The sequence below is a fragment of the Pseudoalteromonas luteoviolacea NCIMB 1944 genome (assembly GCF_001625565.1).
Taxonomy (GTDB): domain Bacteria; phylum Pseudomonadota; class Gammaproteobacteria; order Enterobacterales; family Alteromonadaceae; genus Pseudoalteromonas; species Pseudoalteromonas luteoviolacea_F.
In genome coordinates, this window is the sequence record NZ_AUXS01000015.1 from 1 (window position 1) to 57671 (window position 57671).

Sequence of the window (57671 nt, forward strand, 5' to 3'; positions counted from 1 at the left end):
AGGTCAGGATCTTTACGGTGAGGCGGTGAATCTGCGTACCTCTACTGATGCAAATGGTACGTTTAACTTTACCGGCCTTCGCGCTTCTAACTCAGCAGGCTACACCATCACGCAAGGCGCTACAGATTATGTTGAAGGCCAAGATTATCTTGGTTCATCGGCTGATCAATTTGGATCACAAAGTGAAGTATCGGTAACTCTAGGCCAAGAAGAGCAAACAGCCAAAGAAGTTGTTTTTACTGAACAGCTTCATAACGATGCTCAAGTTTCCGGTAAAGTTTTTATTGATGCAAATAGCAATGGATTAATGGATGTTGATGAATTTGGATTAGCAGATGTGACGATCACGCTCGGTGGTGTTTCCGCATATGGTGAAGTGGTTGAGATTGAAACTAAAACCAGTAGCAATGGAGCATTTGTATTTGCCAACTTGGTAGCAAGTAATGAAGAAGGCTACACCGTAACACAAATACAACCAGAACTATTTAATGACGGCCATGAGTCACGTGATGGAGAGATCGTTTCAATAAATACCAACGACGTTTTCTCGGTATCATTATCTGCGAACCAAGAAGTCACTAATTTACACTTTGCAGAGTTGTACAAAGGTCGAATTGGGGGGGCAGTATTTGTCGATCGTAATATTGATGGGCAACTAGATAGTGGTGATGATGCTATCTCAAGTGTGGAAATTCAGCTCTCAGGTAAAAGTCATGCAGGTATTGATGTTAACTTCAAAACTGTAACTGATTCCGAGGGTCGTTTTGAATTTACCCAATTGCCGCAAAGCGATGCACAAGGTTATCAACTAGTCCAAATTCAACCAGCTAATTATGTCGATGATATCGATTATAAAAATGGTATTCAGATTGCGGATTCGGATCGCACAGATGTGATCAGTGGACTTGTATTAGAGCAAGGTGCAGGGCTAACGCTACAGAATTTCACAGAAGGCTTTGGTATTGCCATTAGTGGCCGCGTTTTTATTGATAGGACTGACTCGGGCCTATTCCCGAATAGTACGGAATTCGATGCAACAGACATTGCTATTGTTGGCTCTGAAATACGCTTAACTGGTGTTGATTATCAAGGCCACAGCATAGATCTTAGCGCGCCAACCAATGAACAGGGAGTGTATAGCTTTACTGATCTGCCGCCGAGCAATGAACTTGGCTATGTTGTAACTCAAACTCAGCAACCGCAATCATACCTAGATGGTCAAGAGTCTGCGCAGGGTATCGTCGTTACCAATTCAAAAGGAACAGACAGTATTTCAATCGGTCAGGTGCTTGAAGTTAAGCAATATGCAAACTTCGATTTTGCGGAGCTACCAAGGGCATCTATTGCAGGTGAAGTATGGGTGGATGCAGATGAAAATGGCTTACTTGAAGATGGGGAAACTCTGCGTATTGGTGGCGTGGAAGTTAGTTTAACCGGGACAACTTTAGACGGTGTCGCAGTCGAACGAAGTGTTTCCTCGAATGAGCAGGGCGTATACACCTTTGATTACTTATACCCAGGTACTTATCAAATTACCCAAAAACAGCCGAGTGCTTGGCTTGATGGTAAAGAGCAATTAGGCAATGCAGGTGGCGAGATCGGTGAGGATCAATTCACAGGTATATTGATTGCACTTGATCAGCATGCTACGGGGTACAACTTTGCTGAACGTGGCAGTGATTTAGCTGGTCGTGTATATGTAGATCTCAATGATGATGGTGTTCAAGACACATATGAGATGGGTCTACGCGATGTAAAGCTTACTATTTCAGGAGCTGATCTTGATGGCCAGCCTGTGAGTCGTGATATTTTCACAGATGCCTATGGACGTTATGAGTTTGAAGATCTGCCGCTAAGTGGTGTTGATGGATTCACTGTTACAGAATACCAGCCTGAAAATACACAAGATGGTCTAGATAGTGTTGGTAACATTGGCGGAGTATTGGGTGATGATCAGATATCTGCTATCCATATTGAGCGGCATGTAACCAAAGCACACTCATACAATTTTGGTGAGCAATTGATGGATCCTGCCAGTATCTCAGGCATGGTTTGGTTGGATAAAAACCATAACCGAGAGGAAGATGATAGCAACGGGCAAGGTGGTTGGATCGTAGAGCTATTACCAGATCCAATGACTGGTGAAGGAAATCCTTTAGATGCTGAACCTCTGGCGATTGTGGAATCCGATGGTAACGGTAAGTACACCTTTAATGGCTTACCAGTAGGTACTTATGAAGTACGTTTTAGGCATCCACAAGGTGGCGTAATTTACGGCCTTCCTGTTTCTGATGATCCAGATGCCAGCACTGAAAAAGGAACTATTTTAAATCTGCGTGTTAGCGCTGGTGAGCAAGTTGAAAATCAATCATTGCCAGTGGATCCATCAGGCGTGATTTACGATTCAGAGCTGAGAAAACCAATCAAGGGTGCGAAAATTAAGATCACTGGCCCGAGTGGTTTTGAGCCTGATCTGCATTTAGTTGGTGGCTCAGCCAATGTAGAGCAAACTACCAGCGATGATGGGTACTATCAATTCTTACTCTTTGCACAAGCCCCTGCTGGCGTGTATGAGCTCCATGTAACTGAGCCAAATGGTTATCAAAGTGGCGGATCGAAGCGTCTACCTGTGTGTACGAACACACTCAGAGTTGGTGCTCGAGAGTTACCAATTACGATTTTTGTTGAAGAAACTGTACCAACTTTGGATGCGCCCGAGCATATTGCCACTCAGTGTGCGAATCATTCAGATCAAGCGCTGCAAGATATGCATACTACTCAGTACTATCAGAGCTTCTACATTGAGCCTAAGTTACCGTCGGGCAATGTGGTAAACAACCATATTCCACTCGATGCATTTGGCGAAGATCTGGTGCATGTCAGTAAACAGGCGCTCAAGCAAGATGTTGTGATTGGCGAACTGGTGCCATATCGCATTAAAGTGACCAACCAATCAGATATGGAGCTGTCACCACTGGCATTTATTGATCAGCTTCCTGCCGGCCTTAAATATGTTGCGGGCAGTGCTAAAGTGGATGGCCTAGCTATAGAGCCTGAACAGCGCGGCAGGCAATTGCGCTGGGCTGGTAAATCTCTACAACCAGAACAGTCAGTGATGATCGAACTGATCGTTGTGGTGGGTACTGGTGTCAGCGAAGGTAAATATATCAATCAGGCTTGGGTCGAGTTTATAGGCGGTCTGTACCAAACGGGTACTGGCAACCGAATTTCAAATATTGGTGAAGCGACCGTTAGAGTTGTTCCAGATCCCATTTTCGATTGTAGCGATCTGATGGGTAAAGTATTTGATGATCATAATCGAAATGGAATTCAAGAAGCCGGAGAGTCTGGATTACCAGCAATTCGTTTAGCAACGGCGCAAGGTCTTTGGATCACGACGGATCAACATGGTCGCTATCATTTAGCGTGTGCGGATATTCCACATGCTGTTCGAGGTGGCAACTTTATTGTGAAACTGGATGAGCGTAGCTTACCTTCGGGATATCGTGTCATCAGTGAAAACCCACGAGTGGTGCGCTTAACACGCGGTAAATCACACCAACTTGACTTTGCCGCGAGTATCCATAAAGTAGCGCGCATCGAAATCACAGCTGAGTTATTTGACGGTGAGGCAATCATGCCTGAGTATCTGTCTCGTCTAACGCAGCTACTGAATGCACTAGATAAAACACCGACAGTTATTCGTATTGCATATCAACAATCTGAATTAGAGCAAACCACAGAAGCACAGCGTAAATCTCAATTGCTACTTGAATGGATCGAAACACAAGTGGCAGAGCGTGAGCTTCCAATCACTATTGAAACGGAAATGATCCCATTTTTTATTCCTGCTTTACCAGCCCACCAACAGCTAGGAGGAAGCGATGACTAATCGATTCTTACTGAGCAAAATATCGCTATTGTGTGCAGCGGCTTATACCTCTGTACCATCAATGAGCTATGCCTTTATCGACGCTGTTAATGACAGCAAAGTGACGTCTGCGGCAGGTAATACTGAACGGGTGATAGTGCAAAAGCACTTTGTGTTTAGCGGATTGGATGAACCCAAAGCCAAAACAGTCGAAATAGAGCGAACGGTTAAAGATGACAAGTCAGCTCAATTCGTAAAAGACTCTGCAATTCGCTTTGTTTCTGGTAAGCACTATTTAACGGGTACTACCAAGCTTGAAATGGATCGCATCATTGGCTTTTTGCAAGGCAAGCAAGATATTAAATTGCACTTTATAGGCCATGCTGACTCGCAAGGTCTCAGTGCCAATGCGCGTAAGATTTATAAAACTAACCAGGGTTTATCTGAGCACAGAGCTAATATTGTGGCGGATTATTTCCGTCAGCAGCTCAATCTTGAGCCTTCTTCAACAACAACGGAAGGTCGTTCCAATCGCGAGCCGGTAGCAAGCAATGCGACGTTAGCTGGTATGGCGAGAAACCGCCGAGTTGAAGTGATTGCTGTTTACACTGAAACACGCACGGTAAAAGATACACAAGTGATAGCACCGCCGCAGCGTCAAAAATTATGTGGTGATGTTACGGCAAACAAAGGGCCATTAAGTATCACGTTAGATGGCCAAGCTTTTATGGATGAAGATGTTGCCAACAATGCAGACGCTCAGCGTTGTGCGGATATCAATTTAGAGCGTTTCGAGCTACAGCTTAAATACGATCCGCTCAATATATTACCCAAATTGAATATACAACATGCACTGACAAAATCTGGTAATACCTTGATGCTACACCTAAAAGGCTACAGTAATTATCAGAGCTTTTTTGACTACGCAGAAGTGCAGATCCTTGCACCACACAGTGATAAAGTGCTGGCAAAAGTAGCACTTGATGACGCTTTGGAAGGTCGCTGGCGGCTACCTAGCAATATGCTGGGTATGAGTCTTAATTACCGCTTAAAAGTGTACAATAAGCAAGGTCGCTTTGATGAAACCAGTCTTGCGCAAGCTGACTTTAAACCACGCTATGCTGTCGATGACGACAAGCTCGAAGGGTATTTAATGGCTGGCTATGGCAAGTCAATGCTTGCCAAACAAAATATCAAAATTGCAGGTGGCGCATTGACCTTATATGGTGAGCAGGTCCCTGACCATCACCGCGTTTACTTTCTTGGAAGGGTGGTTGCGGTCAACCGTGAGCGCAAATTTGTTCACCAAGAAATCGTGCGCAGCGGTATTCACCGAGCAGAAGTTGCGGTATTAAATGCCGAAGGAGAAGGGCGATTAATTCATCGTGATCTCGAGTTGCCAAAAAGCGACTGGTTTTATGTGGCATTGGCCGATCTGACGATTGGGCAAAACAGCCATAATGGGCCAGTTGAGTTACTTAGTGCTGATCACAACCAAGATGGAAATGTTTTTGCTGAAGGACGTTTAAGTGGCTATATCACAGGTAAATGGCGTGATGAGTACAAGGTGACTGCGCGGATAGACACGCAAGAGCAGGGGCTGAACAAATTATTGTCTGGACTCCATGAAAAAGACCCAAAAAGTTTATTCCGTCGTCTTGAAGAAGAGCAACACCCCACAGAGTATGGCGATGACTCGACTGTAATTGATGATGCACCAAGCAATGGCAAAGTGTATTTAAAAGTCGAGAAATCTCAGTCTCATGTGTTATGGGGGAATTTTAATACCTCGTTCAATGATACCGAGCTGGCGCGTGTTGAACGTGGCTTGTATGGTTTACAGTTGCAATATATAACGGATGATCTTACCACAGCGGGCGATAACCAATCCCAGGTTCATGTATATGGTGCTGAGGCTGAAACGCTAGGTGCTTATGAGTCTCATCGTTCAACAGGTGGCTCTCTTTACTACCTGCAGAATCAAGATATTGTTCAAGGCTCTGAGCAAATCGCGGTTGAGGTCCGTGATAAAATTACCGGTTTAGTGTTAGTTAGGCGAGGGCTTATTGCAGGCCAAGATTACGATATTGATGCATTACAAGGTCGTGTGTTATTGAATCGACCCCTGTCTTCGTTCCAGCAGGATGATTTACTCGTGCGCACCGCAAGCTTGGACAGCAACCCTGTCTATTTGGTAGCGCAATATGAGTACACGCCGGGGCTCAATGGCTTAGATAACTTGACCTATGGTGCTCGTTTGAGCCATTGGCTAACTGATACAATACAAGTTGGTACTACGCTCAACCATCAAGAACAAGATTTGTTTGATGATCAACTCATTGCTGTGGATGCTACTTACCGGCCTAGTGATACGGCTTATATCAAAATTGAAGCTGCGCAAACGGAGGGTATTGGCAATACACTTAATTCGTTTACCGGTGGTATTGATTTTGAGCAGCAACAATCGAGTGAAATGGGCCAATCAGCAACGGGAAAAAGAATTGAAGCAGCATTTGAATTTTCTGATATTGGGTTGGATGAGCAAGGGCATGGCCAATTTTATTGGCAACAACTTGAGGCTGGGTTTAGCTCTACGGGCCAAATAAGCCAAGTCGATAGCCATTCAATTGGCACATTTTGGCAATGGCAAATCGAAGACGATCATGCCATTCAGCTCAAAGTGGATGAACAAAAAGCAGATAGTCAACAGCGGAGGCAGGCTGCTGAATTAGGGTATGTTTATCAATTGAACGACGATTGGCAAATTAGTAGCGCTGTACGTCAAGACAATAAAGAAAGCCTTGCAGAGCAAAATGAGGAGCTTCAAACGCCCCAACTTGATGATGGCGAGCGCATTGATGCAATCGTGCAGCTCAATTACGACGGCAGTGAAATGTGGCAGCCTTATGTTTATCTTCAAGGTACACTCGTAAGAGAGCAAAGTCGACTAGCAAACAACCGAGTTGGTATCGGCACAGAGGTGCTGTTGACAGACACGCTGGCTGTCAATTCAGAGCTATCGCATGGCAATCTCGGTGAAGCGGGCAAACTCGGGGTTGATTGGCAATACCAAGCGGGCAGCAATGCGTATGTTGAATACCGCGTAGACCCTGATGGCGGGGATTTATTCTCAACTGGAAGGCAAAAGAACTGGGTAACTGGCTCCAGACATAGATTTAATACTTCAACCAGTGTATATGCTGAGCAGATCTGGCAACAAGATAGTCGGCAAACTGGATTAACTCATGCGTATGGCATCGAACACGACTTTTTAGTTGGCTGGCAAGTTGGGCTTGGCTTTGAGCAAGGCGAACTTGAGAGCAGTAATGATATGATCGATCGGGATGTCACCACGTTTTCCTTGGGCTACCAAACAAATTCTTGGCAGTGGCGTAGTGCGCTAGAGTATCGTGAAGACAGTAACAGCACAGAAACCAGAACATCTTGGCTAGCTAGGCAGAACATCCATGCCAAACTCAGCGATGATTGGCGAGCGCAATTTCGAGTCGATTGGGCACAAAGTGATAGCTCTCGTGCTGAGAGTGAACCAGCTGGTGCACTCAACAGTGATTTTACTGAAGCACAGTTTGGCGTCGCTTATCGCCCAATATCTGCGAGCCCTTGGTCTGGAGTGGCCAGCTTTACTTATTTAGAAGACTTGGCTCCGGCATCACAGTTAAGCGGTATAGGTCTTGATAATACACCTCAACAGCGCAGTCGAGTTTGGGCGCTGGATGTGAATTACCAGCTGACACCGCGCTGGCGCATTGGTACTAAATTGGCGCAGCGGCAAGGTGAGCTGAGAATGGGCCGTGACACCGGGCAGTGGTTTGATTCAGCGGCGACACTTGGCGTATTGCGTGCTGACTATCATTTGATGCATCAATGGGATGCAACGCTTGAGTGGCGCTCATTGAGCGTTGATCTGGCTGAAGATAGCCGCTCAGGAGCCTTATTTGCGCTGCACCGGCATGTCGGAGAGCACATGAAAATCGGTGTTGGTTATAATTTTACTGACTTTTCTGATGATTTAACGGACTTAGACTACGACTCAAAAGGATGGTTTATCAACCTAGTTGGTAAGTTTTAAGTATTTACATTTTCTCCCAGAGCCCCAATAAGCTTAAAGTTAAATTATTGGGGCTCACCTCTTACTATTAAATTATGATGAGTCGGTGCTCTTTGGTTAGGCCATTAGTGTGTTTTGCGTTAGAATATAGCTATAACTCCTTTACACAGTGTTTGCATGCCAAAGCAGGATCCCTATCTCTCTCGAGAACAAGAAAAATACGATAATCCAGTTCCAAGTCGTGAGTTTATACTGGAAAAAATTAAAGCCAGTAGCAAAAAAACCAGCTTCAGTCAGCTCTGCCAAGCACTCAATGTGTTTGAAGAAGAGCGTCAGATTGCGTTTAAAAGGCGACTTCGGGCGATGGAGCGTGATGGTCAACTCCACTTCAATAAATTCAAATGCTACGTGATCCCTTGCGATGACGGTTTAGTCAAAGGCAAGGTAATTGGTCACCGTGATGGATTTGGTTTTTTGGAAGTTGAGGGAGAGAAAAAAGACTGGTTTATCACCAAACACCAGATGGATCGTGTGTTGCATGGAGACTGGGTGTTAGCTAAGGCTGCAAGCCGTGGCTCGGGCGGTAAAGTCGAAGCACGTATTGTACGAGTTTTAGAATCTGAACGTGCACCCATTATAGGTCGATATTTTGTTGAGCACGGCATGGCGGTAGTTGTACCGGAAGATCCACGTCTTACTCAAGATATTATTATTTTGCCCGGCAGTGAAAAAGGTGCGCGACACAATCAAATGGTGCAGGTTGAAATAACCCAGCGGCCAACGAAGCAAATGAATGCGGTTGGCAAGATCACTGATGTGATTGGCGACCATATGGCACCGGGTATGGAAATTGAAGTTGCGCTGCGCAATCACGATATACCGCATATTTGGCCGCAAGCGGTTGAGGATCAAGTGAGCAAACACGGCGAACACGTTGCAGAAAAAGACAAACAAGGCCGTATTGACCTTCGCAATTTACCGCTATTAACCATTGATGGTGAAGATGCGCGAGATTTTGACGATGCGGTTCACTGTGAACGTAAACGTTCGGGTGGTTGGCGACTTTGGGTTGCCATTGCTGATGTATCCCATTATGTAGAAAAAAATAGTCCGCTAGATAAAGAAGCTATTGAGCGTGGTAACTCGGTGTACTTCCCCGAGCAAGTTGTACCTATGTTACCCAAAGTGCTATCCAACGGGTTGTGTTCATTGAACCCAAAAGTCGATAGACTTTGCATGGTCGCGGAGATGACGGTTTCAGAAGCAGGACGACTGTCAGGCTATCGTTTTTACGAAGCTGTGATGAACTCCCATGCACGACTGACATATACAAAAGTACATGCAATTTTACAAGGTGATGAAAAGCTACGAGCAGAATATGCTGATGTAACGCCTCACCTGACAGAGCTTCACAACATGTATATGGCGCTTAAATCGGCGCGTCAAACACGTGGTGCCATTGAATTTGAGACACTGGAAACTCGTTTTGTATTCAATGCTTATCGTAAAATTGAATCAATAGTACCTGTTGTACGTAACGATGCGCATAAACTCATCGAAGAGTGTATGATTTTGGCAAATGTGTCGGCGGCAAGGTTACTTGAAAAACACGAAGCAAGTAGCTTATACCGTGTCCATGATGAGCCAGATCCTGAAAAGCTTAGCCACTTTAGGCAGTTCTTAAATGATCTGGGGATAGAGAGTCCAATTGGCCATGAGCCTACACCGCTTGAACTGACTGAGGCGCTAGCATCGCTAGGTCAACGTCCAGAGACTGAGCTTATCCAAACCATGTTACTGCGCTCTATGAAGCAAGCGGTATATCAACCAGATAATATTGGTCATTATGGCCTGGCGCTTAAAGCGTATGCTCACTTTACTTCACCTATCAGGCGTTATCCTGATCTGGTTGTGCATAGAGCAATCAAAGGGATCTTAGCTGAACAAGGGCAAAAAGTGTCTGGCGCGTATGTGTACGATGCGGATGAAGCCGATCAACTTGGTGAGCAGTGTTCGATGACCGAGCGCCGTGCTGATGACGCAACGCGAGAAGTGGCTGACTGGCTGAAGTGCGAATTTATGCAAGACCATGTCGGCAGTGAGTTCTCAGGTGTGATTTCATCAGTAACCAATTTTGGCTTGTTTGTTCGCCTTGATGAGTTGCAAATTGATGGCATGATCCACGTTAGCAATTTGGGTCACGAGTATTTCCATTTTGATGGTGCAAAGCACTGCTTAGTCGGAGAGCATAGTAAAACGGTATACCGTTTAGGCGACAAATTGAGTGTCGTCGTAGCATCAGTGAGCCTAGATGAGCGACGCATTAATTTGGTATTGGCGGATGAAGCCGAGCCTGATCGTTATGCAAGGCGTCGCAAAAAATCCAGCTCTGATGCAGAACCAGCTGCAAAAAGTAGTGTTCGCGCTCAGTTGAAAGCGGGTAAAATTCCAAAAGGAAAATCGGATAAACAAGACGACTCGCCAGATAAAGGCAGCAAACAGGCTAAAAAACGTAAAAAAACCACGCCGAAAGGGGTGTTGAAGAAGAGCAAAAAAGCGGGCGCATCAGGAAGTAAAAAAGCCGCTAAAAAAAGTACAGGAAAAAAAGCCACTAAGGCGAAAAGACCGGGTAAAAATGCCCGCAAGAGACAAAAAAATAGTGCCGGAGCATAGTTTTGAGTAATGAATTAATTTTTGGCTTTCACTCCATTGAAGCCATTTTAGCCAAAGAACCTGAACGCTTTTTAGAAATTTACGCATTGAAAGGTCGTGATGATAAGCGCTTGAGTGCGGTGGTCAATGAAGCGCGTAAGTATGGTATTTCAGTGCAGTTTATGCAGCGTAAAGCCCTAGATAACAAAGCAAAAGGCGAACAGCATCAAGGCATTATTGCCAACGTCAAAGCCCCGCGCACATTGAATGAAAACGATTTACAAGGGATCATTGATGCGAATGCAGCACCCTTTTTCTTGGTGCTAGATGGTGTCACAGATCCTCATAACTTAGGAGCATGCTTGCGTAGTGCTGATGCGGCAGGCGTGCACGCGGTTATCGTGCCAAAAGATAAGTCTGCCAAGCTGAATGGCACAGCACGCAAAGTGGCGTGTGGTGCAGCGGAAACGGTGCCACTTATTCAAGTAACAAACCTAGCGCGTACATTACGTGATATTAAAGACGCAGGTGTTTGGGTTGTTGGTACAGCAGGAGAGACAGACAATGAGATTTTCACATCTGATCTAAAGGGCCCTGTTGCGATAGTTATGGGAGCAGAGGGCGATGGTATGCGTCGCTTAACAAGAGAGCACTGCGACTTATTGGTGAAAATCCCAATGGTCGGCACTGTATCTAGCTTGAACGTGTCGGTTGCTACAGGCGTTTGCTTGTTTGAAGTGCTGCGTCAGCGCAATTTATAAGTTACTGTTAGAGACTTTACTTAACTAGTAAAGTCTCTAACTCTGCCAAATCGCCCACTCGATAAGTTGGTTGAATATCATCGGGACAAGTTTGACCATCATGTTGTAACCAGCAGCTGTCTATGCCAAATCTATTGGCACCCAATATGTCACTTTTTGGCGTATCTCCTACCATCAAAACATTTGCCTTATTAGGGTTACCTAACAGCTCTAAGGTGTGTTCAAATACTTGCGGATCGGGTTTAGCTACGCCAACTTGCTCAGAAATAACGACATGATCAAAAAAATGCTTAAATCCGGTATTGTTTAAACGCTTTTCTTGCAGCGCGCTAAATCCATTGGTGATGATGTTCAAAGAAGTTGTTGGATTGAGTGCCGATAATAAAGAGTGCGCGCCAGGTAAGGGCTTACATATGTCTGCCATGGCATTTAAAAAGCCAAGATTTAACAGCTCAGGTGAGACAGCCAGCTTTGTAGCCCAGGTATTAAAGCGAGTAATTTGAAGCGTTTGCGCATCAATTTTCCCTTCCTGATACTGAATCCACAAGGGCGCATTGAGTGTCTGATATTCATTGTAGTCTTGCTGACTAAATACCACATTATGTTGTTTGAACATGGTTTGTAAGCCGAGAAAAGCGTCAAAATGAAACAGGGTTTCATCGGCGTCAAAGATGATATGAGAATACTTCATCAATTATATAACTCTGAGTGAATAAAAGGAGCCATTGCCAAGGTGAGTGCCTGTGTGTATGAACTCTCTCTGGTGGCTAGATTATTTGTTAGTAAGCCAATCGCCCCGCCTTTTTGTTTGATATTGGTCGTGTTAAAAACTCGGTCCATGACATGGCCAAGCTCTTCACCTTGCTCAAGCGCATTATATATTTTCTCTGGCAGTGGGAGATTACAGCTTCTACTAACACTGGAGTGCTGATCATTGGCGATCACCACAAAGGCAAATGTCGCCGCACCGTAGTCAAACTTGGCGGCACCGCCTTCCATCGCGCAGTAAAAGTCCGCATCAAAATGTGCTTTGAGGTATTCGACTCTATTTTGAGCACCAAGACGTGTATCTAATTCACCCAGAGGTTGATCGGGCACGCCACTTGGTGCATGGCAGCCCTCACAGTGGATTTCCAGCTCCGGAAAGTACTGCTGAAAAATTGTTTTTGCGGCGTTAATTTTTACAGGGTTTTTTGAACCTACAAGTATTTTGAGCATAATAAATTTCACATCCCTCAAATTTGAGTCGTTAGTTTACTGAGGGAAAGTGAAATAAGGCAAATTTAAATATTTAGCTCCGTGGGCGCTAAGTTTTCATAGGCACGTTTTTTAATGAGAAGATCTTTTATGAGCGGGGTTAAGACCAGCTCCATTGCCAAGCCCATTTTACCGCCAGGCACAACCAATGTATTGACGCGAGACATAAAGCTGCCTTCTATCATTTGTAAATAATAGGGGAAGTTGACATCGTCAATGCCACGAAAACGGATCACTACAAAGCTTTCATCCAAAGACGGAATGTCTTTTGCGCTGAAAGGGTTCGACGTATCGACAGTTGGAACGCGCTGAAAATTAATATGTGTACGTGAAAACTGCGGTGTTATATGGTTTATATAATCATCCATACTGCGCACGATGGAGGTCATAACGGCTTCTCGTGAATGACCTCGTTCGTGGGTGTCGCGGATGAGTTTTTGGATCCATTCAAGGTTGATTATAGGCACCATGCCAATCAACAGGTCTACATGTTTGGCAACATTGTGTTCTTCAGTGACCACGCCGCCATGTAGGCCTTCATAAAACAGCACATCGGTGTTTTTTTCTAAATCTTGATACGGCGTAAATGTACCTGGAAGTTGGTTATAGGGGACGGCATCGTCGAATGTGTGTAAATACTTACGTATTCTACCATTACCTGTCTTTCCGTAACTTGCAAATAGCTCCTCCAATGCCTCGAAATCATTTGCCTGTTGCCCGAAGTAGCTCAAATGCTTACCTTCTTGTAAGGCCTCTCGTTTAAGTTTGTCCATTTCTGGACGAGTGTAGCGGTGGAAGCTATCTCCTTCAACAAGCGTGGCTTTGGCATCAAGACTACGAAATATATGTTTTATGGCGTTGGTAGTCGTAGTCGTCCCGGCGCCTGAACTTCCTGTAATGGCGATAATTGGGTGTTGTTGTGACATGGTAACCTCAATAAAAACGGAGTCTAATAGCGGCGGTTGGTTGAGCTGTTCACCTGTTTAGCCGCTCGCTGTTGCGCTGATATTGCGCTTGATTAAAGCTATGTGAAGCACAACTGCATTGTAGCCATCACCGCTGGAACATCTGAATTGATGTTACTGAAAGACGAGAATTTCGCAAGCGCTTTGCGAGTATACGATGTTGAGTGTGTGTAAAAAATTGAGGAGAACGTGATAAATTATTGGTTTTTGATTGGCTACTCGGTAAGATCAAAAATAAAAAAGGACGCATAATGTTTAAAGTCATGCTTGGCGCACTCTTTGCGTGCAGCCTAATGTCACAAGCTCATGCAGCTATGCCGAAGAGCCAAATTTGGTTAGCAAAAAGCCACGACAATGGAATTACCGTTAAACCACTGACAAGCGATGATGCCTATCATAACCAGCCATTGGTAAGTGCAGAGGGTGTCTATTATACAAAAGAGATCACCAGCGCAGAGCGCTCTCAGACTGATCTATTTTTGTATCGGTTTGCTGATAACTCTCATACCAATTTAACTAATACGCCTGAATCGGAATACTCACCAACCATTTATCCGCATAAAGATGGCGTGTCTGCGATTGTGGTTGAGCCGACTGGTAAGCAAAGATTGTGGTTTTACCCTGAAGAAGCGTCACAAAAACCCCAGCGTATTTTTGAGCACATTGAGCCTGTAGGCTACCATGCATGGGGCAATGATGATGATTTAATTATGTTTATTTTGGGAGAGCCTCACACATTACAATTCACTGATTTGTCTGGGCACCTACCTAAAGTTATTGCAAAAAACATTGGCCGTAGCCTTGCTTTTAATGCAAAAAGAGATGTGTATAGCTTTACATTTGTAGAACACGGTGAGCAGTGGTTCGCTACATATTCAAACCAGTTAGGTTCGGTAAAGAAACATTTTCAACTACCAAGTAGCGTAAAAGACTATACTTGGCTCGATAGCGATACACTTGCATATGCTATTGATAATAAAGTATTTACAAGGAACATAGATGCGCCAAAATCGGTAAAGTTATGGCGCAATTTTGAAGGTTATTGCAAAGCAAATATTACCCGACTAAGCTTCCATGAAGAAACTTTGGCTTTTGTCTGCGATCGATAATCTTGATATTTAGTCGTTTACAGTAGAGCTGTGGCGCATATTATTTTTTATTATTTTATAGGGTCAACATGATAGTTTTAGTAACAGGTGGTGCGGGGTATATTGGTTCGCATACGGTAGTTGAGTTACTCAATAAAGGTGATGAAGTGGTTGTGGTTGATAACCTAGCTAATTCTTCTGCCCTTGCATTGGATAGAGTTAAAAGGATTACAGGCAAAGATGTTACTTTCTACAAAGGAAGTATTTTAGATCGTGTTTTTTTAGACTCCGTATTTGCAAAACATACTATTGATCAAGTAATTCATTTTGCCGGTCTAAAGGCTGTTGGTGAGTCTGTTCAACAACCTATTGAGTATTACCAAACGAATGTACAAGGCACCTTGACGCTGCTGGATGCCATGCGTGATGCGAATGTATTTAAATTGGTATTTAGCTCGTCTGCCACTGTTTATGGTGATCCGCATAGTTTACCGATCCGTGAAGACTTTCCTGTTGGCGGCACGACAAATCCATATGGTAGCTCTAAGCTAATGGTTGAAATGATGTTACAGGATCTTGCAAAATCTGATGAACGTTGGGCTTTCGCGATATTGCGCTATTTTAATCCAGTTGGTGCCCATGAGTCTGGTTTGATTGGCGAAGATCCCAATGGTATTCCAAATAACTTGTTGCCGTATATCACACAGGTTGCGGTAGGGAAGTTGGAGCGCTTAGGGGTGTTTGGTGATGATTATGACACCCATGATGGCACAGGCGTACGTGATTATATTCATGTAGTTGATCTGGCTTTGGGTCACTTAAAATCCCTAGATCGACTCGCACAATTTAATGGTGTGCATATATACAATTTAGGCACAGGCAATGGATACTCTGTATTGGATATGGTAAAAGCGTTTGAGTCAGCATCAAACAGAGCCATTCCCTTTGACATAAAACCACGTCGTTCTGGGGATATATCTGCTTGTTATGCCGCACCAGAAAAAGCCTTGCAAGAACTTAACTGGAAGGCTGAAAGGGGCATCGACAGTATGATGAAAGATTCGTGGCATTGGCAAAATAATAACCCAGAAGGATACCAAGCGTAGTTGAGTGCATTGGTGTTTAAAGATTAACAATCCTGATGATGAATGATACTTCTTAATTGATTAGTGAAGTGCGCAGGTAATATGAATTTCAAAGGCTTCTGATGAAAAAACAAGCAGAAGCCTTTTGTTTGACTTAAAAAAATAGGGTTGTTACATTCCTTTAAATGAAAATATTCATTAAAGGAAATCAGCAAATGAAACTTCAAAAGAAAGAATTGAAGCAGCTATCGTCAAAAGACGTTAAAGTAATTGCTGGTGGAACTTCAGTTAGTAAGGCGCCGCCTCAGCAAATGGCGAGGATGATGCATTTACAGCAAGGATGATGCTTTTACAGCAAGGATGATAACACTTTAAAGAAGGGTACAGGCTAATATGAATGAAATTCTTGCCTATGTTGATTGGGTATTTAGAGCATTGTTTTTATTGGTTGTTCTCTTTTTAATGGTCATTTTCTGGGAGAGAAAGTTCAGCCTTTTTTTTGGTGGTAAAAGTAGTTTAAGAACTAAAGCCGATCATACACTCCACTCTTGTTTCCTTACCGCACTTTGCACTGTGGTGTTTTTTATCATCGGCAATATACTTTCCGACCACATAATAACTTTACCTATGGAAAAGATTGCACTGCGTCGATTATTTTACTTTTTAGGTATGGTTAATTTAACCTTTTTCTTTGTTTCTTTATTTTTACTTCATGCTATCAGGCAATGTGGGTTTTCGAATATTGCAAGGACAGTATCCTATCTAATGTTTATTGAACTGTCCTTGTATTTTATTCAGCTGGTAGTACGTGGGTACTTAGATATTAGTTACAGTTTATTGAATTCATTCGTTGCTGCATCTTTTTTCATATGTAATATCAGTGCGTTTATTATATTAATAAGCTATCCAACTAAATTATTCCTAGATAAAAAGCATTTTGATTTAGGTAATAGATGACCTCTCAGTGCATTGGTATACATGTTTTTTTATATTTATCTATTCTCTGATTTAGTCACCCCCTTACAAAAGCTGCTGCAATCTATTACTCCTTTTTCAAACTCATTAAATTAAAGGGGTGTAGGTTTTTTTACTTAAATTCAAGGTGTTTTATGTGGCCTGATACGTTGGCTTTTTATTATGGGTTGTTTAGCTGGGAAGGTGACTTTGTATTTTAAATGATGGGGTTTTTATTTTATTTTTCTTTTTATGTTGGTTTTAATAAGGGCTTTTACTTATTTGGAGATTAAAACTTAAGGGCCCATGTTTTAACTGCTAAGCGAAGTCAGCATGGAGAAAGGTGGTACTGACTTTGGTGGTGAACTTCCAAGACCTGTACGTTGATTTTTATTTCGAAATCGAAAATTAGCACTATCTCTGTTTTGCTTGTGCACACCCTACAAATATACAGTGTGTCAGGGACTTATGCTGCCGCTACAGATCCTATACTTTCCTTTTTTCTGATTGATGGCTTTTTACTGAATGTTTTACTTTCATTGTGTATAATCTTGCCATTAAACTTTACTCTAACTCGACATTTGTATCGAGTTTCACCGCTTGTAGTCTTGCGTTTTTCTATTGCGTTAAATGCCATTCGAAGCTCTCCTTAAAGGGTTCCCGTCCGACTATTTGGGGGAACCGGTGGGGGCACTCTATGTCGAAAAATAGGCTCAAACAAGCGTAAATCAGGTAAAATTGTCATTATGAAAAGTACTGATAAATCAGGCGTTAGCCCAGTCAATACCAGTGATTCAGCGTTTAGACGCTTCTCCGTTGCACCTATGCTAGATTGGACAGATAGGCATTGTCGCACTTTTCACCGTAAGCTAAGTAAGCATGCGGTGTTATATACAGAAATGATCACAACGGGTGCAATTATTTTTGGTAAAGGTGATTATCTGGCATTTGGTGATCATGAAATGCCAGTAGCGTTGCAACTTGGCGGATCCGATCCAAAAGCTTTGGCTGAGTGTGCTAGGCGTGCTCAAGAGTATGGATATAACGAAGTGAATCTGAATGTTGGTTGCCCATCTGATAGAGTGCAAAATGGACGTTTTGGTGCATGTTTGATGGCTGAGCCAAATTTGGTTGCTGAATGTGTTGCAGCGATGAAGGCGGAAGTGTCGATACCCGTGACAGTTAAAACTCGTATCGGAATTGATGAGCATGACTCTTATGAGTTTTTAACCAATTTGATTGAGGCATCTCATCAGGTTGGGTGTGACGATTTTATTATCCATGCGCGAAAAGCGTGGCTTCAAGGCTTGAGTCCAAAAGAAAACAGGGAGATCCCACCACTGGATTATCCGCGTGTCTATCAACTCAAGCAAGACTATCCACATCTACATGTGAGTATCAACGGAGGTGTAAAAACACTGGATGAGTGTTTGCATCACTTAGATCATATAGATGGAGTGATGATAGGAAGAGAGGCCTATAGCAACCCATTTTTGCTATCTCAAATAGATGAAAAGCTCTATGGGGATGCACCATTTACTCAAACAAGACATGAAGTTGTCCGCAGCATGTATGACTATTTCGAGCAGGAAATGACTCGTGGTGCAAATTTCTGGCATATCGCAAGGCATATGCTAGGTATTTTCCAGAATCAGCCTGGTGCACGCGGCTTTAGACGTCACCTATCTGAAAATGGACATAAAAAAGAAGCGGATATCAGAGTTATGGAAAAAGCGCTGACGTTCGTTCCTGAACACAAATAAATGGCTGTGGCCAAAAAGACTATTTTTTGGCCTTTTCAACTACAATTTAATAATCCACATTTTTTCTCCCTTCTGCTTTTTATACTAATCATCTGATAATTAAACGATTTTATCATTGGCATAAAGATTGGAATGTTAAAGTCACTATATGTTACTAAGGAACATGTTATGGCTTTAATCGACCGCATAGAAGATTTAATCAAAACAGAAATAAACACTTTATTGGGGAAATCAGCGCTCTGTGCTAGTTCGGGATCACACGTGAAGACGAACGTGTCGAGAATTCAATCCCTTATTGCACAGTTAAAAGTCGAAGAATCGGTTGTTCGCCGGCAAATCGCAAGTTATGAAAAAGCAATAAATGACTGGTATGAAAAAGCGCAATTTGCGTTAGAGAAGGGGCGGGAAGATCTAGCTAAAGCGGCTTTGCGTGAAAAGCTAGCATGCGAAAATAAAGTACAGCAAGTGCAGCAGTATGCACAGCAGCTATCAAATTCCCTCAGCGAGCTTGAAAATGAATACGCTGTATTGCATTCACGCACTGAGTCTTCTCAAGTAAAAATGAATCGATCAATTCGAGAAGAGTGTCTGTCAGCAAGACTGAAGTTAAAGCAGGCTTTGCACAGCCCCGTGGTACGAGACTTGGCGTCTCACATAACGAATTGGGAAAACAGATTACTAAAAACAGAGGACAATGTGTCAAAAGGAGTGCAATTCGAAGATGGGCAGACAAAGAAAGTAAAATTTGAGTTCAACAACCTGCTGAAACAAGAGCAAGTTTCTTCTATGTTGCAGGCGCTGAAAAATAAGGCTGCCTCTACATCGACAAATAAAACTTTGTCAAATTAAGGAGCCAATATTATGTATTCAGACAGAGTTAGAGATTTAAAGCATCAAGCTGCACAAAAGAAAATCGCTGGTGTTTGTGTTCAGTTAGGAAAGCACTTCGATTTACCTGTATGGCTGGTCAGGTTACTGGTTGTACTACTGGCACTCAAATTTACTTGGCCATGCATCATAGGATATGGCATTGGGTGGTTATGTATGTCAAACAAGAAGTAGGGGGTGTGATGAAGTTTATGGCAATTGTTATAAGTTCCTTGCTGATTTTACTGCTATTTTCATGGCTATCCATTCCTTTGACAACTCTAGGGTTATCAGAGCTATTTCAAGGGCTTGGGTGGGTTGGAATTGAGCTATTTGGCTTTTTGCTGTTAATGATAGTGGGATTTGCGATTGTGGCGTTACTCAGTGTAGGAATACTGGGTGTTGGGTTAGTTGTGCTCATTGGGCTAGTATTGGCGTTTTTATTTAACTCCGCCATGATTGCAATTCCACTTTTCTTATTGGTTACATTAGCTTGGCTAGTGTTTGAAAAAAGTGCTGAACACTGATTGATTAAGGGGAATACGAATATAATTTACTGTGAATTCAGTATTCAAGCGCTGTATAATCAAGGCGTCTAATACTGTTTTAATCAGAATTAAGGAATCCAGCTATGCGCAAAGCTTTTGCATTTGTATCACTTTTGTCGTTTTCTTGCTTAGGGGTCGCTCACAATCATCAACATGATGGGCATGAACACCACCATCATGCAACACAAGATTCAGCAAACCTTCAGGTATCACAAGCAAAAATTCGAGCTTTTCTACCGGCTGCAAAGTCAACTGCGGGTTACATGACGGTATTCAATAACTCAGACAAGCCGATCACGATTGTCAGTGCAAAAATAGAAGGCCTGGGGCGCGTCGAAATTCACGAGCATATTCACAGTAATGGAATGATGAAAATGCAGCCTGTTAAAGCACTTTTAGTACCAGCGAAGCAGCGCATTGAGTTTAAGCCAGGAGGGCATCATTTAATGGGGTTTGATCCAAAAGTTAAGTTAAAAGTAGGCGAAACCCGCAAACTCACACTATATTTTTCTGATGGTGAGAAAGTTGAAAATGAAATTAAAGTTGTTTCGTTAAAGGATGCATTTTCAAGTGAGTCACACCATCATCATCATTAGGAGTTAGGATGAAAGAATACAAGGGCAAGGTATTTGCCGCGTTGTCAGGTGTGCTGATTTTAGGTTATGTGTTGGCAGTATATTGGAGCTTTGAACCTGATCAATTTGATGTTGTAGAGCGCGCCAAGCTACGTGCTGATGCTCAAGGGGCAACCTTAGTGACGGGATATGTTACTAGTAATACATTGGTTGAAGTGATGCAGACACTGTTAGACAAACCGGGTGGGTACCTATCTAATGATGTACTACCTCCAAGCGTATTAATGGATAATATGCCCGCTTGGGAGTTTGGTGTTTTAGAGATGTCTAGAGATTTGGCGCTGTCAATGCGAAAAGATTTCAGTCGCTCGCAATCACAATCGACGGAACACCCGAGTTTAAAAAAAGCGCAACCGAAATTTAATATTAGTTCTACGGCCTGGATATTGCCCAGTGCGGAGAGTGAGTATCAAGCTGGTATTAATTATTTACATGAATACCAAACGCAAATTTCAAATCAAGCGCAGGTAGATAGCCAGTTTTATGCCCGGGCTGACAATTTAAGAGGGTGGCTCAAAGAAGCCGAAAAACGTCTAGGTAGTTTAAGTCAACGACTTAGTGCGAGTGTCGGACAAGAAAGAATCAATACCGATTTGGCTGGTGAGTCAACGGCTGTGCAAGCGACAGCAGGTGCCCAACAGTCTATGGTAAAAACGTCATGGTGGAAAATAGACGATGTTTTCTACGAGTCACGCGGTGCGACCTGGGCATTAATACACTTTTTAAAAGCAGTAGAGCATGACTTTTCTGATGTGTTAGAAAAGAAAAATGCCAAAGTGAGCTTGCAACAGATTATCAGGGAGCTTGAAGCCACACAGGAAACTGTTTGGAGCCCGGTAATTTTAAATGGCAGCGGTTTTGGATTTGTGGCCAATCACTCTTTGGTGATGGCAAATTATATTTCTAGAGCAAATGCAGCTCTTATAGAACTCAGTGAACTTTTAGCGCAAGGATAAAAAAATGAAAAAGTATTGTTTAGCGGCAGCGTTGTCTTTGGCTTGCCTTACACCTGCAGCACATGCTGATACTTTATTAGGTTTATATTTAGGAGCAGAAGGGTGGCAAAATGACCCCGAAGGTAGCTTTGCTGAAAAAGGCAATCTTCAGTCATTCGATTTTGAAGATGAGACGTTTTCGAGCTTTTATGCTGCTTTAGAGCACCCTGTACCATTGGTGCCTAATGTTAAGTTGAAATACACTGAGCTTGAGCTGGTGGGTAGTACAACGTTGACAGATACGTTTGAATTTGGCGACAGCAACTTCACAGTCGGCACAAAGGCAAACACAGTCGCAGATTTAAATCACATCGATTACATTTTTTACTATGAGTTGTTTGACAATGACTTAGTTTCTTTTGATTTTGGTATTAATGCCAAACAGTTCGATGCTGATGTTACTGTAACGGGTGATGTGAACGGTACGACTGTGACTGAAACAGTCGACTTTTCAGGCTTTGTTCCTCTTGGTTATTTGAGAGCTGAGGTTGGCTTACCATTAACTGGTCTGAGTGTTTTTGCAGAGGGTAGCTTATTAGCGATAGACGACAGTAAAATCCAGGACTATCAAATTGGCGTCGCTTGGGAGTTTATTGATAACCTAGCTGTTGATGTTGCTGTAAGAGCTGGATATCGTTCACTTGTTTTAGAGTTAGATGACATCGACGACTTTGATTCTGACATTGATGCGTCAGGTCCATTTGCTGGTTTACAGGTTCACTTCTAAAAGCCGAGCAAAGTAGCATGATTAAGCCCTGTGATAGCCAAACGTTGTCACAGGGCTTTTTATTTTCAAAATTATTCGAAGGTGAGCGTGAACTCTTCTTCCAGTGTTTTACTAAGTAACTGTCGATACGTTTTGTTGACCGGTGTATTGATGAGTTTTTTCAACTCATCTCCTGTTTGTGTCAATTTATAGTAGCTGAGTACGAGATCGTTGCTTTTGGCCTCAAAGTTTATTTTTTTGTTTTGATAGATGAGCGTGAGGGATTGGCCTTTTTGAAGGCTCGTGGATTCAATTTCCTGTCGATACATCAAATTAATATCCATCAGAGTAAGGATATGTGGGAAGCTTAATCCCGCTTGCGCTAGATTGATTGTTTCTGTGCTTCCTTTTCTCAATAAGTCTAAAATTGAAGGCTTTTTGTAGTATCCGAGGATAATCAGGTAACTGTCTTCTTTTTCTAAATAACCACAGAGAGATGCGCATTTTTGCAATGCTTCAGCTTCTCGTTGAGTCATCAATTTAAGTGTTTGTAAGCTCTTTATTGAAAAAGTGCCAGGGGCTATGGACTCACCAACTAAAATCTTGGCCCATAATTTTTGCATTGTATGATTAGCAATGTCTTCGGCAAGAGAAATAAAGTGCTCTAACCAATCGGGGTCGGGTCGTCCGCGACTGGTGACATCGGGACACAGAGAGAGCGACATGCCCATTACCGCCTCAATATTTTGTTGACGCTGAATTTTTTGCAGTTGCTGTCTTTTTAAAGCGCGTTTTAGGGGGCTATGCTGGCTTTGTACAAAAAAGCTAGTTTGCTGAGCCGTATTTGGCGTCGAATAGCGTCCACTAGATTGCATGGGCTTAGCTTGTTTAATCATTGCATAGCCGAGCTTCTCTTCTATCAGCAAAGCTAAGCTAGAACGTGCTTGGGCGCTTTTAATTGTCATTCTTCATGCCCCACTTGTTGTAATTTAAGCTGTGAATTCATTTCATTGACTGCCGTTTGTACTATTTTTTCTAAATAATGCTTAGTGAGTAAAGCATTTAAGCCACCAATGACAGGAGAAAGTACTTCGCCTTGAATAGTGATTGTGATGTCTTTAGTTTCTTGTTGTAGGAGGATGCGCATTTTGGCTTGGTGTTCTTCATGAAAACGTAGGTGATATTGAAGTTCGTTGTTTTGTCTTTCAACCAATGTTGCATCAACTCGGCCTCCTGAGTGATTGAATGCGACAAACCCGCCTACTTTTTCTGCATTTTGTGTCGATAGCAGGTGAATTTTACTAGACTGTAAAACACTGAAAGCTTGCACCCAATTTTTTGTCGAGAGCATAAACGGCGCTGCGTTCGCGTGCTCACTAGGCAAGGGAGCAGAGACAGTAACTCGGTAGGTAGTAGGCAGCATATTTACAACGATTAAGCTTATAAGTAAGCTAAATATAATCACTTTTAAAGCTGTTTGAATTAATTGCACCATGCCTCCCTCTGCGTTTTATTTGCACCTCAACAAAGCGCAAGTATTTGAACATCGTCTATAATATTACTTAGGTGTTAACGAATGTAGATCACGATAGTAAAAACCTATCATATTTTATAAGATGAACCATAGAGAAAGCTGCTCTTGCAGAATTGATGTGATTAAGCATAAGGTGGATGATGGCGTCTGAGCAAGAAGATTTTTTGTTTGCAGATCAAGAGGTTTCCCATGATACTCAAGAGAATGTAACGGGGTACTGGGATGTATTGGTTGTTGATGACGACCCAGAAATACACTCTGTGACTAAGCTTGCCTTATCTGGTGTCGAGTTTTGGGGGAGAACTTTACGGTTCCATCACGCATACTCAGGTAAAGAAGCCGTGGAATCACTACGGCGCAGGTCAGAGGTGTGCGTCCTTTTACTCGATGTGGTCATGGAAAGTGATGATGCTGGGTTAAACGTTGTAAAGCAAGTTCGCGAAGAAATTGGCAACCATGCTGTGCGCATTATTTTGCGTACAGGGCAACCGGGGTATGCACCTGAAGAAAAAGTTATCCGTGAGTACGACATCAATGATTACAAAATGAAAACCGAACTTACACGTGGTAAGTTGGTGACTTCGTTGATGACCGCAATCAGATCCTATCAGCAAATTTGTGAGTTAGAGCAGCAAAGTGTTGCACTGACTAATATCCTTGACGCATCTCAAGCCATTTTAGGGCACACCGATATGGTGTCTTTTGGTAAGGCTGTGGTGTTGCAGTTGGCCAAAATAATTGGCGCTCAAGAAAGTGGCTTGGTTGCGGGTATCAGCAGTGGATCTCGCGTGATTATTTTTGGTGGTACAGAGCAATACGACGAATTCATTGGAGAGGGCCTAGAGCAACTCGACAATGGACGAGTAATTATGCAGGTTCAAAATTGCTTCGATAGAGAAGTCCATCAACACACTGGGCATGACATTACTTTTTTACTCAAAGGTAAGAGTCGCAAAGCAGCCATATTTTTAGAGGTTGACCATGCACCGAGTGCCTCGCAGCTTCAATTTGCCGAAATTTTCTTAACTAATGTGGGCGTGGGCGTTGATAATATCAAACTCATTAATGAATTACGCGATGTTGCCTACAAAGACACTCTGACTCGTTTGCCAAATCGCGCCAATTTTGTGGACTTAATTGCTCAGCACTACAGGCCTAACGGCAGCGATGAGCTAGTTTTCGTACTATTAGATATTGCTCAGTTTTCCGATATTAACAATGGGCTTGGTCAAGAAGTTGGCAATTTACTGCTGTTGGCGGTTAAAGAGCGACTGTGCATTGAATTTCCTCAAAGTAAATTACTCTCAAGAATTGGTGCTGATGTCTTTGGCTTGTTGTTGCCGGCACAAACGTTTGATGAACAAAGTTTCATCGATATATTAACAGTGCCCTATCAGGTAGGTGAGCACGTTTTAACGATGCATTTTCATGTTGGTGTATGTCGACAGGCCGATTTTCACCACTTAGGTCTTGAGACACTCAAATTGGCTTATATTGCATTGAATCAGGCTAAACAAGCGAACAAAATCTTAGATTGGTATACCCCAGACTTAGAAGAAAAAATGGCTTGGCGTTTGGGTTTAATTCGCCAATTGAGACAAGATTTTGAGTTGCATAAATTAGAAGTTTGGTACCAGCCACAATTTAGTTTAGAAACCAATAAAGTCATTGGCTGCGAAGCGCTTTTACGTTGGCCTTCGGGCAATGGCGACTATATCTCTCCGGGAATTTTTGTACCACTAGCTGAAGACTCGGGTCTAATCGTTGAAATTGGCCAGTGGGTGTTAGAGCAAGCTTGTAAATTACAGCAGCAATTAAGTGCTCAAAATATAGATATCAGTGTCGCGGTGAATGTGTCTGTGCCCCAGTTCAAAGTCAATAATTATGCTGAACAAGTTAAAAATACCATTCTCAGCCATCAGGTAGCGCCGGAGAAAATCGAGCTTGAAGTAACTGAAAGTGTGGTAATGGATGAAATCAAGACAGTGATAGAAACGCTGGGCGAATTGAAGTCATTTGGTGTCGAAGTGGCAATTGATGACTTCGGTACAGGCTTTTCTTCTTTGAGTTATTTACAGCAGTTGCCGTTAGCGAGATTAAAAATCGACCGAGCTTTTGTAAAAGACATCCCTGATTCTGATAGTGGTGCAATTGCTGAGTTGGTGATTTCATTGGGGCGTCATTTAGGCTTAAAAACAATTGCAGAAGGTGTGGAAACACAAGAGCAGGCGCAGGTGCTTAAAAAGCTTGGCTGTGATGAGGTTCAAGGATTTTTATTAGCAAAACCGATGCCTAAAAATGAACTGTTAGAGTTTTTGGGTGCTGCTAACAACACTGAGCGTGGATGAGTGCTATTTAGTGTTGTATAGCTAGAAATGGCAAATAAGCCTCTTTTCGTTATTCTATTCTCATTTATGGCTAAATTTTAGATTAATAATTACAAAGGTTTAGTGTTCTTAGCTTATATTCACGTCAGATATAGTGCGGTATGGAGTGTCGCTGAGGTATAATAGATGCCTTGCAAATTTTATGAGCCGTCACTCTATGAATACATCAAAGCCCTCAGGGCTTCAAGCTGAGCGTTCGCTTTTTTCATATCCCAAATACTGGGCAGAATGTTTTGGTCCTGCGCCATTCTTACCTACGTGCCGTGCTGAAATGGATGCATTAGGATGGGATAGCTGTGACATTATTATTGTTACAGGCGATGCCTATGTTGACCATCCTAGTTTTGGCATGGCTGTGATTGGCCGGGTGTTGGAAGCACAGGGGTTTCGTGTTGGAATTATTGCACAACCTGACTGGTCAGATAAAACTGCGTTTGAGTCATTGGGTAAACCAAATTTATTTTTTGGTGTGACGGCTGGCAATATGGATTCAATGATCAATCGTTATACTGCGGAAAAGCGTATTCGTCACGATGATGCATACACGCCGGGTAATATCGGTGGCAAACGGCCAGACCGCGCTGTTGTAGTATATAGCCAGCGCTGTCGAGAAGCGTATAAAGATGTGCCAGTTGTGATCGGAGGTATTGAAGCGAGTTTACGTCGTATTGCACATTATGATTACTGGCAGGAAAAGGTACGCCGTAGTGTTATTTTCGACGCCAAAGCGGATATTCTAATCTATGGAAATGCAGAGCGCCCGCTGGTCGAAGTAGCGCATCGCATAGCCAATGGCGAGTCAATGGACACGATTCAGGATGTGCGCGGCACAGCGGTTATTCGTAAGACGCCGATAGCAGGCTGGCGTGGTAGTGATTCAACTGCAATTGATAAAGTTGGCAAAATTGATCCTATTCCGAATCCCTATGGTGCGGATGATATGGGCTGTAGTAAATCTGAATTTGCCAAAGCTGGTGTTGACCTTCAGAGTGATATGGCCAAGCCCATTACAGTGCAGCCGCCAAGGCTTAAACCTTGGGAAAAAGTGTACGTAAAATTGCCTGCTTTTGAACAGGTGAGTGTCAATAAACCTCTCTATGCTCATGCATCTAGGATCTTGCACCAAGAAACGAACCCGGGATGCGCAAGGGCCTTGTTCCAACGTCACGGAGATCGCTCTGTGTGGGTTAATCCGCCCGCTTTTCCGCTAGAAACGGAAGAGATGGATCATGTCTTTGGTTTGCCATATCAGCGTATTCCTCATCCGGCATATGGAGATGACAAGATCCCTGCATACGATATGATCAAGACATCGGTTAACATTATGCGTGGTTGTTTTGGTGGGTGTAGTTTTTGCTCAATCACAGAGCATGAAGGGCGCATCATTCAAAGTCGTTCAGAAGAGTCAATTATCGAAGAAATTGAGCAAATACGCGACAAGGTTCCTGGCTTTACAGGTGTGATTTCAGATCTCGGCGGGCCAACGGCAAATATGTATAAATTACGCTGTAAAAGTAAAAAAGCCGAGAGTACATGCCGTCGTTTATCTTGTGTGTACCCTGATATTTGCAAGCATATGGATACTGACCATACGCCAACAATAGAGCTTTATCGCAAAGCCCGTGATGTCGAAGGAGTCAAAAAGATTCTCATCGCGTCAGGTGTTCGTTACGATCTGGCTATTGAAGATCCTCGTTATGTAAAGGAGCTGGTGTCTCACCATGTGGGTGGATACTTAAAAATTGCCCCTGAGCATACTGAGAGTGGCCCGCTTTCTAAAATGATGAAGCCGGGTATGGGCACTTACGACAAGTTCAAAGAGCTGTTTGATAAGTATTCTAAAGAAGCCGGTAAAAAGCAGTATCTGATCCCTTATTTCATCTCAGCACACCCAGGGACAACGGACGAAGATATGGTGAATATGGCGTTGTGGTTAAAAGCGCATGACTTTAAGCTGGATCAGGTGCAAAACTTTTATCCCTCTCCGATGGCCAATGCTACGACCATTTACCATACCGAGATGAATTCGCTGCGAAATATCAAAAATAATCATGAAGAGGTAGCAGTTCCAAAAGGAGCAAGGCAACGCCGCTTACACAAGGCTATTCTGCGTTATCATGATCCTGCTGGGTGGCCACAAATTCGCGAAGCACTGAAGAGTATGGGCAAAGCACATTTAATTGGTCGCGGCCCAGAGTGTTTGGTGCCTGATGAAAACAGCCGGGGTAAGTCGTCTAAACCGGGACACAAGCGAGGCAATAAAGCGCTTACTAAGCACACTGGCTTTAGTCAGTTTAATCAGGCAAACACCAAGCCGAGAGTCGGTAAAAACAAACGCAAACCAAATAAGAGCAAACCAACTCATCATTAAAAAAAGCCGCGTGATGCGGCTTTTTTTACGACTTAAATTGCGAAATTGAACTTATTCTTCAGGACGATGTGGTTTACCTGATGTGATCCACTGCGGTGCAGGCATGCCACGCAGGTAATGATCAAAGTACTCCATCATACGGACTGAGAAGTCCACTTGATTTGGGAACTGCTTTAAATGATGTGGTTCGCCTTCGTACTGCAAGAAAATAGCGTCTTTGTTATGGCGGCGCAGTGCCAGATAGTACTGGATCCCTTCTTGCCAAGGTACAGCGCCATCTTTATCGCCAAACATTAGTAAAATAGGTGTATTTACTTTATCGGCAAAAAAGACTGGAGAGTTTTCAATGTACAGCTCAGGCGCTTCGGTTAAAGGTTTACCAATGCGACTTTGTCCTGTTTCATACTGGAATTGACGTGCCAACCCGGATTTGAGACGAATACCGCTATATGCTGAAGTCATATTTGACACAGGAGCACCTGACACAACAGCCTTAAACATGTCTGTTTGAGTGACGGCAAATGCACTTTGGTATCCAGCCCAAGAGTGACCTTGTAGGCCAATCTTATGTTTATCAGCTATCCCTAAGTCAATGAGCTTTTGTGCTGCGTTGATAAGGGTTTGCGTTGATGATGGACCTGGCTTACCAATCTCAAAGCGAATATCTGGTAAGAATACTGCGTAGCCATTCGAAGTAAACATTGGGAAGTTTGGTCTATGGTTTAGCTCCATCTTCGGGAAGTCGTACATGCGCTGGCTCATATAGCGGTAAAAATAGATGACGACAGGGAGCTTTTGACCTGGCTGATAATCAGCCGGTTTTATGAGCACGCCTTGCATTTGTTCGCCGTTAAAGCCTTTGTATTGAATTAACTCTGGTTTTTGTCCCCAGGCAAAGTTTTTAACTTGTGGGTTTAGATTGGTGACTTGTTTTGGTGTATTAAAATCACTGTTTGACTGCCAGTAGTCAGGGAACTGGTGGTAGCTTTGCTGCGTGAAGATGACTTTATCTGCGTGTTTTGCTTTTTTCACTAAATCAAAACGCGCAGCTCCTTCTAAGACGGTCTCGAGCGCACCAGTTTGTAGGTTAAGCTTTGCAATATGGGTTTGTTTATTTTGTAAATTGTGAGCAGACAAAAAGAGCGTTTCATCCGCAGCAAAACCCACTTGCTTCTTATCGAGTTTGACCACTCTGTAACGGGTATTACTCTCTTTACCTGATGTGAGCCTTTTGGCTTGGCCTGTGACGCTGTCAAAAGCCCAAATATCATATTTACTGTATGCATATAGGGTACTGCCATCTTTTTGCCATCCAGCAAAGCCGTAGCCTGGGTTAGGCTCCGGATAATCATGTTGGTCATCGGCAAAAATTGCTGTTCGTACAGCTTTGCTGACCGCATGCTCTTTTTGTTGGTGTAAATCTTTTAACCAAATTTGGTCATTTAGAAAGTAAGCTGCATGTCTGCCAGAAGGAGAAAGGCTGGGCTTGTTTGGTGAGTCCTTAACGATATACCCTTTTGCACCGGTGCTTACTTTGACTGCATAGTAATCAGCATAAAACCCGTCATACATGATTTTTTCTAAATAAGGCTGGTCATTTTTACCTAGTAAGTAGTCAGCTTCAGTATTGAGTGTGATATCGCGAACGGTTTCGTCAGCAAGCTGCACCACTTTTTGTGATTCAATGTGGTAAACCGCTTGATACTGACGTTCTCGATTGGTTTTTTTCCAAGTATTTTGCTCTCGAGTTTTGATTTCGGGATCGTTGTTATGCCAAATATTGATGCCTGATTGCTGGCGAATAGTATTGAAGTCACGTAGCGAAGTTGAGTCGTCATATTTTAGCTTTTCGACTTTGTCATTGAGCAGTGGACGGTTATCGAAATAGAGTCGTTCGCCTTGTTCAGACCACTTTAGTTTAGCCGTTTTTGAACTATACCACCCACTTGGGTTTTCTATCTTGCTCAGCTTGTCTGTTGTTGCATCCCAAAGGGTCACATCATAGCTGCGGCGGCGTTTATCTTCATTGACGTAGTTGCCTAAATTAAAGGCCACAATACTGGAGTAAGGATGCCATGCAATGGCACTGACCGTGACACCTGGTTCGCTAAATAATGGACTCGTTGTCTTGTTGTTTAAATCTAGATATTGAACTTGGTTCTTGGCGCCAGTACTGTCATGTTGGCTAAACAATACCCCGTATTCTGCGGGGCTTAGTCCGTAGTTGATGACGTTTTCGAAGCGCTGAGTTTGTTGAGACGTCAGATCAACAACAACCAACGTGAGTGGTTTATCTTTTTTATCTGCATTGATTTTAGGCGTATCTGCCTCGACGTCTTTATCTTTTTGCGCAGCTTTACTGTCCTCACGATAAGCAAGCCAGCGTCCATCATCACTTAATTGATAGTCCTTCACTTGGTTAAACACGTATTGCTTTGCTGATTGTGTGTTTACCAGTACCAAATTATTTTTTAGAGATTTTTTTTCTTTTTTACTGGCCGTTTCCGACTCTAGCAAGGTTGGGACTTGTGTAAATGCGGCCCATGTAGATGACTTATTTAGATGTGCCTTTGTACCGCGTTCTACCGTTGCAATAAGCTTATTGGTTTCTAAGTTATAGACTTGTCCTTGTGTGTTACCGCGGTATGGTTTCGCACTGAGGGCAAGGAACTTGCCGTCTTCAGCAAGCTGAGTCGTCTTCGCATATTTAAAGTCAAAGACATCGGAAAATTCGAGTGGGGCTTTATTGGCCACAGCTTGGCCAGACAATAAAGCGGCTGCAATGAGCGAGTAAGTAAACTTCATAATTCTGTCTGTTTGATTAATTATTTGTATCTTTGTAACACTTTTAGCGGTCAAACAAAATCATGGTGCGTTGTGTGGAAGTGAAAAGTCGTTGGAAGCGGTTTTGTACCGCTTCTTGTTACAACCAGATGCGTTGTAATTCTTGCCAATGATTATTGAATGTCGCAGTCGGCTTCGCTTTAAAGTCGCTGCGTACAAACTGATTCATTTTGCCTTCTACATGAGCTAAAAATAAATTGGCCAGTGCAGCTTCATCGCTGTTGAACGCTTTGCCTTCTCGCAACTTTCTTTCTCTTAATACTTGCTTGAATTGCGTTTCAAGTTTTTCAAACAAGCTTTGCACGCGCTCTCTTAGACGCTCTTGCTCTCCTTGTAGTGCATCCCCAGTCAAGATCCGTGTGATCCCTGGGTTTTTCTCTGAAAAGGTTAATAGCAAGTGGAGGATATTATAGATACGGCTTTGTGTATCCTTTTCGTTTTCTAAAATAATATTGATACGCGAAAGTAGTGTGTCTTCAATAAATTCAATCAGCCCCTCAAACATTCTAGCTTTGCTTGGGAAGTGGCGATAGAGAGCAGCTTCAGAGACGCCGACTTCAGCTGCGAGCTTAGCAGTTGTGATCCGTTGACCTGGGCTAGTTTCAAGCATTTGCGCAAGAGATTGAAGAATTTGCTCTTTGCGATTACTGCGTTTAGTCGCTGGCATGAACTTTCCTTTAATAATTATCGTTATTCTGGTCTGTATGGTGTATTTTTATTAGGTCCATACTTAGTAAAGACCTATGTTAATGTTTTATTCAGCTTCTTTCCAGCCTTTTAACACTAGGTAAACCAAGTTTACCAGCAATTGCTTTAACGACAGTGAGTGCTAACTCTTTTTTGTTGGATGCAGGCAAAGATTGTTGATCATTTTCCCAAAATAACGTTAAAGCATTGTTATCTGAGTTAAATCCAAGTCCTTCTTGTGAAACATCATTGGCACAGATCATATTAAGGTGCTTGTTTTTCAGCTTGCCCAATGCATACTTTTTGACATCTTGGGTTTCTGCTGCAAACCCAACGGTATATGGTCTATTTTGTGTGAGTGCGGCAACCTCAGCAATGATGTCGGGGTTTTTAACTAAGGCAATGGTCATTTCGTCACCTTGTTTTTTAATTTTTTGCTCAGAGATATCCGCGGCGCGATAATCGGCAACAGCAGCACAGCCAATAAAGACATCTGATTTTGCAGCAAGCGTTATGGCTGCATCACGCATCTCTACTGCACTGTTGACATAGGTGACGTCTACGCCTTGAGGTGCAGGTATATTGACTGGACCTGAGATTAAATTTACGCGTGCCCCCAAGGCACACGCAGCTTGAGCAAGGGCATAGCCCATTTTCCCTGAGCTGTGATTGGTGATATAGCGCACTGGGTCAAGTGCTTCTCTTGTCGGGCCTGCGGTAACAGTAAAGACTTTACCATCGAGTACCTGAGGAACAGGGCTTAGTTGTGCTGTGCAGTGTTCTAGGAGCTCCATGGGTTCTAACATTCTTCCCTTGCCAACATCGCCACAAGCTTGCTCACCGCTGCCCGGCCCCCATATTGAAACTCCAAATGATGCTAAAGTGGCAATGTTTTGTTGAGTTGCGGGATGGGCATACATCTGTTGATTCATGGCTGGTGCAATAGCGACCTTGGCGGGTGTTGCAAGCACCAATGTGGTTAATAGGTCATCGGCTATTCCATTGGCCATTTTTGCGATAGTGTTGCATGTAGCCGGTGCAATTAAAATGAGATCAGCCCATTTGGCAAATTCGATGTGCCCCATTGCAGCTTCAGCTTGAGGATCAAGGAGTGAATCTGATACGGGTTCACCTGAAACAGCTTGCATGGTGAGTGGCGTAATAAAGTGTTTTGCCGATTCAGTCATAACCACTTTCACTTCGCATTGTTGCTCTTTTAAACGCCTTACAAGTTCTGCGCATTTATACGCTGCAATACCGCCACTTATACCCAATACTATTTTTTTGCCAGATAAGTTCATCTTTACATTCTCACAACTCAAACTGAGTTAAAGATATCACAGCCTTCGGGCTGTTTTGAATCTTCTCATGAAAAGTCAGTCATTAACTGAACAAAGGATAATCTTTGGGCGTTTTTTTTATTCTCTTACGTGTTAAATAATGAGTCGTTATCAGCTTCAATGAATGTTATATCAGGGAAAGGATATGCAATTGACACAATTACCGAAACACACCAGGCCAAGAGAAAAGTTACTATCTGATGGCCCGGACACGCTCAGTGATGCAGAGCTATTGGCTATTTTTTTGCGCACAGGAGTCAAAGGCATGAATGCCATTGAGCTGGCAGATTCTTTGTTATCACAGCGACAAACATTACAGAGCTTATTTAATACGTCCCTTGAAGATTTCCTAGCCCTTAAGGGAATGGGTGAAGCGAAATATGTTCTCTTTCAAGCTGTGCTTGAGTTATGCCGGCGCTATTTAAAGGAGGGGTGTGAGCGGGCGTTTAAATTTGAAAGCCCTGTACAGGTGCATAACTATTTGAGCTTTCAACTCAAAGGGCTAGAGCATGAAGTATTTATGGTTCTATATTTAGATAGCCAAAATCAGCTAATAAAGGACGAAGTGTTATTTCGTGGCACGATTAATACTGCGTCTGTTTACCCAAGGGAAGTGGTAAAAGCGGCATTGAAACATAATGCAGCTGCAATTATTTTTGCTCACAACCATCCTTCGGGTGTGTGTGAACCGAGCCATGCAGATAAAGTTTTGACTGAAAAATTACGAAAAGCATTGGCACTTATGGATATCAAAGTGTTAGATCATGTCCTTGTGGCAGGAAATCGCTGTATATCTTTCGCAGATAGAGGCTTGTTATGAGCTTTTATTGACCATTTTTTGGCTGCAAACCGTTATTTCGCTTAAATTTTATAAAATAGTTTAATTTAAATGCAGTTTTTACTTTCCACAGCGGCCTATGATCATTATAATTGGCCGCTATCAAATTTTACCCATGAGCTGACTAGGATATCATCAGATCCTTGATCTCTGCCTGCAGATGCTGTATAAAGAGCGCCCTTTGATTTTACCCGGGGCACACCAGTGTAAGGCCTAAGGGGAAATTAAGCTCGAGCGAAGTTATTGGAGATACATAGACATGTCTAAAGTCTGTCAAGTTACAGGTAAGCGCCCGGTTGTTGGTAACAACCGTTCACACGCGCGCAACGCAACTAAGCGTCGTTTCCTACCTAACCTACAAACACACCGTTTCTGGGTTGAAAGTGAAAAGCGTTTCGTTACTCTACGTACTACTACTAAAGGTATGCGTATTATTGATAAAAAAGGCATCGACGCGGTATTAGTAGATATCCGTGCTCGCGGCGAAAAAGTATAAGGAGCTAAATCATGCGTGATAAGATCCGTTTAGTTTCAACTGCTGGTACTGGTTATTTCTACACTACCGACAAGAACAAGCGTAACATGCCTGAAAAAATGGAGATCAAAAAGTACGATCCTAAAGTACGTAAGCACGTGATCTTCAAAGAAGCAAAAATCAAGTAATTTTGCTTTAAGAATTGAAAAACCCAGTCTCGTACTGGGTTTTTTGTTGCCTGAAATTTAGTAATTGCTCGGGATTTACAGTGTCAACGCATGTATATCACCCGGCGTTAGCTTTAACTCGACATAGGCAATTGTCTTTGGACTAGTACTGATAGCATACTGGTGCAAAAAACCATTGGGCTGCGCAAGCAGGCGCTGTGTTTGCTCGGTATCTAAGTCAAATTGAAAATGCCTTCCTCAGACTGATAAAAATAAATGCGCCCGGCTAATATGCGCCAGTTGAGCCAATAGATGTTTCCTACATTTGGTAGCACGAGCAGCTCTTGCCCTTCACTCAAAGTCCACACGCCACTGATATGCCGTTTGGCATAGTACAACTTAGCTTGATAGTAAAAGCCGCTGTATCTACCTGCGTGAGTTAATTGTGAATACTGCTTTGTACGGCGATCAAATAACCAAAGTTGCCAGTCACCTTGTTTGTTGCTGTAAATAATTTTATTTCCACCACTATGCTGTGGGAGATACGTTATCCTCCCTAGTACTAATATATTTTTCCCGGGGATTTTGCTGGCGCAGCAAAGCCGAGTAAATGTGATTGACCGTTTGGCAGCGCTTAAAGGTGGGTAAGCAGGTGATACGTATTAAAGGAGTAATGAGTTATTACGATGATTTAAATACGGCAAGAATACTTGAGAGCGCGATCACCATACCTGTAAGTATCATTGGTGGTGATTTTTGAAAGTCATAATATTGACCTCGCCCACGAAGATGAAAAATCGGCTTTGATACAGTGGCATCAAGAGGGAGTGGCATGGAGCCAAAGGCTCGCTTATAAAACAGGCAGTATTTATTACCTTTAATTAATGCAAGTCATCAACTTTTCTTTGAATATCCTGAAACAGTAATTGAAGTGGTTTTAGCAAGACATCAAGCTCAGTAAGGCGAATGAACAAAAAAACCGAAGCGGTTGCTTCGGTTTTTTTAGTGTAAAAAGAGGTTATGCAAACGCTTCTTGTAGCGGTGGCACAACTTGCTTTTTACGGCTCAATACACCATCAAGCCATACACGGCTTTGCTCAGGTGCCTGACCATATGCTTTTTCAATAATGCCTTCATCGTTTGATGCGATCAGCATTTGTGAGCCTTCTTTCATGATGTCAGTAAGAAGTAGCAATACAGAGTGGCGACCGCCTTCTTCTTTTAGTTTTGCAATATCAGCTTCAAGATCTGCTTTGATATCGTCAAATACCGATAGGTCAATCACTTCTAACTGGCCAATACCAACTAGGTTACCGTTCATGTTGAAGTCTTTAAAGTCACGCATTACAAGATCACGTGCTGGCGTGCCTTCAACTGCTGATTTGACTTTGAACATTTCCATGCCAAATGCTTTGAAGTCCTCAATACCAGCAATCTCTGCAAGTACTTCAACACATTTAATATCAGCAGTTGTACAGGTTGGTGATTTGAAGATAACTGTGTCAGATAAAATTGCACCTAACATCAGGCCTGCGATACCTTTAGGGATCTCAACGCCATAAAAGTCATACATCATTTTAATAATGGTATTACTACAGCCTACTGGGCGGATCCAACACTCAAGTGGTGTTGAAGTGGTTAGGTCACCTAGTTTGTGGTGATCTACAACACCTACTACTGTCGCTTCGTCAATGTCATCTGGTGCTTGTGTTTTTTCTGTGTGATCAACGATATAAACTTCTTCACCCGCATAGCTTAATTTAAGCTCAGGGGCTTCGAAACCAAAGCGATCGAGAATAAACTGTGTTTCAGGTGATACATCACCTAAACGTGTAGGGATAGCTTCTTCTCCAATTTGGTTTTTGAGGTAAGAAAGTGCAATTGCACCACAAATTGAATCAGAATCAGGGATTTTATGACCCACTACATACATTGCCATTGACGGACTCCTAAAAAATTTTGTCGCTTATTTTAGCAAAAATTAACCACATTAATACAGTGTCGGAAAGGTTTTGGACCTAGAAAATAGTCTAAGCTGAGATTATGAAATCCTATGGATCGGTGAATTAAATGTACAGCTGCGCTCAACAGCAGGGTATAGTACAGTGATCTAAGCAATGAAATAATCAGTATTGATGGAACTGACATGGGACTGAGCCGTAAAGCGTGGAACAATGTGGTTATTTTTTCTATGTTGATCATGATTTTTTTTCTCAACGGGTTACATCACAAATTAAACCCACAACAAGCTGAATTAACACGTGTTATGGTTTTGCCGGAGCAGAGCTTTGTACTCGCCATGGCGTATCCTGGTGTCAAAATTGAGCGTATAGGTACAACGTGGCGCATAGACAATAAACTTGTGGATGGCACTTCGTCGTCTTATAGCGCCCAAGACTTAGTTCAGATTGTACAGATGTGGCAAAATTTGGAGTTGCAGGCTGTTGAAAAGCAAAAGGTTAATCCAGAATCAGCGATATCTGTAGCAACTTTTTGGTTGGCGGGTGAAGAGCTACCTTTGAGTTACCAGTTGTATCGCGGATCCGACACATACCTGTTGTTTGCTCAACGTCAACAGCATTGGTTGGAACTGAGCGCAGACCAAGCTAAACAATTATTTAAACCGATAGATATATAGTTATGCCAGAATTACCTGAAGTTGAAGTCAGTCGCATGGGTATAGAGCCTCATGTCAAAGGGCAAGTTGTTAATCATGTTCGTGTCCATAATGGTCGACTGCGCTGGCCTGTGCCAGAAGAAGTCTCATTGTTGGAAAACACTGAAATTACGGCTGTGAAGCGAAGGGCCAAATATTTACTGTTGGAAAGTGATGTAGGGACTGCAATTTTGCATTTGGGCATGTCAGGTAATTTACGTGTCGTGTGTCAAAGCGAGCCGTTAAAGAAGCACGACCATATTGAACTCGTGTTTGCTAATGGGTTGGCATTGCGTTTGAATGACCCGCGTCGCTTTGGGGCTTTTTTATGGCAAAACCCACAGCAACAGCACAGTGTATTTGCTAAATTAGGCCCCGAGCCTCTTACCGATCTATTTGATGCCAAACACTTGTATCAAGCCAGCCGTGGAAAAAAAGTTGCAGTAAAGCAGTTTATCATGGACAACCATGTAGTCGTGGGGGTCGGTAATATCTACGCCAATGAGTCATTGTTTAAAGCTGGGATACACCCAAAACGTGAAGCTGGCAAAATATCTTTGGCGCGTTATCAAAAGCTCACACCAATAATTAAAGACACCTTAGCCGCAGCTATTGAGCAAGGTGGGACGACTTTAAAAGATTTTGCACAAAGTGATGGAAAACCGGGTTACTTTGCTCAGGAGTTATTGGTTTATGGCCGTAAAGGTGAGGCGTGTGTACGTTGTGAAACGACCTTACAAGAGATCCGTTTAGGGCAGCGCAGCACAGTTTATTGTACTAAGTGCCAACGCTGACCAAAGTGATTGTTATGCTTGGTATACGGCAGATTCAGCAGCCTGTGTACGATAACATAACTGCGAGAGGATCGCCGTCATCTGTGCGATGCGAAGCTCAAAGCTACGTTTGAGTGCGCGTTCATTACGGGTATGATCGCCGTCACCATATGGACCAAAGCCATCCAAAGTTGGTGTACCAGTCGCTGCTGCCGTATTGGCATCGGATACGCCGCCTCGGTGCTCAATCGGTTGTTCCTCACCTAAGATCTCATTGATTTGCTCAAGTAAAGCTTGCTGTGCTGACGTTGGCGCCATAACGCCACGTTGCAAGCCTCCTTGTATATCCACTTCTACACCAGTAATTTCAATGGCCATACAAATGTTTTCTATGCCTTCTAGCAATCTTTGTTGCTCTGCTTGATTAGTAAAGCGTGCTTCTACTTGTAATGTCGCCTTGCCAGAGATGGTATTGGCACCTATCCCACCTTGTACTTTACCAACGTTGACTGTGCTACCCGCTTTGAGATCTGTGAGCGAAGTCATTTCTAACAACATATTTGCCATGGCAAAATTAGCGTCGATTCCGTCTCGATAGTGGTTGCCTGCATGTGCAGGTTTACCTGTGACAGTAATGTGATAAGTTGCGATCCCTTTTCGCGCGACGACCAACTCATGGGATTTACCGGCGGCTTCAAATACAAAACATGCATCGTATTGCTTGGCTATTTTAGTTGTCAGTGCTTGACTATCATCACTGCCAATCTCTTCGTCACTGACTAGCAGCCAATCTATGTTCAGCAGCTGACCAAATTGCTGCTTCAACTGTCGCAGCGCATTGAGTGCGACCCAGTTCCCGCCCTTCATGTCACACACGCCGGGGCCATAAACATAGTTATCATCCTCATGAAACTCAGTGAATGACCCGTCAGGAAACACCGTATCTAAATGGCCCAGTAGCAAAACCCGTTTACCTGTGTTACGTGCGGAGCGAAACAGCAAATGATCGCCGATCAGTTCTCGTTGATAGCGGGTAAGTGAAAACCCTAAAGGTTCTGCCAAAGCAACCATTTGCTCACCGTGTCTATCCACTCCGGCTTTGTTTTTACTGTGCGAGTTGCAGCGTATTAAGTCTGCTAGTTCTGCATAGTCCAGATTCATCCTAATCTTCTCCCTGTGAAGGTTTGGCTCATCGTGGCGTTTTTCAGTTGCAGTTCGGTGAAGCTTTTATGAACAGTTTTTAGATCATTAAAAGGATCAAAAATTTGTCATACAGATGGTCTTAACTAGTAAAACATCGCTCTATTTCAGCACCTATTTTTAACCAAGGAGATACTTTATGACAGCCGTATCGCGGGCGCCTCATGTCGGGATTTGGATGTACGAAAATGGCGGAGGAAAAGAAATTGAACAACAGTTGGTTCACGCGTTAGCAGAGCGCGGGATCCTAGCGAGTACGGGCCTCAATTTACGTGATGCCAGAGCGCGAGATGGTGGTATCGAGTGCAATGGTGTTGCAATGGAGCAGTTGGATGCCTTTTTGAGTTACAACGCGGGACAACAAACGCAATATCAGCTTTATCTCTATGAAACACTGAATGAAACCGTACCAACACTCAACAACTATCGCGCGTTCGCTTTAGCGGAAGATAAGTTCCGTACGTCTCATTTACTCAATAGTCATGGGATCTGCACACCAGATTATCGCCTATGTCATAAAAATGATATGGATGGCCTACGTGCTGCACTGCATGATTTTGGTGGCAAGTTAGTTTATAAGCCGACAGATGGATGGGGCGGTGTGGGCATTGTCAAGATCGAAGGTGAACAGGCGTTAGATATGATTTTGCCATTTTTGACCCGTACAGATCTTCGTTACTTTTACGTCGAACGTTTTATTAACTATGACAATACAGATTACCGAGTCGACATTGTCGATGGGCAGTTTGTTGGGTGTTATGGCAGAAAGGCTCCGAAGGACGATTGGAAAACCAATGTAACTAGCGGTGGCAGTGTATTCGTGCGAGAGGCTAATGACGACGTGATAGAGCTAGCGTTGAAAGCGACCAAAGCATTAGGGCTTGAAATCGCGGGGGTGGATCTGATTTATGACCGCGAAAAAGAGCAATATGTGGTTTTGGAGGTCAATACCATTCCTGCGTTTGCAACTCCTGAACAAGAGCAGCTTGGACTGACATTCAATCAAGCAAAGATCCAAGCAATGGTTGGTTTGATCGAAAAAACGGTTGCCAACAAAACTTCATACCAATCAGCCAAGGTGGCCTAATCTCATGACAAACAAAACGCAACTACCAAAAATTGGACTGCTATATCTGGACTATGTCTTGCGCTTTTTCGACAAGTCTAATTTTAAAGGTTGGCCAGACAAAATTGAAACTGTGGTTTATCACTGGGGCAACGACAAAGCGCGCTTTATCGCCGAAGTGAAGCGTAAAAAAATTGATGTATTGATCGGCAATATTCCCGCAACCGCGTATGAGACATTTAGAGAGATCGCAAGAGCACTGCCTGAGGTGCGATTCTTGCCCTCCTTGGATAGCCAGTTTTCCAATAAATCAAAGGAAAATGTGACTCACTTTTGCCGCAAATATAAATTACCGGCACCTCATACAGAGATATTTTATATCCCTGACAGAGCACAGCAATATCTTGCCAATGCTCAGTATCCAAAAATCATCAAGCGCTCTTATGGACCTTCTAACTATGGCGGATATTTTGTGCACAAGGTCGACAATGCACAAGAGGCTCAGGCTCTACTGAGCGAAAAGAAGTACTATCCGCTTTATATTCAAGATTTTGTGCCCATGGAAGCGGATATCCGGGTGATGTTAATTGGGCACAAACCCGTTTGCGCGTTTTGGCGTCGTCCGCCAGAAGGAGAGTGGCTGACTAATACTAGCCAAGGTGGCAGCATGGATTACCAAGCGGTACCCAAGTCTGTGTTAAAACTGGCGACTGCCGCCTCCAAGGCTGCAAATGCGGAGTATTGGGCATGTGACATAGCACTCGGTAAGGATGGTAAGCTGCGGATCTTAGAGTGTGCGACCGCATTTGCTGCATTTCCATATATCCGTGATTGGATCGGGCAATATTTAATGTGGTTACTCTCCAGTGGCTACTTTAGAAAGCCCAATATCCCGTTATACAACTGGGAAGAGTTAGGCAAAATAGATTCTCGTTTGTTACGTACTATGCGTCATATTGGGTTTTCTCAGTATGCCCCCAGCCAAGATAGTGGCGAGTTGTTCAGCGCATTTGATGAACAAGCTTTTCCGATTTTAGATACTGAGTTTAAATTTGGCGAAGAGTGGCCAAGTGAAGTCTGGAACCTCCAAGATAACTTTGTGTTTGGAGCGAAAGCGGTAGATGCCAAAGCTATGCAGCCGATCCCTGCCAGCGACGAAATAACTGAGGACCTCAATAACTATGAAGCGCCGCAGTTTGACGAAGCGCAGGTGAGGGCACTGTTGAACCAAGTGCGTGGTATCGGTGAAAAAATGGTAGAAGATATCATGACGACATTCGGTGCTCATGGTGTTGTGGAAGCACTAAATACCGATCCGACAAAACTCTGTGTGGTTAAAAACCTCAAGGAAAAAAAGCTCGAAAAAATTGTTGAGCATTGGCAAAACCATGCCGGGTAAATTCTCTGGTTTTTATATTGATTGTACCAAATGGCGACAGTGGCAACTGTCGTCTCATTTCGCCCAATGAGTAAATCTGTGCTATGAAAATTCAATATGCTTCCTATCAAGATACGATAGATGCGCTGCAAAGTGCAATGAATGAACACCCCCATTTAATTCGACTGCAAAGTATTGGCAAAACATGGGAGGGACGTCCAATCATGTTGGTAACAGTTTCTTTAGATGTGACCTATGCCGATGATAAACCAGCCCTACTGTACACAGGATCGATTCATGCGAGGGAGTGGATCGGCAATGAATTGGCACTTAAATTTATTCAGTATGTGACAGAAAATTACCGCTTCAACCCAAAGCTACAAACTGCGCTGACACGCAACACATTGTATATGGTGCCCTGTTTGAACCCCGATGGGTTCGAGTATTCTCGCAATCACTTTTCATTTTGGCGTAAGAATCGTCGCAACAATGGAGATGGTACATTTGGTGTCGATCTTAATCGTAATTTTGATGCCAAATTTATGCGTAATCAAAACACAGGTTCAAACACATATGGGGGTCCTCATGCTTTTTCAGAGCCTGAAACTTGTGCTATCCGTGACTTTGTAGAGCAGCATGAGAATATTCGCATCGCGCTAGACTACCACTCTCAAGGCAATGTTTTTTTCCCTGCGCATAAGTTTAACCATGAAGTTGAGGTTGAAGGGGCTGACTTAAACATCTTATGTGCCAACATGAATCATGAGATAAAAAAAGTGACCGGCAGGCAGTATGGAATTCATCGTGGCAAGCCACCAGCTCAATTAATACACGGCAGTGGTAGAGAGTATTACTATCGCAAAGGGATCATCGCGACTGTTGTTGAGGTGGGCACTAGAAACATACCTGACTATATGAAGAATATGTCAGAAAGCGTGGCAGAGAACATTCCTGCAATTTTGCATGCACTTGGTGAGGCTATTAACTATTCGCCTCTGGCACCGCTACGTGTGGCTGATTTTACTATCAAAGCAGTCGATCATGAAGGGGTCGAGCTGGAGTGGCAATATGAAAATCGAGATGACATATATTTTGAGTTGTATCGTAGCGAAAGTAACAAAAGTCCCTGTGGTGAAGAGAGCTTAATTGCCATTACCAAATCGCTGTCATTTCGTGATTCTCAGCTACGCAGTGGGCAAAGCTACTTTTACAATATTCGTGCAGTGGATAAGGTCACCAAGATCAAGTCGCCTTTTAGCCCTGAACTAAGATTGAAAACGCATTTGGCGAGACATCAAAGTGCACGCACTTTGTTTCCAGCAAAAGAGTACGTAGGTTATCTTTCAGAGAATTTCACCTCGAAAAATAAAGAGCACTTTGGTTATAACTCAATGTTTATTGGTGTGGATAAAAAACGGGGAGTGAGTCTTGGTCTAGTGCAATTTGATTTGAGCAGCTTACCGAGTGGCGCCAACATTGAGCGGGCTGAATTTTCTCTTTATCCTATGAATCGCGTCGCCGCAAAAATTGAAAAATACGGCGAGTGGTCAGTTTCCATCATTGACCCCGATAGTCTGACCGATATCTATGATTATCAAGCTGTGAGTGAAGCAAAGCCTTTACATACACTCGGACAAACATTTGAGTCGGATAAAATGACACAAGGGATTTGGATGAAATGGCAGCTCAATGGTGTAGAGCGCGCGTTGTTGAATTCTTTGATAGCGCAAAATCGCTTGTTACTGCGTTTACAGGGTCCTAAAGCGTTACCAATAGGTAACGATTCTCAGGTTATGCAATTTGATATAGGCTATGGGCCTTTTGGTAGCGGGTTACATTATCGTCCAAACCTAGAGCTTGTTTATCAGGTCCCAGAGCAGCAATTGTCGTTAAGTCCAACTAGGTGCAATACCATCTATAAAAACGCGGTAGTCGCAGATAGGCTGGCCTCAGGCTTTGATGAGCAAGGAGAAATTGTGTATGGCCAAATGGCTTTTGAGCTTAATGCCGATCTCCCGGTGGAGAAAACAGTTTTTACCCAAGCTTGCTTGACGTTGCGAAGTAGCAACAGCATTGCCAGTGCTAAAGATGTACGCTTCACCATTGAGCTGGTGGAATTACAAGATGTGGATTTTCAAGCGGTTAAACAAAGGCAAAAAATAGAATATATAGGCTACGAAGTCAGTAACGAACAGCTGCGTGAACGCGCTGAACACCACTTTATCTTTGATAGTTATAGCCTACAGGCCTTAGAACGTTTGCATCAGGCACATACGCCCTTTTACTTCATTATTCGTGCCACCTCGGAGTCTCAAGCGACTAACGCATTGGTAAACTGGGCTGCATGCCAAGATCAGCATCCCGCCCAATTAAAAATACATTATATAGAGCGGCGAAAAAATGCATTAAAAGCACCCCAAAATTTGGCTGCACAAATTGAGGGTGGCGTTGTTAAGCTGACTTGGGAAAATCCTGAGGATGAGGACTTTGTTGGGTGTTTTGTGGTGCGAAATCGCTTCCATCCGCCTCGCTCTCCCTTTGATGGCGTGAAATTATACGGTGGAAAAGATGCGTATACGTTGGATAATTTTGGCAACGCCAAGTTAAGCAAGTATTACGCAGTATTTAGTTACGATGATGTGCCTAATTACTCAGAACCCGTGGCGTTATTTTATTCAGGAGATGAATAGATTGCGCGATGCAGGAAGCACAAGCTTCCTGCCATCTCTTATAAGCTTTTTGATTTTAACTTAAAATAAACTTTAAATTAATAATTTAATTCCACTGCCACACGCCTTCGCTTTTGTTTTAACTTATTAATTTAATTATTTATCTGGATTTATTCTAACTTTTTGTGGCAAGAAAAATTCTCAATCCACCTGATACTTTGTTCGCCAGTAAGCGAGGAAGTGTTAACACCTACTAAGGCTGTTTTATATTCTTTTGTTTCATATAAAGAAATGCAACACGCGCTTGCTGAGAGTATCGCTCTTCCCTATTTTTTATTTTTACTTGAGCCGGTTTTGGGGTGAATTGTATGGGAACGGGAGGGTGGCCAAACTGTCCGTAAATGGGTGACCCATTTTAAATTCGATCGACGCGATGGAGAGCGAAGATAAGAGCGATACGCAAGGATGCTAAATAAATATGAATCATACTTGCAGGCAAAGTAATAATATTTGGCGCCATTTAGAGATGTCAGTTAACATTTAGATTTTACTCTATTGATGAATAATATGTATGACAGAACTGTATCACTGGTTTGATTTGTTGGGTGTTATGGTCTTCGCAATTTCAGGTACTTTGTTGGCACATCGTAAGCATATGGATGGTTTTGGCGTGGTGGTGCTGGCCACGGTGACAGGGATTGGAGGCGGTACCATGCGAGATATAATTTTGGATACACCAGTGTTTTGGTTACATGATAGCAGTTATTTTGTGGCCATTTTTAGTGCTGTACTGCTGTGTATTTGGTGGCTTAATCGTCAAAAGACGGTGCCTAAACAACGATTATTGTTGGCAGACGCATTTGGTCTCGCATTTTTTGCGGTTATGGGTATGCAAAAAGCAATGAGTTTAGATATGCCTGATACCACTGTGATTATTATGGGTGTACTGACAGGGTGTTTTGGTGGCGTGATCCGAGATGTACTGGCGGATGACATGCCAATGTTATTAAAAGGAGAGTTATATGCCATCACCTGTATTTTAGGGGGCGTAGTATATACGCAGCTAACACACCTCGGTGTGTCACTTGAAATTACTATGGTCGTGTCGATGCTATCTATTTTATTGTTGCGCTTGGCTGCGATACGTTGGCATCTTGTATTGCATGTATTTAGGTACAAGACTTAGCTAACCATCCTGTACGGCTTAAAGTTGCGTCAAACTAAATCGAACTCAGCGGGTCATTGACACCTTACATTGAGATAAACTGGGACAAAGGATGTCACTAGCAAAAACTTATACACGTGCACAAGTTGGTGTTAATGCGCCGCTTGTGACAGTAGAAGTGCATTTAAGCAATGGTTTACCGGCATTCAATATTGTTGGTTTGCCTGAAGCGTCGGTAAAAGAGTCTAAGGAACGCGTTCGCTGTGCTTTAGCACATTGCCACTTTTTATTTCCAGAGCAGCGTATTACGGTGAATTTAGCACCGGCAGATCTACCGAAACAAGGTGGACGCTATGACTTGGCCATTGCCGTGGGAATATTACTGGCATCTGGGCAAGTGCAAAACCGCCAAATAGGCGACTATGAGTTTTATGGGGAGTTAGCGCTTACGGGCGAAGTTCGCGAAGTAACAGCGGTGATCCCTGCATTAATGGCAGCCGCTGCAGCTGGGCGCTGTTGTTACATTCCAAAACCAAATCAAATGATGGCGAGCTTAGTGTCCAGTGGCGTACGTAAGTCCGTCGTGAGCTTGCGGGATGTTTGGGCTGATTTAGGCGGGCAAAATGCGCTGCCTTATGACGAGGTAATGTCTTGCCCTGAAGAGACACAATTGAATGCTCATGTGGATATGAGCGAGGTGAAAGGTCAAACCGCAGCTAAAAGGGTACTAGAAATAGCTGCCGCAGGGGCACATAATGTGTTGTTTTTAGGTCCTCCTGGTACAGGTAAATCTATGCTGGCGCAGCGCATGCCTACGATTATGCCACCAATGCAGTTGAAACAAGCATTGGAAACGGCAGCAGTGTATTCGCTAATAGGGAAAGAAATCGATCCTCATAAATGGCGTCAACGTCCATTTCGCTCCCCACATCATACATGTTCAGCTGTAGCACTAGTGGGTGGCTCTTCAACACCTAGGCCTGGGGAGATCTCTCTTGCACACAATGGCATTCTTTTTTTGGATGAACTTCCAGAATATGAACGTAAGGTGCTAGATTCTCTTAGAGAGCCAATGGAAACAGGTATGGTGAATATTTCACGGGCGGCGCAACAGGTTGACTTTCCAGCTCGATTTCAACTTATTGCAGCACTCAATCCGAGTCCAACAGGGTGCCACCATGACAAGCGCTCCACTCCTGAGCAAGTGTTACGTTACCTCAGTAAGGTGTCGGGTCCCTTTGTGGACAGAATTGATCTTCAAATTGAATTACCAAGATTGAGTACTGCTGAGTTGCAGTCGGGTGCTGAGTCTGAAAGCAGCGCCTCCATTCGTACTCGTGTTGAAAGCGCGCGGTTAGTAGCAATGCATCGTCAAGGTAAAGAGAATGCCTTGCTATCTAGCAAAGAGCTGGAGAAGTATTGCGGCTTGCCTCAAGGCGTGGCCGATTATTTAGCGAATGCCACAGAAAAGCTGCATTTATCGCCGCGTTCCTATCATCGAGTGGTTAAAGTCGCAAGAACGATAGCCGATCTCAGTAAACGCGATAATATAGCGCTGCCAGATATTAAAGAAGCACTTAGTTACCGCGCGTTTGAGCGCTTGCTCTCCCAGCTAATCCGTTAAGCAGAAAGCATGTACCCTTTGCCACGGACAGTGACAATGCGTTTTTGATCTTTTTCATCACCGAGTTTTTTACGTAATCGACCGATTAATACATCGACAGTGCGATCGCTAGGGCTCCAATCTGGTTGGCCGATATCTTCTGAAATTTTTGCGCGTGATGTCGCTTTGCCCGCATTGGCAATTAAGCAGATCAAAACCTTGTGCTCTGCTTCAGTTAACCTAGCTTCATCGCCATTTGGGTTAATTAAAGTGCGGTTATCTGGGTGCAATTTAAAGTCAGCGTACTCGATGAATTCTTCTGATTCATCTTCGTTGCGAGCGCCTGCTAAACGTTTGTACAGTGCGCGCATACGCAGCTCAAGCTCTAGTAAATCAACGGGTTTACAGACGTAATCATCTGCACCTTGTGCAAGTCCAGCGATGCGGTCAGCTTGTGAGTCGCGACTTGATAGCATAATCACACCGAGATCGGTTAATGTATTAAGTTCCTTAGCTAGCTGCAACCCATCTGTGGCAGGCAATACAATATCTATGATAGCCATCATAAAAGGAGTGCCTGTTTGGGCTTGCTCCTGCACGTGCTCTAGGGTCCGAGCACCGGTATTATCAACGGTGATTTGAAACTCCGTTTGCGCAAAGTGACTTTCAACTCTTTTAGCCAGTAACTCATCGTCCTCGACTAATAATACGTTTATGCTCATGGTCTCGAAACTTATTCAACAATTAATCTTAATCTTAGCACCGAGAATTCTCGGCTGAGAACCCTAAGTTATCTATTTTTATATAAAAACTCTAATGAAAAGCGACATTAATTAGTACGCTATTTGGTCACTTTTTAAAAATCATGAAATAGTTCTAGCTTTTTATTACTTGCACATAAAAAAATAGCAGCACTAAAGTGCTGCTACAAGGTTTTATTTACCATACATGTGTTGCCACCATTGTGGCTCGTCTTTTAGATGCTTATCGAAATAAGCAAGCATAGTATCCCACCACTGGAAACGACGGTCTCTGGCAAATATTTGGTGATCTGCACCTTTATATTCAATAAGCTCGACGTCTTGATTGAGCATTTTTAAGGCGGTGTACATAATGTGGCTTTCTCCGACTGGTACGTTCACATCAGCATCGCCATGAACTAATAGCAGAGGGGTTTTAACTTTATCGGCATTGAACACAGGACTTTGCTGACTGTACAGCTTGCTGTTATTCCACGGGTAGCTATGCTTAGATGCCTCAGATGAGTATAGGTACCCCCACCAGCCATGACCCCAGTATGAAGTTAGGTTAGAGATCCCCGCGTGTGAAATTGAAGCGCTGAACATATCTGTTTTGGTGGCCAATGTCATTGTCATGAAGCCACCATAAGATGCGCCTAAATTACCTAAACGGTCCTTATCGACAAACTGGTACGCACTTAAGAATGCATTAGTGCCTTCAATGATATCGTCAGCTGCACGGTTGCCCCAATCATTGACATGTTTTGCCGAGAATTCTTGACCAAACCCTGTTGCGCCTGATGGTTGCAACACATAGACAACGTAGCCATTAGTTGCCCAAAAGTTAAATGGGTAACGGCCTGTAAAACCGCGTGAAACTGGCGATGTACCACCGTAATAGTAAATCAGTGCAGGGTGCTTTTTGTTTTTATCTAAGCCGTGTGGGATATATACGCGGCCTTTTATTTCAGTACCAGCGGAATTGGTAAAGTTAAACTCTTCCAGTGCGGCTATTTCTGCATTTTTGTATGCTAGAGGTTTTGAGTCCCACAGTGTGCTGACACGGTTGTTCTTTGCATTGAGTTGAACCAGCTTTTGTGGCGTTGAAGCTGTTGTTCCAGTGGCAATAATAATAGGGCTGCGCTTGTCGGCAACACTGTATCTCTCTACAACGTCTAATTTAGCTTTAAGTGGCTTAAATTTATTTTTACTCTCATCGAATAAATATAGCTTCTTGCGATCTTCATCAGTCACTCTTAGTACTAGATCACCGTTATTTAATACTTTGAATGAATCAATCGAAGGATCAAATTGCTTACTTAGGGCTTTAGTTTCTTTGCCTTGTGTATTCATCCAGAACAACTGTGTGTCATAGTTGTTGGCTAGCACACCTTGAGCGAGTGTACGACCAGCTCCGTTGCCGAACTCTGCACCTGCTGTGACATAGATGCCATCATTACCATAGCGGGCATCATTGAATGTACCGTACTGGCCCAAAACTTTACTGCTATTGTTTGTTAGATCAAACTCTACCAATTCAGTTATGCCATGATATGGTGCATCGTAATGCTGTGGTGAGCGAGTCGCTAGGATACGCTTATTTTTGGCGTCGAAATCTTCAAGAGAATGGCTAAGGTCATGTTCAGTCACTGCTTGAATTAGACCTGTGCTGATGTCCATTAAATATACTTGGCTGATATTGCGCGCATAAGACCAGCGATCTTCTAGGCCTTTATAGTGTTTAACTATCTTGTCGCCTTCTGGAGCTGTTTTGGTCCAAGAGAAGATCAAAGTATTGTTATCAAAGAATTTGAACCCACTTGCGCCGGTTAAATCTTCAGCGATGACTGTTTCTTTAAGCGTTTTGATATTGAGCGTTTTAAGCTGTTTGTTTTGAACAAAGACCACAGCTTTAGAATCTTCTCTCCAACTAACCCCATTTGCATTAACGCCATTTAAACGATATACGACTTCACCGTCTTCGTTATAAAGTACAGTATCACGTAGCGCAGAGTTGCCTTTATTGTCTTGATATTGCTGCTTGGTGGCAACGTAGTGGTTTGCATCAGGAGATAGTGAAATTGCGCTGATAGTCGGAGAGTCGAAAAGCTGCTTTGCGGACAACGCTTTGGTGCTTTTTTGGGTAAATACCAGGGCATCATGCTCAGCATTTGGAGTATAGTCTACGACTACTTTTTTCCAATCACTGACTTGCTCAGCGACAATTAATAGTTGGTGATCGCCAGTGACGGCGTTCAATGAATAGCTATCTTTGCCTTCAATTTGTTGGCCATTCAAAAAGACATGGGCTTTCTCTATACCAGTCAGGTTCAGTTTACCTTGTACAAAGCGCGCTGCAGAAAACTCAAGTTTTAGTGCCTGTAAGCCACCCATTGTTAATGCATTGACGTCAGCCAGTGGTTGCCACTTGATCTGTTCGCCAAAGACTTCTAATGAGCTATTGTCTTCACTTAACTTGCTAACGAGCGTGTTCACAATTGCCGTTTGGTGGCCGGTATGGTGCGGTTTAGTTTGAATGTTTTGACCAATTGGACCAATAAATTGAATGTGCTGGCTATCGATTGGCGCTGCGCTGAGTTGCGTAGCTATTGCGGAAAATAGTAAAGTTACCGCTGACTTAAATTTCATAGTATGCGCCTATTGTAGGTAAATAATATGCGTTAATATAACATATTCATAAAGATTACTATGGGCTGTGCGATTAAGTGCTGTACAGCTAAGATATAAGAGAACGGTTGTTACGTGAGGAGTAGACCTTGTTTTTGTTAATTAGCTACATGTTTTTAGCTATCGCGATTTCTTTTTTATGCTCGGTTATGGAGGCGGTACTACTGAGTATCACGCCTAGCCATGTTGGGATGATGAAGCAACAAAACCCAACTTTGGCATCACGTGTGCAAAAGTTGAAAGACAATATTGATAAACCTCTAGCCGCTATATTGACGCTCAATACGGTTGCTCATACCGCAGGTGCAGCGGGGGTTGGTGCTCAAGCTGCCGTAGTATTTGGAGACGCGGCCGTTGGTATGGCTTCCGCGGTGATGACCTTGTTAGTACTCGTGCTGTCTGAAATTATTCCAAAAACGTTAGGTGCGACTTATTGGCGTGGACTCACGCCGAGTGTGAGTTTCGCTTTGGTGTGGATGGTGCGCCTATTGAAGCCATTTGTGTGGATGTCTGATCAGTTAACCAAGCTCATAGGTAAAAAAGGTGATGAGTCTATTTATATTCGTCAGGAAATAGAGGCCATGGCGGAAATGGGCTCTCAAGCAGGCGCATTACAAGCTGAAGAATCAGCAACCATACGCAGCTTGCTCCAGTTTAGACATGCAAAGCTAGAAAACTTAATGACACCAAGAACGGTGTTATTTAAGGTGCATAAAGATATGACGGTGCATGATTATCTTGCAGATCACGGTTCAGTGTCTTTCTCGCGCGTGTTGGTTTTTGACCAAAACAGCGACGATATTGTTGGGTTTGTGCACAAAAATGACATTATGCTGGCTTATCACCGACTTGGTGAAGATTATAAGATCAGCAAGCTAATGAAGCCACTGTACACAGTGCCAGAAACCTTGGCTGCCCCGACTTTATTTCAAACCCTGTTAGAAAAACGTATTCATATTGCCCTGGTGGTCGACGAATATGGAGATATTCAAGGTATCGTCACGTTGGAAGACTTGTTGGAGTCCCTGATGGGCATGGATATCGTCGATGAACGTGAGCAAACTAGCGATATGCAGGCGGCGGCGAAACAAAAATGGCAACAACGTATAGACAATCATAGCCATTTAATTGTCACTGAAAATGAGCCTGAAGGACAAGATAAAAAGTAGTCTCAGACGTGCTGCGCTGGAAAGTTAAGGGTTTGAGTTAATCATTCTTTCCCATGAGTGTATCCAGCGCACAAATTCAGAGAGGGCTTTTGGTCGGCTGATCAAATAGCCCTGCATTAGCAGGCTGAATTTATACCTTTCTAAGTATTGAAGCTCTTCAATACGCTCAATGCCTTCGGCAACAATATCGAGTTGTTCATTTTGGGCTATGTCTATCAAACTATCGACCAAAACTTGTGAAAACCGATCTGACTCGATATAGGTGATCAAAGAGCGGTCGATTTTAATTTCTGTAAACGGCAGCGTTTTCAGCTGGTGGATATTAGTAAATCCAGTACCAAAATCATCAAGAGCAAGATCAAAGCCACGTAACCTGAGGCGGTTGATGGTTTCCAGTTGTAAACTGGTGACAATTGGTTGATGCTCGGTGATTTCGACAATGACCTCTTGAGGTTTTAAACGATTAAGCTCCAAAATTAGCGCAAGCTTATCTGGGCAGCTGGTATCATTGAGTTGAATGGGTGAAAGGTTAAAGGCCAACTTGAACGGGTAGTTTAATTCATTTCGGATGAGTTGAAACTCGGTTGCTGCTTTTTCAAAAAGCTGAAAAGTAAGCAAGTTTATCAAATCTAGATCTTCTGCAACGCCGATAAAGCGTTTTGGCAGCATGACTTGACCGTGCTCTTTAGACACAATACGCGCGAGTACTTCAATACTTTTAATTTGTTTGGTACCACGGTGCACCTTGGGTTGATAAAAAGGTGTGATCTCATGTTGGCTAATTGCCTCTAACAGCTTTTCTTCAGTGATGGGCTGTTCATACTCTTCTTCTGTTCCGACAAAGCTGTCTAATTTTTTTAAGTTTCTTTCAACATCAATGAGCTGCACTGGCTTTGCGATATTGCCAATTAAGTGTGTACAGTGTTGGCGCGCCAAATTGGCCGCTAAATCAATGATGCGATTTTCCATCTCTGAAATGATAATGATCCCGCCGGGATAATGTATTTCACCTAAATGGCGAATAAATTCCATACCATCCATTTCAGGCATGTTGAGATCAGTGAAGATGGCATCATAAGGGTAGGGGGACTGACGTATTTTTTCCAGAGCTTTTGGCGCACTGTCTACGGCGGTGACATGTTCAATATCGAGTTCAGATAGAATGGCTTGCATCACTACAAGGATCGCGTGAGAATCATCTACAACAAGTATACGTCGGCTACGATTGTTCATAATTTCCTGTCCCTAGGGCTGACTGTCTCTATGTGCTCGTTAAAGTTAGGCTGCTCTAATCTCTTTCATATCATTAATTAGATGACAAAAATATTTCAAAGAGGTCGAAAGACTCGGGTGAATTCGACATCCTAAGCGTAGTACAACTTGGTAAGAATTCACTCATTGTCTCTTCAATAGAGACTATGAATTGAGGATAATAGTGAAAATTTCGCAAAGTAGTGAATACGATGACAAGAATTGAGCTTCCTATCGGTGGCATGGCTATATCGATTATGGTAAGTCAGCATACGGTGGTACAGGTGTACAAAGAGCAGCAGTCAGTCCCCATTGAGGAGCACAGTGAACATCAGTTTAGTGTGGATTTAGGGACACATGTTTTGATGTTGGATACCACACAATTACAAACCAATGCGCTTGCTGTATCAATTGATCAATCACCGTGGCAATGGATTGAAGTACCTCATGCCATAGAAGAGCGACGGGGCAACTGGTTGGGCTTAGCGGCACTGGGTTTTAAGCTATTTAAAAGTGCCAAAGTAGTCAAAGCGGCATTGCTTGGTGCATCGGTAGCCGGGTATGCGTGGTTGTTTTCTTGGCAATTTGCATTGATGCTGGTGGCTTGTCTTGTGGTCCATGAATATGGGCATGTGCGCGCTATGAAATACTTTGGGTTGAAAACCAAAGGTTTTTATCTGATCCCTTTTGTCGGTGGCTTGGCTATGAGCGAAGATAAGATGACCACCCGTTGGCAGGATGTCATTATTTCTTTGATGGGACCCGCGTTTGGCTTGTTTACATCGGTGCTGGGTGTGGTGCTTTATTATGCGACCGGTGCGGAAATATTCGCAGGTGTTGCGGTACTCAGTGCACTGTTAAATTTATTTAACTTACTACCTATTTTGCCGCTGGATGGCGGGCATGTACTTAAAAGTATTAGTTTTTCAATGCGTTCTTGGGTAGGTTTGCTCGCTTGCCTTGCAGGGTTAGGGCTTGGGCTCTGGATCAGCTTCAGCTTTGGTTTGATGTTGTTGGCATTTTTCATCTTTATTGGCAGCATTGAAATTTTATTGGAATGGCGTACTCGTCATCAAACCCACATGCTGCCCTTAGACCGTTATGGACAGGTTGTCTCCGCTGTATTGTATGCGCTTGTCGCTGTCGGGCATATTGCCGTGATGTGGCATTTTGCAGACTCAGACAATGTGATCCTGAGCCTGCCTGTGAAAATTTTGTCTAGCTAAACAAAGGTTAAGATAGCCGCAATGATAATGCCTGTTACTAGAAGTTGTAGCAGGCAAAATCCCATAATATCTCTTGCTTTTAGCCCTGCAATTGCGAGCACAGGCAAGGCCCAAAATGGTTGGATAAGGTTTGTCCACGCATCTCCCCAGGCGACCGCCATGGCTACACGGGCAATATCGGCTTCTAAGGCCTGGGCCGCCGGGATCACAATTGGCGCCTGCACAGCCCACTGCCCACCCCCTGAAGGCACAAAAATATTCACTAAACCTGCACTCAGAAAGCTCCAAAAGGGCAGGCTTTGTGCGTCACTGATTGAGACGAATCCCGCTGAAATTTGCTCTGCAAGACCTGTTTGAACCATAATCGCCATGATCCCAGCATAAAATGGAAATTGGATCACAATACCGGCGCCCCCTTTAATTGCCTCTTGCAAAGAGTTGAGAATAAGGGTGGCCGAACCATGAAACAGAATTGCCAAGAACAAAAAGAGTGCAATGATGATATTGAGGTTTAGTCCACCTCCGGTAGCAATAAAATAGTAGCCTAAGTAGCAACAGCCTAGTAAGCCTATAGCCCTGCCAAGTAACGGTGTGTGCTCTAACCGTTCTGCGGGCGTTAATATATTTACCGTCTTTTCTGGCTCTGATGTTTTCAGCTTCGTTTTATCAATTAAAACTTGCTCTTTTTCAGGTGGTAACATAGCGCGATTTAGCAGCGGTAGCACCACCAGCATTGCACCGAGCAAGATTAAATTAAAGTATGAAAAAATGGTTTGTCCGGTGTTTAGAATACCAATTTGTGACTCGGCAAAGTGACCATCTGATGCAATGGTGAGGGGCACTGAGCCTGCAAGCCCGCCATGCCATACAATAAAGCCAGAATAAGCGCTGGCGACCAGCACCCGGTAATCTACATTGATGTGTCTGGCCAAAGCTTTGGCAAAGAGCGCACCGACCACTAGGCCAAAGCCCCAGTTTAACCAGCTTGCGAGCATCGAGATCAATGTGACTAATAAAATAGCTTGCTTTGGAGACTTGGCACAGCGTGCAAGTTTATTGAGCAGCCTGCCACAAAAGGGGGTATTTGCCAGCATAAAGCCTGCAATCAAAACAAGTAACATCTGCATCGCAAATGTCAGTAAATTCCACAATCCACTTCCCCAGATTTGTACGGTTTCAATCGGGGTGGTTGGTGTGAATAGGGTTGCCATAAACATAACAAACAAGGTTAGTATAATGACAAAAACAAAGGGATCTGGCAGATAGCGCTCGACAAGTCGACTCAGTGGCCGTGTAATGGTGTTTAGCATGGATAAAGTCCTGTTGTTATTATGTAGGCCAGCATGGCTTTTTGTCACATAGTGAAGTGTATATGAAACAATGTGCTAAACAATAGTGGTGATATTGAACAATGTAACTAATAAAAGGACTAATAGTTAGTTAATTAGACTAATCTCAATTCTTTAATTTGAACTCTTTGTTTTTAACTTGTTGATACTTAACAAGTTAAATGTTGGCATATATTGTGATTAGTATTAAATATAGTGAATGAAGCAAGGAGCTTCTGTACACTCTGTCAAAATTTGATGTTTTTGGAATAGACATACAACAAAGAGAGGTATTTATGGCAGGACAAGGTTCTGGCGGTAATGTTATTGCGGCAATATGTAATGTATTTTTTCCTGGTTTAGGGCAGTTAGTTCAAGGCCGTTTGTTGGCAGCCATTATATTTGCCATTATTACGGTTGGTGGTTATGCACTGTGGTTTTTAGTCGTGCCCGCTATCATTGCTGCCGTTGTACACCTTTGGGCAATCATTGACGCAGCAAAGTACTCTTCACGGGATTAGCTTTGATAGCTAGATATATAAAATAGCTAGCTCAGTTGTATGGACAGAGTCATACCACTGAGCTTGACATATTAGTTGTCGGCTTAGCCTACCATTTACAATAAATGGCCCCTTTTTACTTTCAATGTTCTTTTGAAAATTCTCGTTTAAAGCTATTTGCAAATCAGCGAGTTTAGTCTGCTTATAGTGTTGTTTCATAAAGCACCTTGCAATACCATGCGGCTGGATTTTAATAAACTGGAAATTTCAATGCAGTCTCAAATTGAAAAACAGGTCATGATGACTAAAAAGCTCGCATTAACCGCTGCTGTTGCGCTGTCTCTTAGTGCATGTGGTGGTGGTTCGGGGGGATCAAATGACGCCCCGCAGGTAGCAGCTACACAAACAATTACTTACCAAGCATTACCTCACTTTGTCGATGCTAATGAAGGTGAACAAGTACGTTTGTCGCTCAATACAACGGGAAGCGGTGCGTCAGCTTTAAAGTTTGATTGGAAGGTTACATTTAACAATCAGCCTTTGACAATCACAGGGCAAGGTTCTGATTCTATTTCTTTCACAGCGCCTGAAGTAGACGGTCGTCGCACAGTTCAAGTAAGAGTGTCATTGTCGGAAAATAGTGCTGCTAATACATTTGGCTTTCAAGATCAGAATTTAACGGTCAATGTTGCTGATTTAACGCCCACTGGACCGACTGTAAGTCCGGAAAGTGATCTGGGCAATGTCGTAACAGAAGTCGACATGTCTGCGATGACGGCAGGTAGTACTTGGATAGAGACACAAAACGTATATTCTAAAGAAACACAGCTAGATAACGCACATACGGCATTGAATGTTCAGCTTACGCGTTCTTTTATTATGGGATCGGTTGATCAAAATAATCAGACGATTGAAACAAATTACTGTGGTTTCAAAGATGTTACTTCTGTTGACCTGGCTTCTGTGTTTGCCAGCGTAAGTTGTGATTCAGGTAACAGAACACGACAGTTTTTCCAAAAAGATGGCAGTTTCTCTGTTGTTGAAAAGTGTGATGACACTGTAATTGGTCAAAGCACATTCAAACAAAAAAGTGCAGAATCTGTCACCAATTTTGGTAGTTTAACAATTAATTTTGCTAATTACCCTAAGCTTGAAAACAGCGCATGTGGTGTCATTGTATCAACGGTAGGTGAATCAATTAGCACAGAGAATGAAGTGCTGGCCTCTGTTGAGGCGACTGCGTTCCGTCTAATTACTGAATATGAAGGTAATAACTTTGAGGTTATGTTTGGCTTTGAAGGGACGACCGATGATTTCCTTGTTTCACTGGGTGGTATAGCTGGCTCTGAAAATAAAGCATCAGTTCAATCAGTTAGCTATGCGGAGCTTAACGGTGAAGC

The 57671-nt window shown here is 43.1% G+C and carries 46 protein-coding genes (1 of these 46 running past the window's edge); 31 read left to right on the forward strand and 15 right to left on the reverse strand.

Features of this window, described 5'->3' with window-relative positions:
• The 4 genes from N483_RS03345 to rlmB all read left to right on the forward strand — a co-directional run.
• Nucleotides 1-3892, forward strand: a 3892-nt coding sequence (locus N483_RS03345; protein ID WP_196764398.1) for an SdrD B-like domain-containing protein, incomplete at its 5' end; no start/stop codon positions are given.
• Nucleotides 3885-7961 carry an OmpA family protein gene (locus N483_RS03350; protein ID WP_023400760.1) on the forward strand — a complete coding sequence of 1359 codons (4077 nt, stop codon included), beginning with the start codon at nucleotides 3885-3887 and terminating at the stop codon, nucleotides 7959-7961. The genes N483_RS03345 and N483_RS03350, both read left to right, overlap by 8 nt.
• A gap of 156 nt (nucleotides 7962-8117) precedes the next feature.
• Complete coding sequence (gene rnr / locus N483_RS03355; RefSeq protein WP_023400759.1) at nucleotides 8118-10613, forward strand: ribonuclease R; 2496 nt, start codon at nucleotides 8118-8120, stop codon at nucleotides 10611-10613.
• A gap of 2 nt (nucleotides 10614-10615) precedes the next feature.
• Nucleotides 10616-11353 carry a 23S rRNA (guanosine(2251)-2'-O)-methyltransferase RlmB gene (gene rlmB, locus N483_RS03360; RefSeq protein WP_023400758.1) on the forward strand — a complete coding sequence of 246 codons (738 nt, stop codon included), beginning with the start codon at nucleotides 10616-10618 and terminating at the stop codon, nucleotides 11351-11353.
• 16 nt (nucleotides 11354-11369) lie between these two features.
• Here the strand turns inward: rlmB and yjjG are convergent, their stop codons facing one another.
• The 3 genes from yjjG to N483_RS03375 form a co-directional block, all read right to left on the reverse strand.
• The gene (gene yjjG, locus N483_RS03365; RefSeq protein WP_023400757.1) at nucleotides 11370-12044 is read right to left on the reverse strand and encodes a pyrimidine 5'-nucleotidase; all 675 of its coding nucleotides are present in this window, start codon (nucleotides 12042-12044) and stop codon (nucleotides 11370-11372) included.
• Nucleotides 12044-12571, reverse strand: a complete 528-nt coding sequence (gene yjjX / locus N483_RS03370; RefSeq protein WP_023400756.1) for an inosine/xanthosine triphosphatase — start codon at nucleotides 12569-12571, stop codon at nucleotides 12044-12046. The genes yjjG and yjjX overlap by 1 nt, the downstream gene beginning before the upstream one ends.
• Before the next feature lie 65 nt (nucleotides 12572-12636).
• On the reverse strand, nucleotides 12637-13536 hold the full coding sequence (locus N483_RS03375) for a phosphoribulokinase (RefSeq protein WP_023400755.1): 900 nt from the start codon (nucleotides 13534-13536) through the stop codon (nucleotides 12637-12639).
• Nucleotides 13537-13826: 290 nt separating this feature from the next.
• On the opposite strand from N483_RS03375, the gene N483_RS03380 reads away from it, so the two are divergent.
• From N483_RS03380 to N483_RS03425, 11 genes are all read left to right on the forward strand, one after another.
• Nucleotides 13827-14684: a hypothetical protein gene (locus N483_RS03380; protein ID WP_023400754.1), complete on the forward strand. Its 858-nt coding sequence runs from the start codon at nucleotides 13827-13829 to the stop codon at nucleotides 14682-14684.
• A gap of 68 nt (nucleotides 14685-14752) precedes the next feature.
• Entirely contained in the window at nucleotides 14753-15769 is a 1017-nt protein-coding gene (gene galE, locus N483_RS03385) for a UDP-glucose 4-epimerase GalE (protein WP_023400753.1), read from the forward strand.
• A 194-nt stretch (nucleotides 15770-15963) separates the two neighbouring features.
• On the forward strand, nucleotides 15964-16092 hold the full coding sequence (locus N483_RS27585) for a hypothetical protein (protein ID WP_023400752.1): 129 nt from the start codon (nucleotides 15964-15966) through the stop codon (nucleotides 16090-16092).
• 49 nt (nucleotides 16093-16141) lie between these two features.
• Nucleotides 16142-16705, forward strand: coding sequence for a hypothetical protein (locus N483_RS03390; RefSeq protein ID WP_023400751.1), 564 nt, complete (start codon nucleotides 16142-16144; stop codon nucleotides 16703-16705).
• Nucleotides 16706-17448: 743 nt separating this feature from the next.
• Entirely contained in the window at nucleotides 17449-18465 is a 1017-nt protein-coding gene (dusA, locus tag N483_RS03395) for a tRNA dihydrouridine(20/20a) synthase DusA (protein ID WP_023400749.1), read from the forward strand.
• A gap of 168 nt (nucleotides 18466-18633) precedes the next feature.
• On the forward strand, nucleotides 18634-19314 hold the full coding sequence (locus N483_RS03400) for a PspA/IM30 family protein (protein ID WP_023400748.1): 681 nt from the start codon (nucleotides 18634-18636) through the stop codon (nucleotides 19312-19314).
• A gap of 12 nt (nucleotides 19315-19326) precedes the next feature.
• Nucleotides 19327-19527 (forward strand): PspC domain-containing protein, encoded by a 201-nt coding sequence (locus N483_RS03405; RefSeq protein ID WP_023400747.1) that lies wholly within the window; start codon nucleotides 19327-19329, stop codon nucleotides 19525-19527.
• 8 nt (nucleotides 19528-19535) lie between these two features.
• On the forward strand, nucleotides 19536-19859 hold the full coding sequence (locus N483_RS03410) for a hypothetical protein (RefSeq protein ID WP_036976860.1): 324 nt from the start codon (nucleotides 19536-19538) through the stop codon (nucleotides 19857-19859).
• Between the two features lie 104 nt (nucleotides 19860-19963).
• Nucleotides 19964-20476 (forward strand): copper chaperone PCu(A)C, encoded by a 513-nt coding sequence (locus N483_RS03415; protein ID WP_023400745.1) that lies wholly within the window; start codon nucleotides 19964-19966, stop codon nucleotides 20474-20476.
• Between the two features lie 8 nt (nucleotides 20477-20484).
• Nucleotides 20485-21471, forward strand: a complete 987-nt coding sequence (locus N483_RS03420; RefSeq protein WP_023400744.1) for a DUF2333 family protein — start codon at nucleotides 20485-20487, stop codon at nucleotides 21469-21471.
• Nucleotides 21472-21475: 4 nt separating this feature from the next.
• On the forward strand, nucleotides 21476-22237 hold the full coding sequence (locus N483_RS03425) for a TIGR04219 family outer membrane beta-barrel protein (protein WP_023400743.1): 762 nt from the start codon (nucleotides 21476-21478) through the stop codon (nucleotides 22235-22237).
• A 71-nt stretch (nucleotides 22238-22308) separates the two neighbouring features.
• Here the strand turns inward: N483_RS03425 and N483_RS03430 are convergent, their stop codons facing one another.
• Together N483_RS03430 and N483_RS03435 are read right to left on the reverse strand one after the other, a co-directional pair.
• Nucleotides 22309-23181, reverse strand: a complete 873-nt coding sequence (locus N483_RS03430; protein WP_023400742.1) for a TIGR03899 family protein — start codon at nucleotides 23179-23181, stop codon at nucleotides 22309-22311.
• The gene (locus N483_RS03435; protein WP_023400741.1) at nucleotides 23178-23711 is read right to left on the reverse strand and encodes a hypothetical protein; all 534 of its coding nucleotides are present in this window, start codon (nucleotides 23709-23711) and stop codon (nucleotides 23178-23180) included. The genes N483_RS03430 and N483_RS03435 overlap by 4 nt, the downstream gene beginning before the upstream one ends.
• Nucleotides 23712-23890: 179 nt before the next feature.
• Here N483_RS03435 and N483_RS03440 point away from each other — a divergent pair, with 179 nt between their 5' ends.
• Both N483_RS03440 and N483_RS03445 read left to right on the forward strand, forming a co-directional pair.
• Nucleotides 23891-26098 (forward strand): sensor domain-containing phosphodiesterase, encoded by a 2208-nt coding sequence (locus N483_RS03440; protein WP_023400740.1) that lies wholly within the window; start codon nucleotides 23891-23893, stop codon nucleotides 26096-26098.
• Nucleotides 26099-26294: 196 nt separating this feature from the next.
• The gene (locus N483_RS03445; RefSeq protein WP_023400739.1) at nucleotides 26295-28508 is read left to right on the forward strand and encodes a YgiQ family radical SAM protein; all 2214 of its coding nucleotides are present in this window, start codon (nucleotides 26295-26297) and stop codon (nucleotides 28506-28508) included.
• Between the two features lie 51 nt (nucleotides 28509-28559).
• Here N483_RS03445 and N483_RS03450 read toward each other — a convergent pair whose 3' ends face one another.
• The 3 genes from N483_RS03450 to coaBC all read right to left on the reverse strand — a co-directional run bounded on the left by N483_RS03450 (nucleotide 28560) and on the right by coaBC (nucleotide 33340).
• A complete protein-coding gene (locus tag N483_RS03450; protein WP_023400738.1) occupies nucleotides 28560-31313 on the reverse strand; it encodes a prolyl oligopeptidase family serine peptidase in 2754 nt (917 codons plus the stop codon).
• A gap of 118 nt (nucleotides 31314-31431) precedes the next feature.
• Nucleotides 31432-32019: a nucleoid occlusion factor SlmA gene (gene slmA / locus N483_RS03455; protein ID WP_023400737.1), complete on the reverse strand. Its 588-nt coding sequence runs from the start codon at nucleotides 32017-32019 to the stop codon at nucleotides 31432-31434.
• A 91-nt stretch (nucleotides 32020-32110) separates the two neighbouring features.
• Nucleotides 32111-33340 (reverse strand): bifunctional phosphopantothenoylcysteine decarboxylase/phosphopantothenate--cysteine ligase CoaBC, encoded by a 1230-nt coding sequence (gene coaBC, locus N483_RS03460; RefSeq protein ID WP_063383312.1) that lies wholly within the window; start codon nucleotides 33338-33340, stop codon nucleotides 32111-32113.
• Between the two features lie 184 nt (nucleotides 33341-33524).
• Here coaBC and radC point away from each other — a divergent pair, with 184 nt between their 5' ends.
• The 3 genes from radC to rpmG all read left to right on the forward strand — a co-directional run bounded on the left by radC (nucleotide 33525) and on the right by rpmG (nucleotide 34880).
• The gene (gene radC / locus N483_RS03465; protein WP_023397289.1) at nucleotides 33525-34199 is read left to right on the forward strand and encodes a RadC family protein; all 675 of its coding nucleotides are present in this window, start codon (nucleotides 33525-33527) and stop codon (nucleotides 34197-34199) included.
• Nucleotides 34200-34476: 277 nt separating this feature from the next.
• A complete protein-coding gene (gene rpmB / locus N483_RS03470) occupies nucleotides 34477-34713 on the forward strand; it encodes a 50S ribosomal protein L28 (protein WP_023397288.1) in 237 nt (78 codons plus the stop codon).
• Nucleotides 34714-34724: 11 nt separating this feature from the next.
• Complete coding sequence (gene rpmG, locus N483_RS03475) at nucleotides 34725-34880, forward strand: 50S ribosomal protein L33 (RefSeq protein WP_005493124.1); 156 nt, start codon at nucleotides 34725-34727, stop codon at nucleotides 34878-34880.
• A gap of 997 nt (nucleotides 34881-35877) precedes the next feature.
• Here the strand turns inward: rpmG and N483_RS03480 are convergent.
• Nucleotides 35878-36798, reverse strand: a complete 921-nt coding sequence (locus N483_RS03480; protein ID WP_023397287.1) for a manganese-dependent inorganic pyrophosphatase — start codon at nucleotides 36796-36798, stop codon at nucleotides 35878-35880.
• 207 nt (nucleotides 36799-37005) lie between these two features.
• Between N483_RS03480 and N483_RS03485 the strand changes: the two genes are divergently transcribed.
• Both N483_RS03485 and mutM read left to right on the forward strand, forming a co-directional pair.
• Nucleotides 37006-37497 carry a hypothetical protein gene (locus tag N483_RS03485; protein ID WP_023397286.1) on the forward strand — a complete coding sequence of 164 codons (492 nt, stop codon included), beginning with the start codon at nucleotides 37006-37008 and terminating at the stop codon, nucleotides 37495-37497.
• A 2-nt stretch (nucleotides 37498-37499) separates the two neighbouring features.
• On the forward strand, nucleotides 37500-38309 hold the full coding sequence (mutM, locus tag N483_RS03490; protein WP_023397285.1) for a bifunctional DNA-formamidopyrimidine glycosylase/DNA-(apurinic or apyrimidinic site) lyase: 810 nt from the start codon (nucleotides 37500-37502) through the stop codon (nucleotides 38307-38309).
• Nucleotides 38310-38321: 12 nt separating this feature from the next.
• Here the strand turns inward: mutM and N483_RS03495 are convergent, their stop codons facing one another.
• A complete protein-coding gene (locus N483_RS03495) occupies nucleotides 38322-39449 on the reverse strand; it encodes a M20 family metallopeptidase (protein WP_023397284.1) in 1128 nt (375 codons plus the stop codon).
• Nucleotides 39450-39627: 178 nt separating this feature from the next.
• Between N483_RS03495 and N483_RS03500 the strand changes: the two genes are divergently transcribed.
• From N483_RS03500 to N483_RS03520, 5 genes are all read left to right on the forward strand, one after another.
• Nucleotides 39628-40575 (forward strand): ATP-grasp domain-containing protein, encoded by a 948-nt coding sequence (locus tag N483_RS03500; RefSeq protein ID WP_023397283.1) that lies wholly within the window; start codon nucleotides 39628-39630, stop codon nucleotides 40573-40575.
• Nucleotides 40576-40579: 4 nt separating this feature from the next.
• Entirely contained in the window at nucleotides 40580-41953 is a 1374-nt protein-coding gene (locus N483_RS03505; protein ID WP_023397282.1) for an ATP-grasp domain-containing protein, read from the forward strand.
• 83 nt (nucleotides 41954-42036) lie between these two features.
• Entirely contained in the window at nucleotides 42037-44622 is a 2586-nt protein-coding gene (locus N483_RS03510) for a M14 family zinc carboxypeptidase (protein WP_023397281.1), read from the forward strand.
• Between the two features lie 550 nt (nucleotides 44623-45172).
• Nucleotides 45173-45787 (forward strand): trimeric intracellular cation channel family protein, encoded by a 615-nt coding sequence (locus N483_RS03515; RefSeq protein ID WP_023397280.1) that lies wholly within the window; start codon nucleotides 45173-45175, stop codon nucleotides 45785-45787.
• A gap of 91 nt (nucleotides 45788-45878) precedes the next feature.
• On the forward strand, nucleotides 45879-47390 hold the full coding sequence (locus N483_RS03520; RefSeq protein WP_023397279.1) for a YifB family Mg chelatase-like AAA ATPase: 1512 nt from the start codon (nucleotides 45879-45881) through the stop codon (nucleotides 47388-47390).
• Here the strand turns inward: N483_RS03520 and N483_RS03525 are convergent.
• Nucleotides 47387-48091: a response regulator transcription factor gene (locus tag N483_RS03525; protein WP_023397278.1), complete on the reverse strand. Its 705-nt coding sequence runs from the start codon at nucleotides 48089-48091 to the stop codon at nucleotides 47387-47389. The two genes, N483_RS03520 and N483_RS03525, sit on opposite strands and share 4 nt — an antisense overlap.
• A 213-nt stretch (nucleotides 48092-48304) precedes the next feature.
• Entirely contained in the window at nucleotides 48305-50758 is a 2454-nt protein-coding gene (locus tag N483_RS03530) for an alpha/beta hydrolase family protein (RefSeq protein ID WP_023397277.1), read from the reverse strand.
• A gap of 128 nt (nucleotides 50759-50886) precedes the next feature.
• Between N483_RS03530 and N483_RS03535 the strand changes: the two genes are divergently transcribed.
• Nucleotides 50887-51966, forward strand: coding sequence for a CNNM domain-containing protein (locus N483_RS03535; protein ID WP_023397276.1), 1080 nt, complete (start codon nucleotides 50887-50889; stop codon nucleotides 51964-51966).
• 24 nt (nucleotides 51967-51990) lie between these two features.
• On the opposite strand, the gene N483_RS03540 is transcribed toward N483_RS03535, so the two are convergent.
• Complete coding sequence (locus tag N483_RS03540; protein ID WP_023397275.1) at nucleotides 51991-53199, reverse strand: EAL domain-containing protein; 1209 nt, start codon at nucleotides 53197-53199, stop codon at nucleotides 51991-51993.
• Nucleotides 53200-53429: 230 nt separating this feature from the next.
• Here N483_RS03540 and N483_RS03545 point away from each other — a divergent pair, with 230 nt between their 5' ends.
• Entirely contained in the window at nucleotides 53430-54443 is a 1014-nt protein-coding gene (locus N483_RS03545; protein WP_023397274.1) for a site-2 protease family protein, read from the forward strand.
• Here the strand turns inward: N483_RS03545 and N483_RS03550 are convergent.
• On the reverse strand, nucleotides 54440-55753 hold the full coding sequence (locus N483_RS03550) for a short-chain fatty acid transporter (RefSeq protein WP_023397273.1): 1314 nt from the start codon (nucleotides 55751-55753) through the stop codon (nucleotides 54440-54442). The two genes, N483_RS03545 and N483_RS03550, sit on opposite strands and share 4 nt — an antisense overlap.
• 314 nt (nucleotides 55754-56067) lie before the next feature.
• Between N483_RS03550 and N483_RS03555 the strand changes: the two genes are divergently transcribed.
• The gene (locus N483_RS03555; protein ID WP_023397272.1) at nucleotides 56068-56292 is read left to right on the forward strand and encodes a hypothetical protein; all 225 of its coding nucleotides are present in this window, start codon (nucleotides 56068-56070) and stop codon (nucleotides 56290-56292) included.
• Nucleotides 56293-56301: 9 nt separating this feature from the next.
• Here N483_RS03555 and N483_RS03560 read toward each other — a convergent pair whose 3' ends face one another.
• Nucleotides 56302-56490 carry a hypothetical protein gene (locus N483_RS03560; RefSeq protein WP_023397271.1) on the reverse strand — a complete coding sequence of 63 codons (189 nt, stop codon included), beginning with the start codon at nucleotides 56488-56490 and terminating at the stop codon, nucleotides 56302-56304.
• A 51-nt stretch (nucleotides 56491-56541) separates the two neighbouring features.
• Between N483_RS03560 and N483_RS03565 the strand changes: the two genes are divergently transcribed.
• Nucleotides 56542-57671, forward strand: the 5' portion of a protein-coding gene (locus tag N483_RS03565) for a hypothetical protein (protein ID WP_023397270.1). The gene runs 133 nt beyond the window's last position; 1130 of the gene's 1263 nt are visible here — the first part of the coding sequence; it begins with the start codon at nucleotides 56542-56544; its stop codon lies beyond the right edge, outside the window.

Coding starts and splice junctions, on each gene's coding strand:
- N483_RS03545 (WP_023397274.1), top strand. CDS start 53,430: ATGACAAGAATTGAGCTTCCTATCGGTGGCATGGCTATATCGATTATG.
- slmA (WP_023400737.1), bottom strand. CDS start 32,019: ATGCCAGCGACTAAACGCAGTAATCGCAAAGAGCAAATTCTTCAATCT.
- N483_RS03555 (WP_023397272.1), top strand. CDS start 56,068: ATGGCAGGACAAGGTTCTGGCGGTAATGTTATTGCGGCAATATGTAAT.
- N483_RS03450 (WP_023400738.1), bottom strand. CDS start 31,313: ATGAAGTTTACTTACTCGCTCATTGCAGCCGCTTTATTGTCTGGCCAA.
- N483_RS03495 (WP_023397284.1), bottom strand. CDS start 39,449: ATGAATCTGGACTATGCAGAACTAGCAGACTTAATACGCTGCAACTCG.
- N483_RS03425 (WP_023400743.1), top strand. CDS start 21,476: ATGAAAAAGTATTGTTTAGCGGCAGCGTTGTCTTTGGCTTGCCTTACA.
- N483_RS03415 (WP_023400745.1), top strand. CDS start 19,964: ATGCGCAAAGCTTTTGCATTTGTATCACTTTTGTCGTTTTCTTGCTTA.
- N483_RS03550 (WP_023397273.1), bottom strand. CDS start 55,753: ATGCTAAACACCATTACACGGCCACTGAGTCGACTTGTCGAGCGCTAT.
- N483_RS03410 (WP_036976860.1), top strand. CDS start 19,536: ATGAAGTTTATGGCAATTGTTATAAGTTCCTTGCTGATTTTACTGCTA.
- N483_RS03520 (WP_023397279.1), top strand. CDS start 45,879: ATGTCACTAGCAAAAACTTATACACGTGCACAAGTTGGTGTTAATGCG.
- N483_RS03515 (WP_023397280.1), top strand. CDS start 45,173: ATGACAGAACTGTATCACTGGTTTGATTTGTTGGGTGTTATGGTCTTC.
- dusA (WP_023400749.1), top strand. CDS start 17,449: ATGAAAAGTACTGATAAATCAGGCGTTAGCCCAGTCAATACCAGTGAT.
- yjjX (WP_023400756.1), bottom strand. CDS start 12,571: ATGCTCAAAATACTTGTAGGTTCAAAAAACCCTGTAAAAATTAACGCC.
- N483_RS03560 (WP_023397271.1), bottom strand. CDS start 56,490: ATGAAACAACACTATAAGCAGACTAAACTCGCTGATTTGCAAATAGCT.
- galE (WP_023400753.1), top strand. CDS start 14,753: ATGATAGTTTTAGTAACAGGTGGTGCGGGGTATATTGGTTCGCATACG.
- rpmB (WP_023397288.1), top strand. CDS start 34,477: ATGTCTAAAGTCTGTCAAGTTACAGGTAAGCGCCCGGTTGTTGGTAAC.
- coaBC (WP_063383312.1), bottom strand. CDS start 33,340: ATGAACTTATCTGGCAAAAAAATAGTATTGGGTATAAGTGGCGGTATT.
- yjjG (WP_023400757.1), bottom strand. CDS start 12,044: ATGAAGTATTCTCATATCATCTTTGACGCCGATGAAACCCTGTTTCAT.
- N483_RS03430 (WP_023400742.1), bottom strand. CDS start 23,181: ATGACAATTAAAAGCGCCCAAGCACGTTCTAGCTTAGCTTTGCTGATA.
- N483_RS03500 (WP_023397283.1), top strand. CDS start 39,628: ATGACAGCCGTATCGCGGGCGCCTCATGTCGGGATTTGGATGTACGAA.
- N483_RS03405 (WP_023400747.1), top strand. CDS start 19,327: ATGTATTCAGACAGAGTTAGAGATTTAAAGCATCAAGCTGCACAAAAG.
- N483_RS03510 (WP_023397281.1), top strand. CDS start 42,037: ATGAAAATTCAATATGCTTCCTATCAAGATACGATAGATGCGCTGCAA.
- rpmG (WP_005493124.1), top strand. CDS start 34,725: ATGCGTGATAAGATCCGTTTAGTTTCAACTGCTGGTACTGGTTATTTC.
- N483_RS03440 (WP_023400740.1), top strand. CDS start 23,891: ATGGCGTCTGAGCAAGAAGATTTTTTGTTTGCAGATCAAGAGGTTTCC.
- rnr (WP_023400759.1), top strand. CDS start 8,118: ATGCCAAAGCAGGATCCCTATCTCTCTCGAGAACAAGAAAAATACGAT.
- N483_RS03390 (WP_023400751.1), top strand. CDS start 16,142: ATGAATGAAATTCTTGCCTATGTTGATTGGGTATTTAGAGCATTGTTT.
- N483_RS03420 (WP_023400744.1), top strand. CDS start 20,485: ATGAAAGAATACAAGGGCAAGGTATTTGCCGCGTTGTCAGGTGTGCTG.
- radC (WP_023397289.1), top strand. CDS start 33,525: ATGCAATTGACACAATTACCGAAACACACCAGGCCAAGAGAAAAGTTA.
- N483_RS03530 (WP_023397277.1), bottom strand. CDS start 50,758: ATGAAATTTAAGTCAGCGGTAACTTTACTATTTTCCGCAATAGCTACG.
- N483_RS03540 (WP_023397275.1), bottom strand. CDS start 53,199: ATGAACAATCGTAGCCGACGTATACTTGTTGTAGATGATTCTCACGCG.
- N483_RS27585 (WP_023400752.1), top strand. CDS start 15,964: ATGAAACTTCAAAAGAAAGAATTGAAGCAGCTATCGTCAAAAGACGTT.
- N483_RS03485 (WP_023397286.1), top strand. CDS start 37,006: ATGGGACTGAGCCGTAAAGCGTGGAACAATGTGGTTATTTTTTCTATG.
- N483_RS03480 (WP_023397287.1), bottom strand. CDS start 36,798: ATGGCAATGTATGTAGTGGGTCATAAAATCCCTGATTCTGATTCAATT.
- N483_RS03350 (WP_023400760.1), top strand. CDS start 3,885: ATGACTAATCGATTCTTACTGAGCAAAATATCGCTATTGTGTGCAGCG.
- N483_RS03380 (WP_023400754.1), top strand. CDS start 13,827: ATGTTTAAAGTCATGCTTGGCGCACTCTTTGCGTGCAGCCTAATGTCA.
- N483_RS03400 (WP_023400748.1), top strand. CDS start 18,634: ATGGCTTTAATCGACCGCATAGAAGATTTAATCAAAACAGAAATAAAC.
- mutM (WP_023397285.1), top strand. CDS start 37,500: ATGCCAGAATTACCTGAAGTTGAAGTCAGTCGCATGGGTATAGAGCCT.
- N483_RS03445 (WP_023400739.1), top strand. CDS start 26,295: ATGAATACATCAAAGCCCTCAGGGCTTCAAGCTGAGCGTTCGCTTTTT.
- N483_RS03505 (WP_023397282.1), top strand. CDS start 40,580: ATGACAAACAAAACGCAACTACCAAAAATTGGACTGCTATATCTGGAC.
- N483_RS03525 (WP_023397278.1), bottom strand. CDS start 48,091: ATGAGCATAAACGTATTATTAGTCGAGGACGATGAGTTACTGGCTAAA.
- N483_RS03435 (WP_023400741.1), bottom strand. CDS start 23,711: ATGGTGCAATTAATTCAAACAGCTTTAAAAGTGATTATATTTAGCTTA.
- N483_RS03375 (WP_023400755.1), bottom strand. CDS start 13,536: ATGTCACAACAACACCCAATTATCGCCATTACAGGAAGTTCAGGCGCC.